The following is a 57,671-nucleotide window of genomic DNA, read 5'->3' as shown; positions in this document are numbered from 1 at the left end:
ACCAACGTAACGATAACTGCGGGTAAGTTCACCATACCACCTTGCGATGGAATCGTTAACAACGCTTTTGGAATTTCAAGTCCAAATCCACTCACTAAATTATTGAAATAACCTGTCCATCCGCCAGCTACTGCGGCAGTCGTTACGACATATACGGATAGCAATGTCCATCCCATTAAATGGGCAATAAACTCACCAATTGTTGCATATGAATATGTGTACACACTACCTGAAACAGGAAGTGCAGATGCAACCTCTGCATAACATAAAGCTGCAAATCCACAAACAATTGCTGCAATCATAAATGAAAAAATAACTGCTGGACCAGCATCTCTTGCTGCTACTAATCCAGTTAATACTAGAACTCCTGTACCAATTATCGCACCAATCCCTAGCATTGTTAGGTCAAATGCCCCTAGCGTTTTCGTCAAAGTTTTACTTTTACTTTCCCCTAACAATTGCGTAACGGATTTCTTTTTAAATAGGTTGGCCACGATGAATGCCCCCTTTTACCAAGAAGAGCTAAGAGGTATTATCTCTTAGCTCTTATCATGTTGTTTTATATATTGTTCGATTTTGTTTTGTATAATGCTTCTATTAGCAAGATACTGTTTCTGCTTCTAATAATTCTTTAGCACCCTTGTACTCTACACCGTGAGCTTCTGCAACTGCTTCGAATGTTACATAGCCCTCTAATGTATTAATACCTTTTAATAATGCAGTGTTGCCTAGGCAAGCTTCTTTGTAGCCTTTGTTAGCAATTTGTACTGCATATGGTACTGTTACGTTTGTTAATGCAAGAGTTGATGTACGTGGAACCGCACCTGGCATGTTTGCAACTGCATAGTGAACAACGCCGTGTTTTTCATAAGTTGGGTTATCATGAGTTGTAATACGGTCAGTTGTTTCGAAAATACCACCTTGGTCAATCGCGATATCTACAACAACAGAACCTTGTTCCATTGATTTAATCATTTCTTCTGTTACAAGTTTTGGCGCTTTTGCACCTGGGATTAATACTGCACCGATTACAAGATCAGATTCTTTTACAGCTTCTGCAATATTGTAAGGATTAGACATTAAAGTTTTTACTTGGTTTCCGAAAATGTCATCTAATTGACGAAGACGTTCTGCACTTAAGTCGATGATTGTTACATCCGCACCTAGTCCAACTGCAATTTTAGCAGCATTTGTACCAGCTTGTCCACCACCGATAATTGTTACTTTACCACGTTTAACTCCTGGAACACCTGCAAGTAAGATACCTTTACCGCCTTTGTTTTTCTCAAGGAATTGCGCACCGATTTGTGCAGCCATACGACCAGCTACTTCACTCATAGGTGCAAGTAATGGTAATGAACGGTTTTCTAATTGTACTGTTTCATATGCGATAGCAACAACTTTCTTTTCAATTAACGCTTTTGTTAATTCTGGTTCTGGAGCTAAGTGTAAGTATGTGAATAAGATTAAACCTTCGCTGAAGTGTTTGTATTCGCTTTCAACTGGTTCCTTAACTTTCATAACCATTTCCATGTTCCAAGCTTCTTCAGCCGTATCAACAATTTTCGCTCCCGCTTCAACATACTGAGCATCTGTGAAACCAGATCCTACACCTGCGTCCTTTTGAATGAATACTTCGTGATTGTTACGAACTAAATGTACAACACCTGCTGGTGTCATTGCCACACGGTTTTCGTTGTTTTTAATTTCTGCTGGTACCCCAATACGCATAATGAAATGCCCCCTTATAATTAACAGAAAAAAGGAATTCTTTTTTCTTTTTTAAATAATTAATAACTTATGTCCTTATTCTAGCATAACTTAAAAGTTATGAAAACGCTAACATACTATTTTTTTAAAGTTTATATATTTAGAATAGTGTAAATATATAAAACATTGATTTTATTGGGTTCTCCGTACCACTCCATCATCTATTACTCTATTTCTATTATATCCATTCAAAATGCATAGTAATTATTTATTATTTGACAATAATGTAACAATGTAAAAAAACTAAGCAATGACGTATACATATACACTTATTACTTTGTTCAATACTTTAGAAATATATTCTTTTCACAAAAAAAACAGCTACTGGCATTTAGCCAGCAGCTGGATAACTTATAAATAACTTTGAAAATAGATCTTCTGTCGTCTCACTAATTTTATCAAACATATCACTTTCACGATCTTCTTGCTCTTTTAACATCTTGATTGTTTCACGTGCGTCTTCAGGATAATCGGTAATGATACCATCCACGTTTAACTTATAATATGCCTTTAAACTCTCCATATCATTTACTGTCCATACGTAAATTGGCTTGTTTAGCTTCCTTGCTTCTTTTACTAATTTCTTATTTAACATGTATTCTTCTGCTACATAAAAATCAGCCTTCACATTCTTTAAGTTAGCTCTACTCGCATACAGTATGTATCCTACTTTTATATTTGGATTTGCACGTTTAAACTCTTTAATAAGCGGATAGTGTAACGTTTGAATGACACATTGCTTCTCAAATTCATTATCTTTAATCGCTTTTAATACTTTGTTTACGAAATCTTTTTCGCCACCATGGAGCTTCACTTCAATATTAAGTTTGATTTTTCCTTTTGCCAGCTTAATGATCTCATCAAGTGTACTTATTTGTCCTGAAAACCCATCTTGACTAAGGGTAAGCTGTCTTAACTCCTCCATCGTTAAATCTGACACGTGAACATTAGCATTCGCAAGACGTTTTAGCTTCAAATCATGTATAACTGCTAGTTCACCGTCTTTTGTTTGCAGTACATCAATTTCAGCGTAGTCTGCTTTGGCATCAATAGCCCCCTGCAGAGCTTCTTTCGTATTCTCTACACCTTTTGAAATATAACCACGATGAGCCATAATAATTGGTTCTTTATATGAATTTGAAATAAACGTTACAATGAAGGCAACGACCATTCCGGCAGTAATAATTCCTACAATATATACACCAATAAATTTCCAACGATGTTTTTGGAAGAAACATTTATCTGCTTTTGTTTTCGAATAATCTAATCCTTCTTCTAATAAAACATCTTCAACCGGAACCTTTTGTAAATACAATCGTGTTATTGCCATAATATAAAATGGTGTCACGATAAAACTAAATAAATACAATGTACTCGTTAAAAATACAGACATTGTTGATTCTGCTAATAATGCAAATGTTCCCTGTGGATTTGTAAATTCATACATGCCCCATAGACACAATAAATACATTCCAAAAAATACACCGTACACAATCCCTATTGAAATAAAAAATCCTACTAAAAAGAATAGTACTTTAAAAAAACTTTCTTTTACTAACGTTGCACTTTTACGTGCTGCTGTGCGAAACGGCTTTTGCTCTAAAACAACAATAGGTAGAACAAAAATCCAGCGAAGGTTCAAATACGCAACTACAGCAAAGAACGTGTAATAACCAACTTGTCCCATCGTTGTCTTAAACAGTTCTCCTGTAATAAAGTTAGGAATTTGAATTTGCGGAATTAATGCCGTTTCATATCCAAGATTTAAAAGAGGTAACAATACGACAGCATATAAAATAAATCCTGGTAAGCAATATGTGAAAAGAGTAGGTAAATACGTTACGGTTTTATATAAAATCGGACGTAATTTCACCTTTTGTCTTTTATGAGCGAAGTACGAAATGATAATAAGCACCGCAAATTCCGTAAAGATAAGAAACAGTGCTAACAATGATAAAATTACGATTGCCAAAATGCCGTATGGTGTCTTTAAAAACGCTAATAATTCATCATTCGTCGCATTTGCATAACCACCAAAATACAATAACTTATTAAAAATGATCCCAAATAGCGGGACAAATACAATCGCTGCTAATAATTTATAAGCAAGTTGAAAGGTTAATACATTCCAAAAAGCAAATCTAACTGTTTGAAAGGAATGTCCCATTACCCCTGGTATAGATAGTCTTTTACGGTGTTGCATATATTCCTCCACATTCTAAAACGATATTTGAGATGGATTCCATATTTCCATTTCCAACCCATCTTTTTAATAATAATATATTCCGCTTAACATGAACACTCTTATACATACAATGAAAAAGTGATGGCTACTTGCCATCACTTTTTCATTTACTCTATTTTTTCTCTAACCCTTGACCAAATGCTTTCAAGAAGCTAAAACCGAATGTAATTGCTCTATTGATATCTGGATCTTTTAACACTTTAAAGAAATCCATCACTTTTGTTTTTTTACCACTATTTAATTCCTCTGTTGCAAATTGTAATCCAGTGACTAAACTAGATGTTATTTGTTTCGTTATTTCTGGGTCCACTGAAGATAATGCCTCTCCTGCCCCCATCATATTGTTTAATGCGTTTTTTACTGGTTCACGATTCAATTGTTCAACAGCTATTTTGGAAACATCTTCTTTTGCAGCAAGTAAACTAATTGCTGCATCTAAAATTCCTGCTTTTTGCAACTGCGCTAATAGCTGCATCGTCTCTTCTACTGCTTCTCTATTCTCAGCTAGATCATTTAACAACTCATCTGTTACTTGCTGTTTTTTTTCTTCTTCTGTTACAATCTTCTTTTTAATTAAAGTAATCTCTTTTGCCATTATCTCCGCCCCCTAATTCTGGTCCACAAGTGATACGTATTGTTTTCTTTGCCACTTTCGCTCGATTTCAACACCATTTTGCGGATGACGTTTTTTATCTCTCGGGTTTGAAGATGGTAACGGACGATTTCCTTTTTCACGTAATACGCGCAGTTTCACCATTGTTTGTTTATAAGCTGGTGTACACGTATAAATGTCTGTTGCTGTTCCTGTTAAAATATTGATTGCCTCTTCATTTACTGTCGCATGCATCGGCAAATATAACTCATTTCCAGTTACACGATCTGTAACAAGCGCTTGTACTTTGATTTTTCCAAATGGTGATGCTAACTCTACAAGACCACCATCTTTCACATTGCGTTCTTTAGCAAGTTCAGGTGAAATTTCAACAAATACTTCAGACACTTTAGATAAAATACCAGCCGACTTATTCGTCATATTCCCTTCATGGAAATGCTCTAGCATACGGCCATTATTTAATAGTAAATCATACTCATCTGGTGCTATAACTGGCGGAACCCATTCATCTAGTGATAAACGTGCTAGTTTGTCTGGGAAGTTAAATCCATCTACATATAATAATGGTGTATCACTACCATCATGGCTACCCCAACATAAACTATTCCAGCCTTCTAGACGGTCGTACGTCGCTTGAGAGTATAACGGTGCAAGCGATGCAATTTCGTCCATAATTTCACTTGGACTTCCATAATCCCAGTCTCCGCCCAGTGCACGAGCTACTTTTTGTAAAATCCACCAATCTGGCTTAGAATCACCAAGTGGCTTCAATACTTCATACAATCTTTGAATACGGCGCTCTGTATTCGTAAACGTTCCTTCTTTTTCTAAGCTTGGTGCTGCTGGTAAAATAACATCGGCGAAACGAGCTGTTTTCGATAAGAACATATCTTGAACAACAAGGAAGTCTAAATTCGCTAAAATATGTTGTACATGGTTGGCATTTGAATCTACTAAAGCCATTTCTTCTCCCATAACATACATACCACGCAGTTTTCCTTCTTCGGCCGCAAGTAACATTGCGATATTATTTAATCCCGGTTCTTTCGGAATCGTAGTACCGTATGCTTTTTCAAATTTCGCACGATGCACATCATCTGAAACAGCTTGGTAACCCGGAAGCCAGTTCGGTAATGTCGCCATATCACAAGCACCTTGTACGTTATTATGCCCGCGTAACGGATACGCACCGGCACCAGGACGACGGTAGTTACCTGTAACGAGAAGTAAATTTGAAATTGCTGCTGACGTTGTACTTCCTCCTGTATTTTGAGTTACACCCATTCCCCAAAGTACACAAGTACCATCTGCTTCATATACCATACGAGCCATTTCTTTTAACTGAGCTTTAGAAATCCCTGTAATTCCCTCAGTATAATCAAGCGTATATTTTTCTAGCATTTTGCTATATTCATCAAAATTCTTTACATTTTCAGCTATGAACTTTTTATCGTGCCAATCTTGATCGATAATGTATTTCGTTATCCCAGCAAGCCATACATAATCCGTCCCTTGACTCGGGTGAACAAATATATCAGCACGCTCCGCCATTTCATGTTTACGAAGGTCTGCGACAATTAGTTTTTGTTCATGTAATTTATGAGCACGCTTCACTCTAGTTGCAAGTACAGGATGTCCTTCTGTTGGATTTGCCCCAACAATAATAACAAGACCTGCCTCAGCAATATCTTTCACTGTTCCAGCATCTCCGCCCATACCGACAGTTTTAAATAAACCGTCTGTTGCTGGAGATTGGCAATAACGGGAACAGTTATCTACATTATTTGTTCCATATATTTGACGAGCTAGTTTTTGCATAAGATAGTTTTCTTCATTTGTTACTTTCGAAGAAGAAATAAACCCAAACGCATCGCTACCATACTCTGATTTAATATGTTGCATATTAGATGCAACAACTTCAAGAGCCTCTTCCCATGAAGCCTCAACAAACATATCCCCTTGGCGAATTAACGGCTTTGTAATACGCTCTTCACTGTTCACAAAGTCCCATCCGAATTTTCCTTTTACACATGTGGAAATACCATTAACCGGTGCATCTGAAACAGGTTGCACTTTTAAAATTTGACGATCTTTCGTCCATACTTCAAATGAACAACCTACACCACAAAATGTACAAACTGTTTTTGTCTTATTAATTTTCGTCTTACGCATCGCGGACTCTACTTCTGAAACTGCTAAAATACTGCTATATCCAGGCTCTACATCTTTTACAAAATCAATCATTGGATTAAGCACATCTGGTTTTAAACCAGTCATAAATCCAGCTTCTCCTAGCATCGTTTTTTCCATTAATGCATTACAAGGACAAACTGTTACACATTGCCCACAGCTAACACAAGACGAGTCATTTATACTCACACCATTGTCCCAAATAACACGTGGACGGTCTAAACTCCAATCAATCGATAAAGTTTCATTTACTTGTAAATTTTGGCATACTTCTACACACTGCCCACAAGCAATACATTGATTTGGATCGTATCGATAGAATGGATGCGACGTATCCACTTCGCATGCACTTACTTTCGGTTCATATGGATATTTCTGTTCTTCAATCTCCATCATATGTACTGTATTATGGACTTTACAGTTACCATTATTGTTATCACATACTGTACAATACAATAAGTGATTCTCTAATATTCGATCCATCGCTTCAGTTTGTGCTTCCTTTGCACGTTCCGATTGCCTCTCAATATGCATGCCACCTTCCAACTTCGTCGAACAGGCACGTAGTAAACTTCCATTCACTTCTACAATACATGTATCACAAGTTTGAATAGGATCTACCTCTGGTACATGACAAATTTGAGGATGTTCTAAATTACTTTCGTTAAACAATTGGAGTATCGTCTTTTCACCTGATACGAAAAATTCTTTACCATCAACGGTTACACGGACTGTCTGTTCTGTCATAGTTTCCCCTCTCCTTACAACTAACTGTACAACACAATTATGAATCCGTTTTCATAATTGTGTTGTACATATTTTTGAAGCGCCCTGTTGAAATACTTTCCTTTGGAAGTCGATTCTAGATGTTATAAGGTATAACTACGAAAGCTTGAAAATGTCGCTATTCTACAAATCTATTATATCGTACATATACAATAATAACCAAAATAATCTGCCATCTTCTTGTTAGTAGATGCTTTTGTTTTTTCGATGTTTTATGATAAATATGGGGAAAAATACATATAAAGGGGAATTTAATATGGGGCCTATTCAAGAAACATATACAATTGTACGTTATCAATCTGGTACATTTTCAAAACAAACCGATGAGGTTGTTACGGAATCTCCCATTACAATTAAATTAAATAGCGAAGAATACGTAACAGTTGTATGCACTCCTAATTACATTGAAGATATGGTAACCGGTTTTTTAATTTCTGAAGGAATTATTTCTTCTTATAAAGATATTGAAGAATTATGGATCCAAAAAGAAAACGGAATTGTCCATGTAAAATCGTCAAAAATTAATCCGCTCTATCAAACTTTATATAATAAACGGTACGTAACTTCTTGTTGCGGGAAAAGTAGACAAGGTTTTGTTTTCGTCAACGATGCAGCAAAAGCAAAAAAGTTACATGATATACATATAACTATTACTCCGGAAGAATGTTTTCACCTAATGACTTCCTTACAAGAATCTTCAACTACATTTCGCCAAACGGGTGGTGTGCATAATACCGCTTTATGCGATCGAAATAACATTCTTTTATCAAGAATGGATATCGGAAGACATAATGCGCTAGATAAAATATACGGTCATTGTTTACGAAACAATATCTCTGTTCAAGGGAAAATCATTGCGTTTAGCGGACGCATCTCATCTGAAATTTTGTTGAAGGTTTCAAAAATAGGTTGCGAAATTGTTCTATCTAAATCAGCTCCAACTAAACTAGCTCTGCAACTCGCCCACGATTTAGGTATTACCGTAGTAGGATTTATTCGAAATGGATCTTGCAATATTTATACACATCCGGAACGAATCGATGGCTACAAAATAAACGATTGAATACGTAAAAGAAAGTGAAAATTTAATCAGTGGAGGGTTTTTCCCTCCTCACTGATTATTAGCCCAACCAATCGGGCTTTTACTTGCAATCCGACTCCCACGAATAGTTGGATAAAAATGACTCCTTTACAAAGCGGAAATTTTAGTTATAAAAATGTAACATATTAAAACCTTGAATAGTTAATAAAGTTAATATATAATTTCATTACATAAAGTGAAACTATAATCAGTGGGAGGTGTTCATCCCCCACTGATTATTAGCCTTCACCAATCGGGCTTTTACGGGCAGCAGGGCTCCCACCTAACTTCTTTGCTCCAGCCGAATTTTGAGGTAGGAGTTTTACTGCCCACAAATAGCGGGATAAATAAAATGAAAACATAGTAGCATAATCTTTTCATTCTTTTACAAATTAAGAAAGAATAGTCACAGAATACATTTAACTAAACTTAATCTTACAAAGTTAATGAATTAAATTTGAATCAATCTAGGAGGTTACAACTATGGAAATTCGCTTATTAACAACAGAGGATGCAGAAATTTATTTGAAAGTGTGTATGGAAGGTTTAATGAAAAACCCTGAGGCTTTTAGCTCTTCTTATGAAGATGTTCTTAAACAGGAAAACCCTGTCGCTGCTATGGCAAAGCGATTAAGCAATCCGGATAAGTATACTCTAGGTGTCTTCAAAGATAATGATTTAATCGGTATTGCTACTCTAGAAACAAAGCCATTTATTAAGCAAGAGCATAAGGCAAAAATCGGCTCAGTTTTTGTTTCTCCAAAAGCGCGTGGCCTCGGTGCAGGACGAGCTTTAATTAAAGCGATTATTGAAAATGCCGATAAATTACATGTAGAACAGCTTATGCTTGATGTTGTCGCTGATAACACTGCTGCAAAAAAATTATATGAGTCCCTCGGCTTCCAAACTTACGGTGTGCAAGAACGGTCCTTAAAACATAATGGCCAATATTGGGACGAAGAGCATATGGTTTTATTCTTAAATAATTAACATTTTAATATAATTTTTCAAAAGCATCTTCTTATTAATTAAGATGCTTTTTTCATTACAACAATGTAATCTTCATGTCACCTTTATCGATCGTTCCAATCCTTTCCATTCGTTATACTAAAAATATAAAGTGAAACTTCACTCAGCGAGGAGGATCCGTCTCCCGCTAATTATTAAATGAACGTATAGCATGCAATTGATATGTAGAGGAGAATGTAACATGAAACAAAAAAAACAAGCTATCTTTTTAATATTTGCTACAGCAATTGTAACTTCTGGACTGGCAATTCTACCCTGGTTTATTATATAGAACACATTAAAAAAGCTTATTGCTTCTTAAGAAGCAATAAGCTTTTTTTCTATTATAAAATCCCGAAAAATTTATTTACACAACTTATCATAATAAGCATAGATACCGCAACACACATTACAATCGCATTACGATCTTGCTTTTCTTTTTGTAAACGTTCTACTTTTTTACTCATGTGTACAATCCCCTTTATAAAAAAAAAAGTGTGAGATAGGAAATTTTTCTTATCCGATGCGAGGTGAATACGAAAACCCTCTCTATCTCACATACACAATAGAATGGAATTGTCATTTTATAAATAAAATGACATGACGTTATGTCGCAACATAGGGTATTTGTGTCGCTACGTTTTCTATTATAAAAAATAGTTGTGCAAAACTAGTGCATTTTTTATGTCAATTGCCCTGATTGAAAAAATCAGCCATCCATTCAATCACATAAAAAGAGTTTTTTATTATTTTCATGTAAACTATACAAGTAGAATGAATAGTTTGGGGTGCACAAGATTATGGTGAAAATTTTATTAGTAGACGATGAAGAACGTATGTTACGATTGTTAGATCTGTTCTTAAGCCCTCGTGGCTATTTTTGTATGAAAGCTACTTCTGGCCTTGAAGCGCTAGAATTAATCGAACAAAAGGACTTCGATATTATTTTATTAGATGTTATGATGCCGAATATGGATGGGTGGGATACTTGCTATCAAATCCGTCAAATTTCCAACGTTCCAATTATTATGCTAACAGCTCGCAACCAAAATTATGATATGATCAAAGGTCTGACTATGGGAGCAGATGACTACATTACAAAACCATTCGATGAGCATGTATTAGTCGCGCGAATCGAGGCTATATTACGTCGCACAAAGAAAGATGGCTTTGTTAGCTTCAATGGTATTGAGTGGGATAAAACGAAACATACTGTTACAGTTTATAATGAAAAAATCTCACTAACTCCTATTGAATTTTCGTTGCTCGGACTATTTTTACAAAATACAAACCGTGCCTACAGCCGAGACGATTTAATCGAAAAGATTTGGGGATATCAAACAGACATCGAATACAGAACTATCGATTCACATATTCGTAATATACGGGATAAGTTACGCAAAAAAGGATTTCCAGTTGAAGATTACTTAGAAACAGTCTATAAAGTAGGATATAAATGGAAAAGTGAATAATTAATTTGGTCAGTGGACAATAGTTGACCACTGGCCCTTTATATGAAATAAGGTATGGTGAGAAAATGAGCAAACTTTCCCTTAAAGTTGGGACATACTTTTTAATATTAGCTTTATGTATTGAAACAATTGCCTTCGTATCTTTTTATAAGAACCTTTCAAACATACGCATTGAAGAGGAAACTCTTGCTCTTTTAGAGAAAGGAAATCGCTATAGTAAAATGATTAAAAACCGCGCGAAGTGGGGTGCATATTCTAAAGAAAGGCAACTCACAGAAAGCGCTGAACACAGTAAACGACCTAAACGTGCTGTGTACCCCGAGTTTGATATCAACACTGAGGCTGAACACTTAGTTGAATCAGAATTAATTGCTAACTCTGATATAGCTATCATTATAACAGACAATAACGGCAAAATTATTTCTACCTCAGAACCCGTAACGAAAGAAATGCAAAAACAACTTACTTGTAAAACTGAGACTATCCCAGAAGGTGGATTAATCGTTGAAAAAAACTGGAAAAAATCAAAATTCATCTCAACAGTAAGCCCGCTGGAAATTCAAGGATTTCAAGGTAAGTTATATATGTTATTAAAGACATCTTTCTTAGAAAATATGTTACTTAAACTCATGAATCAATTTCTTATCATTAGTGTTTTGACAATTATTTTAACTACTATTTCTGTCTTTGTTTTTTCTCGTGTTATTACAGAACCGCTTATAAAAATGAAGCGGGCGACAGAAAAAATGTCAAAATTAAATAAGCCGATTCAATTAGGAATTAAACGAAATGATGAACTTGGAAGCTTAGCAAAAACGATTGAAGATTTATCTAGTGAACTTACGTATATGAAAAAAGAACGAAACGAATTTCTCGCTAGTGTAGCGCATGAATTACTAACTCCATTAACCTATATGAAAGGTTATGCAAAGGTAGCAAAAAGAGATTCTCTAACGAAAGAAGAACGTGAAGAATACTTACAAATCATTGAAGACGAAACGGATAGTGTAACCGATCTCGTACAAGATTTATTTATGCTTGTACAATTAGAGCAACACCAGTTTGTTATAAAAAAACAAAAAGTAATTCTTCAACCATTTTTAGAACGAATGGTTGAAAAAACAAAAACAACATTAACAAACAAACAAATGCAACTCCATGTACATTGCAAAGATGATTTAGAAGTTTGCATAGACGAAAGACGTATGGAACAAGTTATGTTAAATTTATTACACAATGCTTATCAACATTCACCAGAAAACACTTCTATAATAATACGTGTACTAACCAGTGCGAATACTTTTACAATAAGTGTACAAGATGAAGGTGAAGGTATTCCAAAAGAAGATATCCCACATGTTTTTGATCGCTTTTACCGTGTCGATAAATCCAGAACACGAGCTACAGGTGGAAAAGGTATCGGACTGGCTGTTGCAAAAGAAATTGTAGAACTTCATAATGGTTCTATTGAAGTTAAAAGCGAATTAGAAGTCGGAACAGAATTTATAATTGAATTACCATTTGTATAATATATGCGTGAAATCACCAGTAGTAGTCAACACTACTGGTGCTATTTTATTTATAAAACCAACTATTATAAGCTAAGCTTTTGAAATTATTCTTATTTCAATATAAAATATAGGTACAACTGTCAAAGATTTGGAGGGTGATATAATTGGATATCCATGTATTAACAAAAGACGAAGCAGAAATTTACTTAGAACTTCGAGTAGAAGGGTTAAAACAAAACCCGGAAGCTTTCAGCTCTTCTTATGAAGATATTATTAATAAAGAGTGTGCTATTGAATATAAAGCCCAAAAATTAGCACAAGATGAGAACTATACACTAGGTGCATTTAAAGATGGAGAATTAATCGGAGTTGCAACACTGGAAACGAAACCATATGTAAAACAAGAACATAAAGCGAAAATTGGTTCAGTATACGTGTCTCCAAAAGCACGCGGACTTGGAGCGGGAAAAGCACTTATTAAAGAATGTCTTGAGCTTGCTAAATCTTTAGAAGTAGAGCAAGTTATGCTTGATGTTGTTGTTGGCAACGATGGTGCAAAAAAACTTTACGAGTCATTAGGGTTTAAAACATTTGGTGTGCAAGAACGTTCATTAAAATATAACGGACAATATTGGGATGAAGAGCATATGGTTCTTTTCCTAGATGAAGAAAAATAATAAAAAACATCCTCGCATTTATGAGGATGTTTTTTACTTTTTTATAAACCATGCCTTATTTAATAATTGAATCGCTTTCGCAATTTCTTCTTCTGATAAAATCGCAAATCCAAGTAGCACTATATTTTCAGGTGCAGTACCGTCTTTATAGTACGTAGACACAGGGTATATTTTGATACTATGTTTCGCAGCTTCTTTAATTAATTCTTCTTCCCGCATTCCATTATGCACCTTTAATAAAATGTGCAATCCTGAATCTTCTCCTATCACTTCAACACGATTTGAGAAGTACTTTTCTAGTTCAAAAACAAGTCGATCTCTCTTCTTTCGATAGACGACACGCATTTTATGAATATGTTTTTCCCAATACCCTTCACTTAAAAACCTTCTAATCACTTCTTGATCCATTCTTGAAACACTTTGTGTATAAAATAAATATTGTTGTTGATACTTTTTAATCAATTTCTTTGGTAACACCATATAGCTCATCCGTAATGATGGCAACAATGCTTTAGATAGCGTCCCCATATAAATAACTTTCCCGTCTGTATCTAACCCTTGCAGTGCCGGTATAGGTTTTCCCGAATAACGAAATTCACTATCGTAATCATCTTCAATAATATACCTACCTTCTTCTTTCTTCGCCCATTGTAAAAGCTGCATCCTTCTCGTGATAGGCATAATCATTCCGTACGGAAACTGATGCGAAGGAGTAACAAATACAACGTTCGCATCACTATTCTCTAAATCTACAATACAAATCCCATCTCTATCCAAAGATAACATTTGAACTCTTTTTTCTCCCTGTTCAAAAACAACCATTTTTCTATGATATCCTGGATTTTCAACTGCATAATTACTTCCCTTTAATAATTGAAACAGTAGTTTCACTAATATTTGTGTTCCCGCTCCTAATACGATTTGACTAGCTGCACAACGCACACCTCTAGATTCATACAAATAGTTCGCAATTTCTTCTCTTAAGCTCCATTCTCCTTGTGGGTGACCAAGAAAGAGCAACTCATTATTATGAGGCTGCCATACGTCATTTATAATTTTCCGATACATATTGAACGGAAAAGCATTTGTATCGACTCCTGTTTGTGTGAAATCAAATTTATAATCCCTCTCCTGAAAGGATACTTCTTCTATTCTCTCTTCGTTTTCTTCTACATGAACCATTTGCTCAACCTTACATACAAAATAACCTTTTCTCGAAATTGACTCAATATAACCTTCTGCAAGTAATTGCTCGTAAGCCGCCTCTACTGTATTTTTACTTACTTGTAAATGTGTTGCTAACTTTCGCTTAGCCGGTAATTTCGTAAAAGATAGAATCGTTCCATCTTTAATTTCTTTTTTTATATACTCATACAACTGCACATACAATGCCTTCTTACTATTCATATTTAAATGAGGCGTTAATTCTAACATAATATCTGACCCCTTAATAAAACTAAAATCTGATACTTTTTACAGTACCAGATTTTATATATAATTCCTTTTATCATGTCACACATAAAAAATCAAATACTAAAGAGGAGATGCATGATCATGAACAAAAGTAGACGTATTGGACTTATTATGATTATTACAGGAGCCACATTATGGGGATTATCTGGACCGATGATTCAATGGCTATTTCAACATACTAACGTATCATCACTTGATTTTTTAACAATTCGCTTGTTGCTTGCAGGAATATTTATTTTGTCTTTCTTACTAATAAAGAAACAAAACATATTTCAAATTTGGAAACACCCTAGACATTCTATACAGCTTATTATTTTCTCTATTCTTGGCATGCTTGGTGCGCAGTACGCTTTTATCGAAACAGTTCATATTAGTAATGCGGTCACAGCAACACTCTTTCAATTTCTAGGCCCTGTTCTTATTACAATGTATGTTGCATTTGAGCAAAGAAAATTCCCTGCTTCTATGCAAATACTCGCAATTATAACTGCTCTAACAGGGACATACTTTATTATTACAAACGGTTCAATTGAAAATATTGTTTTATCTAAAGCAGCTATTACTTTCGGCCTATTAACAGCGATTGGTTTTGCGTTTTATACCCTTTATCCGGCTTCCCTTATTAAAGAATGCGGAACAACTATAGTAATTGGCTGGGGGATGTTAATTGGAGGGATTGCACTGCTTATTTGTAATCGTTCTTTTGGGTGGAATCAGATTTCGCAAACTTTCACACTTCAAACTTTTTCTATGCTTATTCTTATCATTATAAGTGGCACTCTTTCTTTCCTTCTTTATATCGGGAGTCTTAAATATTTAGCAGCAACAGAAACAAGTATTTTATCTAGCATTGAACCACTTGTAGCTGCCATCGTTTCAATCGCTTGGCTTAATGAATCTTTTGGAGCATATCAATTATTAGGCGGAGTATGTATCGTCCTTTCTGTTATTTTCTTAACAATGCCTCAAAAAGAGAGAGAACCCACCTTTTCAACTGAACAAATATAAAGTGAAACTTTAATCAGTGGGGGGTTCCATCCCCCACTGATTATTAGCCCTCACCAATTGGGATAGAAAATGTCAAAAGAGGTCGTACAAAACTTACGACCTCTTTTTATGATTTAAAGGAATTGTCTCGTCTTCTAGCAAATACAATTACACTAACAATAAAAATTAGGAGTGTGGCACCATGAAAAAAATCGGAACTATGCTACTTTTCTCCTTCCTCATTACTGGCTGCGCGCAATCGCAACCCGATTCAAATGTACCTAAAAAAGAAGTAATAGAAACGTCATCCTCTCAAATTAACGCACCTTCCTTTTTTCACCTTAGTGTCTTAAAAGATGTAAATTGGGAAGAAGCACCATCATTCGTAGAAGGAAAAATACCGTTAAAAGGCATTGAAAGAAAAATTGCAATGGCTGATAGCTCTATTATCGCAAATGAGCAAAATGAAATAATGTGGTTCTTCCTGGATCCTGAAATGCCAACTGGAAAACTATCTATTATCGCGTTAAAACAAGGAACTACAACTCCAACACCAGTACTCTTTCAAAAAGAAACCTCCAAACAAACTTGGACTACTTCAAATACAGTCGATACAACCGTAAAGGAACTCCCTCTCGTAATGTCACTACCTTCATCTGGATTATGGGTATTAAATATATATGTGAATGAAAGATATTATGATCAATTTGTAATCAATGCCGAATAAAGTGACAAAACTGAAACACTTCCTTACAACAATGTAATTTCTACGTCACGTACTTCGATAGGTGGATTATCTCTCTTCTCTTATACTTAAAGTAAGAAATGACGCGAGGAGAGATGAGAGATGAAAAAAAATGATAGAAGTGATCGTAGCAGTAACTGAGGTTTTAATAAATGGTAAACAAGTTGCAATGGAGTTAAATAAATAATGAACGGGGCTTGAATAAATTTACACTTCTTCATTATTTTGATTTCTTATCTCAAAAAAAAGCAGTGCCTTTTTAAGGCGCTGCTTTTGACTATTTATAACTTGGCATTTTCGTAAGCTGTGCCACACCTGAATCAATGGCTGCTTTCGCTACTACTTCTGCAACACTTGGAACAACTCTTTTATCTAATGGATTTGGAATTACATAATTCGCATTACGCTCTTCGTCCGTAATTATGTTAGCGATCCCATATGCTGCTGCTAATTTCATCTCTTCTGTAATATCAGTCGCGCGTACGTCTAATGCACCACGGAATATACCAGGGAACGCTAATACATTATTTACTTGATTTGAATAATCAGAACGACCAGTTCCAACTACAGCAGCTCCAGCTGCTAATGCGTCCTCTGGGAATATTTCTGGGATTGGATTCGCCATTGCAAACACAATTTGTTTCTCGTTCATCGTCTGTATAAGTTCTTTCGTTAATACGTTTGGAGCAGATACACCGATGAAAATATCAGCTTGATGAATCGCTTCCTTTAATGTTCCACGTACATATTCTCGATTTGTCTTCTTTGAAACTTCGATTTGCGCTTCGTTCATCCATGTTTCACCTTCACAAACAATACCTTCTAAACTAACTAACGTAATGTATTTTGCGCCAGCTTTTAATAATAATTTTCCAATTGCAATTCCTGCCGAACCCGCACCGTTAATAACAATTTTCACATCGTCCATTTGTTTACTTACAACTTTTAATGCATTAATAACAGCTGCTAAAACGACAATAGCCGTCCCATGTTGATCATCATGGAATACAGGAATATTCGTTTCTTCTTTTAATCGTCTTTCAATTTCAAAGCAACGTGGTGCTGCAATATCTTCTAAATTAATTCCTGCAAATGTAGGCTCTAAATTTTTAACAAGGGTAACGATTTCATCCACATCAGTCGTCCCTAAACATAACGGGAAAGCATCTACATTCGCAAACTTTTTAAATAAAATACTTTTCCCTTCCATAACAGGCATAGCCGCTTTCGGTCCAATATTCCCTAAACCAAGTACTGCAGTTCCATCTGAAACAACTGCAACCATATTACCACGTGCTGTATAGTCATAGGCTGTTTCCTCATCTGCCGCAATTGCTTTACAAGACTCTGCTACCCCCGGTGTATAAGTCAAACTTAAATCGTCCGCTGTATTCACTTCTACTTTACTTGTAATTTCAATTTTCCCTACTAACTCTTTATGCAATAACAATGATCTTTCATTAATTTGTTTTTCTAACATACTTATAATCTCCCCTTAATTTGACAAGCTAGCTATATGAATATAGCTAGCTTGTTTGATCATGAAAACATTTTTAATAAAATTGTCGCTGTTACGACCATTGCAGCCCCACCTAAACGCGTTGAAATTTGTGCGAACGGCATTAATTCCATACGATTTGAAGCTGATAAAATAGCAACATCTCCAGTTCCACCTAAACCACTATGACATCCAGTTACAATCGCTGATTCAACTGGATACATTTTCATCACTTTCCCTACAAGAAAACCTGACGCTACCATTGTAAGAACAACCGATGCGCACACAACAACATATCCTACCGAAAGAACTGCTGCTACGTCTTTTAAAGGAATATATAGCAATCCTAAACCGACCATTAATGGCCATGTTAAATTCTTTGAAATGAATTTATATAAATGGAATGCTCCTTGCTCCATTTTTGCTGGCATTAGATTAAAGTACTTCACAATTGCCGCTGAAAAAATCATAATGATTGCTCCTGGAATACCGATAAACTTAGAAGCGAATCCTCCGAAAATAAAGAATGTACATGCAATCAATAATCCTGCTCCCATTAATGAGAAATCAATTGGTTTTTCTGTATTTTGCTCCTTTAATAAATCTGCTTGATTGTCTGTTTTTACTAATACACCGTTACCACTAAGCTCAGGTCTCTTCTCACCTAAACGCTTCATATACCCTGCACTCACGATTGCAAACATATTCCCAATAATAGCTGCCGGAATAAGCTGTGATACAAACGTTGCTGATGATTCATTTAAAATATCACTATAAGCTAGCGACAATGGTAAAATCCCTTCTCCGATACCACCACTCACAATTGGTACGATGATAAAGAAAAATGTCTGCTTCATTTCAAATCCAAATAGTGAACCGACTAATAAGCCCACTGCTACAGAAGCTAACGTTCCTACTACTAAAGGAATAAACATACGAACGAAACCTTGTACTAACACTTTACGGTTCATTCCCAAAATACTTCCAACTACTAAACAAGAAATATATAAATATAAAAAGTTCGATTTTTTCATTAACATAGTCGCAGCTTCCATTGAAGCTGGATTCATCCAGTTAAAAAATACAAGTAACGATGGAATAAATAATGAGAGAATTGCTGGACCACCGATATTTTTTAATATTGGAATTCTCATCCCAATGTCACCTAAGAAAATACCCATGATCATAATAACTGCAAAACCACCAATCATATCTGCTGGCAATTTATTATATACAGATGCTCCATAAATAATAGCAGCCAATACTACATATAACGGTAAAGGTATAACACCGATTTTAACGTTCATAATTTTAGAAGCGAAAGATTCACTTTTCAATTCATTGCCTTCAGAAAATGATACCGCTTCCACATTCTTTTGAATTCCCATATGGCACCCCCTTGTTTTCTTAATAACAATATTAAAACGCTTTCAATAGTAAAAATAGTTTTTGTAAGTTTTGTAACTACTTTTGTAATTAAAAAAAGTATAAGCGACCTATAATAAGTCGCTTATACGTAAAAGTCTATTTTATTTTGGTCAATACACCTTAATTTACTCACCGGTCTTCCCACATTTTGATACACCATTTCATTCTCTAATACTCCGATTTCAGTCAAAAACATTACATACTTTCGAATAGAAACTCTCGAAACCCCTACTAATTGTGCCATTTCATCAGTTGTAAATGCTTGTCCATTAAGTGATTTGATTTTCTTCCAAATTAATTGCAATGTTTGTTTTGTTAATCCCTTTGGAAGTTCTTTATTAACAAAAGATTCTCTTTTTTCTTTTTGCAAAATTAATGAATCTAATTCCGATTGACTAATTTTTTGTTGTTCTTTCATGAAAGTAAATTTTTCTCGATACACCGTTAATGCTTCCTTAAAGCGTTCAAATGTAAATGGTTTAATTAGATAGTCTACAACTCCATATTGTAATGCTTTTTTAATACTTCCCATATCATGTACAGCTGAAATCATCATAATATCAATTTCTTTTTCTTGATTTCGAATATACATTAAAAGCTCAAATCCAGTCTCCTCAGGCATAAAAATATCAAGTAATATGAAGTCTACTCGTGACTTCTCTAACACTTCTATCGCTTCTTTAACTGAGTTAACTGCATGGACAAGTTCAAACCCTCCCACTTGCTCTAAATAATGCGTATTTAACATCGCAACCATCGGATCATCTTCTACAATTAAAACTTTAATCATATTTGCTTCTCATCCCTACCTTTAGGTATTTCAATTGTTATCGTTGTTCCCTCTCCTAATAAGGAGGAAATGTGAATCTCCCCATTTATTCGCTGTATACTTTCTTTTACAAGATACAAACCATAACCGCGATTATCCCCTTTTGTGGAATAACCTTTTGTAAATAATGCATCCACTGCGTCTTCTTCTATACCTTTCCCCGTATCTTGCACTGTAATAGTTAATGCATTCTGATATTGTATCCCAACTTCAACTTGTTTCTTTTTGCAATGTATCACTGCCTCTAATGCATTATCTATTAAGTTCCCTACAATCGTAATAAGTTCATGAGTAATACTTTCATCATATATTTCCGGCAAGTAAGAATCTTCACTTATAATTAACTTTATATTTTTCTCCCTAGCATAGCTAAGTTTACCTAGTAAAAAACCAGCAAATACTGGACTTTTTATTCTTTTCATAACCCCACCAATTTCATATTGATGCTCTGATACCATACTACTTACATATTTCTGCAATTCTTCATACTGTTTCATATGTGTGAGCCCTAATACGACATGCATTTTATTCATAAATTCATGAGATTGTGCCCGTAACGCTTCCGCATATAGCCTAATACCAGTTAGTTCCTCTGCTAAGTTTCTAATTTCTGTTTTATCACGAAATGTTGCGATCGCGCCAACTATTTCTCCTTTTACATATAAAGGAACACGATTTGTGACAATCGTAATTCCGTAAATATTTTGTTCTTCGTTTAATTGTACCTCGCCTGTTTGCAACACTTCTTTTATACGTGAATTTGGCATATACAATTCAACATCTTTACCAATAAAGTCTTCTTCCAGTCCACTTTTTTTAAATAGCCGTTTCGCTTCATTATTTATTAAAGTTACATTCGCCTCTTTATCTACAGCAATAATACCTTCTTTCACCGAAAGCAACATCGTATTTCTTTCTTCAAGAATTTTTGCTATCCTATGCGGCTCAAGACCAAATAAACTTTTCTTTATATGTCTAGCTAGCAATATTGCTCCTATAATCCCAACTAATACTCCAACTCCGACACCAATATAAATAATATGTCTACTTTGCTTAACTCTTTCTTTTACATTATCTGCTGAAATACCGACAGCTACTGCTCCAAGCTGTTCCCCTGTTTCAGAAAATATTGGTACAAACACTCGCATTGAAATACCTAAAGTTCCTTCTGCTAGCGATACATGTTCCTTCCCTTTCAATGCAGGTCCTTCATCTCCCCCAATAAAATGATGACCTATTTTTTGAGGATTTGGATGAGATTTTCTTATTCCATCCATATCCATAACTACAATAAATTGAACACCTGTATTTTTTAATATCCTATTTGTATACGTTTGGATTGCTGAAGTATCTGCTTTCCCAATCAAACCATTGATTACAACTGAATCATTCGCCACAATATGTGCAATTGTTTTCGCTTTCTCTGCCTGGCTATCCTCCGTTGTCCGCTCTACATTATGACTAATTAATATATCTGTAACAAGTAAAGAAAAAATTACAACCGTACAAACTAACAATGTAATCGTTTTCCATAAATTCCATAGTCTTTTTCTTTTTTTCATCCCGTTAATGACTCCCCTAATTACTGAATATAAAAATAAGTAAGGTGATATTATTTTCACCTTACTTATTTGCTGTTATTATACTTTAAATTTACTAGTCATTGCTTGTAGTTCTTCGGCCATCTCAGCTAAGTTTTGCGAAGCCGAACTAATTTCTTCCATCGAATTTACTTGTTCTTCTGTTGAAGCTGCAACACTTTGCATACTAGCTGTATTTTCTTCTGCCGCCGCTGCAATTTCATCAATAGCATTTGTTACTTCGTTTGCATCTCCAGCTATACTCTTCGTTGTTTCTACCATTTGATTAACTTGAGAAACAATATGAGTAGTAGAACTTAAAATTTCTGTAAAACTTACTTTCGTTTTTGTTACAACATCTAAGCCTTGTTGAACTTCCCCACTCACATTATCCATTGCCTTAACAGTATGTTCAATATCAGCCTTAATTTCCGTAATTAAATTCGCGATTTCTCCGGATGACTCTCCTGATTGCTCTGCTAACTTTCTTACTTCATCTGCTACAATAGCAAAGCCTCGGCCCTGTTCCCCTGCTCTTGCCGCTTCAATAGCTGCATTTAAAGCTAATAAGTTCGTTTGAGTAGCAATGTTTTGAATTGCTTCAGAAATAGCTCCTACCTGCTTTGATTTCTCATCAAGAAGTTTAATAATAGCATCTGACTGGGATACCGACCTAGAAATAGACTGCATTTGTTTTGCGGTTTGTTCAACTAAATCTTCTCCCTCTTCAGCTCTTTCTCGCGCATGTAATGAGGAAATAGAAATTGACTCTGCGCTTCCAGTTACATCTTGAATTGCTGTATTTACTTGTTGTAATGTAGCCGCGCCTTCTTCAACACCTTGGCTTTGTGATTCAGCCCCACCTGATACTTGTTCCATTGCAATTGTAATTTGATCTGTCGCATCATTCGCTTGCTGTACGCTCGCTGTTAACTCTTCTGCCGATGCTGCAACATGTTCTGCTGAAAAGCTAATTTGGGTGATCACATCTTGTAAAGACGTAGACATTTCATTAAATGCATTCCCTAGTTTCCCTATATCATCCTTGGAATGGATTGTAATTTTTTCTGTTAAATCTCCCTTACTAATTTTATGTGCCGATTCAGCTATTTGTCGTAATGGCCTTGTAATAGAATTTGTAATGAAATAAATTAATACACTACCAAATGCAATAGCGATAGCTATGACAATCAAAGTCTTATAAAACACTGGACTGGCAGCTTGCATAATTTCTTCGTCAAACATAACTCCAACTATTTTCCATCCTATTTTCTCATTTGTTGTAAAGATTAAATTCTTTTTATCATCTTGTTCTGTATAAGATACATTTCCTTGTTTGTCTTCATAAATTGGTTTAATCCAAGGATCAGTAACCTTTGAACCTGGCTTTCTAGACGGATGACTAACAATTTGCTTATTTTGATCTAAAATAACTGCATAGCCTTTTTCACCAATATTAATCATTTTTGAAACCTTGAGGATGTTATCCAAATTCAAGTTAATACCTATAACACCTTTACCATCTTTTACTTCTTTAGCAATTGTCACTACCATATTTTTTGTAGATGCTGATTGATACGGTGCAGTAACAATTACCTTTCCCTTATTTTCATGCGCTTCTTTATACCATGATCTATCTGTTGGGTTATAGCCATCAGACATTTGAATAAATGGTTCTCTTATAAACTTACCCGTCTGCGTTCCAATATAAATACCTTCTACTTCTGGATGAAGCTTTATATATTGTGCTAACTTCGTTCTTACTATTTCTTCTTGTCCATTTGGATATGTATCCTCTGTTAAGATGTCTGAAAAGTACGTCGCATCAACAAATTTCTCTTCTATATTTTGAGAAATAACAGTATTTAAAACTGAAATATTCTCCTTTGCTTTATCGGTCATTTGATGTTCAAAATTTGTTTTGGCAGTTTGATATGAAACACCACCGATAATAAGTCCTGGTATAGTTAAAATAATAAAAAATGAAATGATTAATTTTTTCTTGATACTCATACTTTTAACCCAGTTAAATATATTTTGCATAATAAGCCTCCTTTATGTAATAGAACACTTGTGTAATTTTATACAATCAACATGTATAAAACAATATATAATGATAACATGTAATTTTTTCGTCAATTATGCATTTTTACATATCCACTTCTCCTAAACATTTTAATCCTAAAAAACAAGAGAACTTTAGCATATATAATATGCTAAAGTTCTCTTGTTTTTTAACAGCTTCTCTTACAATTCCTTAAATCTTTATCCTTCACCTTATAGTTATATAGTTCATGCTCTTCTTCCTAATTTATTTGGAGTTATTTACATAGCTAATTGCCTGACTCCCCATCTGCACCCATGCCTGTTCAAATTTTCCTCTTGGCACTTTTACATCTAAGCTATCATCGAGGGGATCTCGAATATATACAGATTCCTTATCGTACCCAACAAGTACAACACAATGTTCATTATACGTAATAGAAACATCCCCACTATTTGTTTCCCATGTAGTAAATTCATCTTCATCTAAAGGAGCATATGTTGCATTCGTAATCATGACTACCGGGTGCCCTGCTTTTACACTCTTATAAATTTCTTCTATACTCTTCCCTGTTAAGTCCACAGCTTTATTCGGTAAATATTTTTTTGCTAACTGAAAAAGTGGTCCGTGATATACACCGTATCCGGATTCAGAAAAGGTATAAATATTCCCTACAAATCCTTCATTCGGATTCCCACGTACACCATCTTCCATAAAATTAACTTTTTTTATTTCATTTGCTAATTTCATCTTATCTACAGAAACACCTGCGTATTGTAACATCATCGCTAAACTTGTTACTTCACAGCCTCTATCTAACTCTGGTAATTGCTGAATTAAAGGCACATTTGATAACATGACTTTTTCATCGTTATTACTAAACTCTATTCGTTTTTGACTTTGTACACTTGAAAATAGTAACCCCTTTACTTTCTCTACATACTTTGTAATTCCATTTGTATATGCACCCCATACCCCTATACATAGTAAGGCCATACATATATACCACTTCCATTTTCGTATCACTCTCACGCCCTTTTTAATTCGTTAAATACGAATAAAACGCATCAGCATCTGTTTGAACCATAGGAACAAACTTAAGCTCTTTTCCCTTTTCAGGTTGTTCAAGATTTATCTTCTCCGCTAAATCTTGAATCTTCAAATTCGTTTTATCCATACCTAGCTCATCTGCTATTTCTATTACCTTTTGCTCATTTATTTCTCTTAATACTTGATATATATCTTTGCCATATAAATCAATATGATATTTTTTTGCTTCTTCCTGTACTTTTTGTTCGTACACTTCTTGTGCTAACTCTTCCATCTCTTTTCCTTGTTGAGCAATACCTAGCTTTTCTGCTTCTTCTCTAACTTTCGTTCCGTAGATTTCTTCCTCAATCTCTTCTATTTCTTTTCCTTCAGTTGAAACACCAAGCTTTTCTGCTTCATTATTAATTTTAATCTTATTAATTTGATCAATTAAACTCACAATCGACGTATTCTCTATAGATATTCCTAGTTTCAACGCTTCTTGCCTCACTTTTGTTTCATAAATTTCTTCTGAAAGAATTCCAACATCTTTCCCTTCTGCCGAGATACCCAATTGATTAGCTTCTCTTCCTACTTCCGTCTCATGAATTTCTTTTTCTAACGTAATTTGTTCTTTCCCATCCGTTTCAATGCCTAACTTTTCCGCTTTTTCTTCCGTATGCATTGCATGTATTTTCCCATCATTTAATTGTTCTTTACTACGCTGCGTGTAATCTGTCTTTCCTTTTGTCATTCCAGAAGGGGAGGCACCCCCTAATATACTTAAACTCATTACTCCAATAGTGAATACCGTCATCATTTTCTTTTTCAAGACTTCTTCCTCCCTCTCACGCTTTCTTTTTCCAGCTTTCCCATAAATTTTTTTATACTATACATAAACTTCATCTCTGTTAGAAATAACCTTATGATTTATCCAGTTCATTCAAAAAAACTTACATCTTTTCTTTCCATCACAAGTTTCCATGATGTAATACATGATACAAGTTGTTTCTTAACTTTCCCTTAAAAAAAAGACGACCTTGTAAAAACAAGATCGTCTTCTCACTTATATTCTTTGATTTTTAGGGAAAATCACTTCAAAACAAGTTCCTTCTCCCCATTTGCTCTCTACCGATATTTTTCCATAATGCTTTTCTACAATCCAATTAGCGATTGAAAGACCTAACCCAGCTCCTTCTGACATACTTCTTGCTTTGTCTCCTTGATAAAAACGATCAAATAAATTTGGAATATCTTCTTCTTTAACTCCTATCCCATTATCTTTCACCCGTATACGAATTGAATTACTCGTTTGTATGCAATCAATTTGAATATGCCCCTCTTCATTCGTATACTTCATCGCATTATCTAACAATATGACCATCATTTGATGGATTCTCTCTCTATCACCCATAAACGTTATATCACGTTCTACTTTTAATATCATCGCTTTTTCTTGATAAGAGGCAATTTCTTTATATGGATTTATAATTTCTTCTAACAACTTATCCAGTTCAAATGTTTTCTTTTCCATCTCAATTTGATTAGAATCCGAACGTGCTAACAACAATAAATTGCTAACGAGTTTCGATAGCCGCCTACATTCTTTTGAAATTGTAGAGATATCCACGGCTTTTTCTTCTATCGTAGCGGATGGGGACTGGAATAATACATCCGTTTTTGATTGAATAACTGCAAGCGGTGTTCTTAATTCATGTGATGCATCGGAAACGAATTGCTGCTGTTTCTCCCATGAATTTTGAATAGGTATGAGTGCCCTGCCAGCTAGGAAAAAACCGATACCTATTGCACATAGACTGCCTATGCTACAACCTATTATGAGAATTAAAAATAAAGTATTTAGCATTTCTTCTTCAGCTGTTGTATCACGTACAATTTGAACTATTTTTCCATCTTCTTGAAACGCAAACGTTCTAAAATATCGTCCTTGCACTTCAATATCTTGCAAATCCCCTACCTTTTTTGGAGAAAACTTTTCCAAATCCCCTTCAAAGTTAGAGCGAAATTTATGGTTATCGCCTTCTATCTCCACTATTTTTCCATTCCAAGTTATTATAGTTATCCGTGGGTCTCGAATTTTGATATTCTCTATACGTTTTCTTGGTGGTGGCATTTTAACATCAAATTTTTCTCTATACTGAGTTATCATTTTTATAGATTGATCCACTTCATTATAAGTACGCTTGTATGTGTACGAATAAATAATACTACCTAATACACCTATTAATAGGATAAATACTAACGAATTCAATATAGTTAGACGAATACGTGTCTTTTGAAACATGCTTCCCTTTCTCATTGTTCTTTTAATATATATCCAATACCACGAACGGTTTGAATATCTTTCTGATAACCGAATGGTTCTAATTTTTTACGTAAATGATGTACATACACTTCTACAATTGCTACTGTCGTATCAGAATCAAATCCCCAAACACGATCAAAAATTTGTTCACGCATTAAAATCTTCCCGCTATTTTGAATGAGATACTCTAGTAGCTCATATTGTTTTAATGTCAGCTTAATACCTTGTCCATCTACTTGAATGTCTTTATCTTTTCCGAACAATTCAATCCCTTTATAGCGAATGGTCTGCTGTGTTGTTAAACTACCACTTCTGCGTAGTAATGCACGAATTCTCGCTTTTAATTCAGGGGCCTGAAACGGTTTAACAATATAATCATCTCCACCAAAGTCCAATCCTTTCACTCGATCTTCTAAAGAATCCCTCGCTGTCAAAAACAGGACTGGCGTTTCAATCTTTTCATCACGTATTTTTTGAATCACTTCAAATCCGTCCATTTCTGGCATCATCACATCAAGCAAAATTGCATCATAAATGTTTTGCAGCGCCAAAAACAAGCCGTCTTCCCCATTCATTGCCGTATCCACTTCAAATTCATCACGTAAAATTTGTACGATAGACTCTAATAACGAGGCATTATCTTCTACTACAAGTAAGCGCATATTCTCACCTTCCACAATCTATTTCAACTCTCTTTATTATTGCATCTCTTCTCTTCATAACAAAATAATGTAATCATATTATGTAATTTCATTTTCAACTATTTCCTTCTAAAGTTTTGCTCGATATAAAATTTTGAACCTTTATTATAAAGGCTCTTTCTTAAATTTTGCTTAATAAAAAATTGAAAGAAATAAGATTCCTCTTATCTCTTTCAATTTTTTACTACATATACCTTTTTACTTGGCAACTCCAAACAATTTAACTGACCACCATACACAGCCCCACCATCAATTCCAATAATACGATTACTACCAAAATACACTCCGCAATTCTCACTACCATGAAGCATTTTTGTTTCCGTATGGCCAAATACAACAACCTTTTCGCCGCTATATCCATTATGAAATTCATTACGGATCCACATTAATGTATATGGTTCAGATTCAGAAACTCGGTTCATCGGCTCAACACCAGCATGTACAAAGATATACTCTTCTGTTTCAATGTAATGATCTAATTCTTGAATAAACGTTACATGTTCCTCTAATATATGAGATTGTAAAATCGGTTTTTGGAAGTTTTCCTCATTAACCGCAATGTCTTCTTCTACAAATCCATAGCTATATAACGTTTTATCTCCACCATTCCTTTTTACCCAATGGTTCCATGAACGTTCCTCATCAGTCGTTAACGCCTTGATCATCATATCTTCATGATTGCCCTTTAGAACGAGGGCTCCCGCTTCTTTTAACTCTTTTACCTTTTCAATTACTGCACGCGCATTTGGACCACGATCTATATAATCCCCTAATAAAATCAATTGATCCTGTCCTGCATCGTATTGAGCTTCTTCCAATAACTGTTCGAACTTTTCTATTTCTCCATGAATATCACTAATAACAAGTATTCTCTTCATTTCTTCCCCTTCTTTCTAAACCATTCTCTTTCTAATTATAGATTAAAACGACAGAAATTTCTGAATCATAATTCGAAATAGCATTTATTACAAATAAAACTATTATCCTTACAACACTGTAAGTCTCTTGTCATCCAATTCGATAGTTGCAATTACTATATTTCTTTATACTAAAAGTAAGAAATGAAACAAAAAACAAGGAGAGATGAGATATGAAAAAAGTGATGGAAGTTGTAGTAGCAGTGGCAGAGGTTTTCGTAAATGGTAAACAAGTTGCAATGGAGTTAAACAAATAATGAAAAGGACAATATTCTTTCTAGACCCTTTACTCATATAAAAGAGATAAGGCTTCATCATTTCTTTGATCCCTTATCTCCCAATAGAGAAAGCCGCATCCTGAAAAAGGATGCGGCTTTCTCTTATTTTTGACTCGTACGAGCTGAAATACTAATTGCTCTATCTGTTGTTTTTGCAGCTTCATCTAACGCTTCTTTACTATTTTTCCCGTCATACATTGCTTCTAATGCTTTTACGACTGCATCTCTTGATTCTGGGAATACACTAATTAATGCACCTTGAGTTGCTGGAGATTGCTTCGTTGCTTGTAATTGCTCTACCGTTACTTTTAACTGCGGATACTTTTCATACTGCTCTTTTACTAACGGCTCATTATATGCATCTGGATTAATTGAGAAATATCCTGTTGCAGTATGCCATTTTGCTTGTACATCTGGCTTCGTTAAATATTTCATAAAGTCCCAAGCACCTTGCTGCGTTTCTTCTGAAACCATATTCGTCATCCATAATGATGCACCGCCAATAACAACACCATTTTGTTTCGAATCTTCTGGATACGGAATATACGAAACGCCTACATTAAACTTAGATGCATCAATTAAATCACGAACACCAGCTGAAGAATCTAAATACATAGCAACTTGTCCAGACTGGAACGCAGCACGAATATCATCCCAACTTGCTCCATACTTTCCAAGTGCACCAGCTTTATTTAATTCATCTAACATCCCAAACACTTTTTGACCTTCTTTTCCGTTAAATACCGCTTTCTTTGCAGCATCTTTACGGCCGTTTTCGTTGTCTACATATAAAGCACCTTGTGTCGCTAACAACTCTTCAAAGAACCAACCATAATTCAGCATTGAAAATCCATACTGCTTTACATTTCCGCCTTCTTTAATCGTTAACTTTTTCGCCGCTTCTTTTAACTCATCATATGTTTGCGGAGCTTTCTCTGGATCTAATCCAGCCTTCGCGAAAGCATCCTTATTATAAATTAATACTGGTGTAGATGAATTAAACGGCATAGAATACATTTTTTCATCAACTGAATAATAGTTCGTAATTGCTTTTTCTAATTTTGATGTATCGTACTTATCTTTTTTAATCCAGCTATCGATAGGCGTAATCTTTTTGCTATCAATCATATACTTCGTTGTAATTTCACTCGATTGAACAAGAGCTGGCGCTTCTTTCGTTGCAGACATCGTTTTAAATTTCGTTAAAGACTCTTCGTATGTTCCTTGGAACTCTGCCTTTATCTCGTATTTATTCTGCGACTTATTATAGTCTGCAACAAGCCCATCTAGTACACCTTGTGTTTTTCCACCCATTGCATGCCAGAAACGAATTACAGTTTTATCACCATTCTTTTCAACTGGAGCTACTTTTGCCTGTGCTTCAGGTTTCCCCTCTGTTTTACTATTTGAACAAGCTGCGCCGGTTAATGCCATTGTGGCTGCCATTAAAAGAGCAGCACTTTTTTTCAATAAACTCATCTCAATCCCACCTTTTCCTATGTATGCTTATTTAATTGCACCTTTTGTTAATCCTTTTTGTAATTGCTTTTGCCCTAAAAATAGTAAAATCAACGTTGGAATGACGATAACCGTAACACCGGCCATTACACTGCCCCAATCAGTTGCAACTTCTTGAGATTGAAGCTGCTTTACACCAATTTGAACCGTTCTTACTTTTTCATCAGTGGTTACTAAGAGCGGCCACAAATACATATTCCACGTTGTTAAAAAGCTATATACTCCAAGCGTAATAAAACTCGTTTTACAATACGGAATTACAACACTGAATAAAAACCTTACATTTCCAATCCCTTCAATAAAAGCAGCTTCTTTCAGTTCATTCGGAAGTGTCATAAAATGTTGACGTAGTAAGAAAATACCGAAAGCTGTTGCAAAAAACGGCACCGTCATCCCAGCAAAACTATTAATCCATCCGAAGTTTTGAATCGTTAAAAAGTTCGGTACCATCGTTGCTTCCCACGGAATAAGCATTGTTGAAATAAACAAGAAGAAAATTAAGTTTCTACCTTTAAACTGAAGAAAAACAAAAGCATAAGCTGCTAAACTGGATACGATAAGTTGTCCAAGCATAACAACTGTCGATACAATTAAACTGTTATATAAGTATGTAAAAAGAGGTACTTTTTGAAAAATATTAATGAAATTATCAAAAGTAAATTGAGTTGGAAATAACCTTCTCATTTGAATATCGTCTGGTGTCATAAAGCTTATTAAAAACGCATACAGTACAGGAAAAAACACCATTACTGCACTAATAATGAGCAGCATGTATAATAGGAAATTTTGTTTCCACTGTTTAACGATCATTTATAATGCACCTTTCTCTCAGCAAACTTAAATTGAATCAATGTAGCAATAAAAATGAAAATAAATAATACCATCGCTTGTGCACTTGCTGTTCCAAATTGATGATTTACAAATGCCTCTTTATAAATCGAGTACACAATTAAATTCGTTGCATCATTCGGTCCACCGTGCGTTAAAATATCAATTTGTCCAAAGCTTTGGAATGCACTAATTAACGTTACTGTCACGATAAAAAATAAAGTTGGTGATAGCATCGGTAATGTGACGCGGCGAAGCTTATGTAAATAACTAGCACCATCTATAGATGCACTCTCATATAAAGACGTATCAATATTTTGTAAACCACCTAATATAACTAAAAATGCAAATCCTGTATTCACCCAAACCGTTGTAACCGATACAGAAAACAGTGCCCAGTCCGGACTCGTTAACCATGCGATTGCCGGAAGATTCATAGAGGCTAATATATTATTAAATAACCCTACACTTGGATGAAATAAAAATAGCCAAATCACTGCACTAGCAGCTACTGATATTCCCATCGTTGAAGAAAACAGTACTCGGAATAACCCGATCCCTCTTACTTTTTCATTTGCAATTAATGCAAGAAATAAGGCGAATACAATACTAGTAGGCACTGTATATAAAACAAATAATAAAGTTGACTTTATACTTTTATAGAAAGCAGGATCCGAAAATAAATATTGATAATTTTCTAAGCCAACGAAAAGATTAGCTTCTCCGTGTATATCTGTTAAATAAAAGCTATAGTAGATCGTCCTAAACAATGGATAGAAAAGAAAAATTGAAAATAACAAAATAGATGGCGCCAAAAACAATAATCCTATTCTTAAATCTTTCGTTCTGCCCCATAAACTCTTCTTTTTTGACACTGTTGTTTGAACTGGTAACTTACCTACTTCAATCATTATTTCGCCACCACTTTCAACTCTTCTTCAGCCACCACTTTTAATCGTTCATTCGTATTTTGGTGAAAGAAGCATAGTTTTTCTTGCGAGAATAATAATTTTACTTTGTCACCTTTGTTCAGGAGTAACTGTCCGATGACTTTCGCACTCCAAGTTGTTCCATTTACCGCAAAGTTTAATATAGATTCATTCCCTAATACTTCTACAGATTGCAGCGTAACTTCTTGTCCTTCCTCAGACAATGCAATATACTCAGGACGCATGCCGATTCGAATTATTCCTTCTGGTAATTGCTTTAACTGTCCAATAGATAATGGAATTTGCAATTGCCCTATATGTAATATGCCTTTTTCTTTATCCACTTCCCCATCATTTATATTCATAGAAGGAGAACCTATAAAACTTGCAACAAATTCGTTTGCTGGTTCGTTATATATATCAAGCGGTGTTCCAACTTGTTGTATACTTCCTTTATTTAAAACCATAATACGATCTCCCATAGTCATTGCTTCTATTTGATCGTGAGTAACGTAAATCATCGTAATTCCTAATCGTTGCTGAATTTCTCTAATTTCAATCCTCATCTGTGCACGTAATTTCGCATCTAAATTCGAAAGTGGTTCATCCATTAAACAAATCGGTGCTTGACTGACGATGGCCCTAGCAAGTGCAACACGCTGTCTTTGCCCGCCTGATAATTGGCCCGGTTTCATTTTCACATACTCTTTCAGTCCTACCATTTCAATAGCTTCCATTAATCGCTTTTGTCGCTCTTCTTTTTGTACCTTCCTTACCTTAAGTCCAAATAAAATATTTTCTTCTACAGTTAGGTGTGGGTATAATGCATAATTTTGAAATACCATTGATAGATTACGGTCTTTCGGCTCTAAATCATTTGCAACATGTTCATTAATAATTAAATCTCCCGAAGAAATTTCTTCTAAACCAGCCAGCATTCGTAATAATGTACTTTTTCCACATCCAGAAGGTCCAACTAAAACAAAAAATTCTCCTCTTTTAATATGAACTGATACGTCTTTAACTGCTGTCTCTTCCGCATTTTTATATACCTTTGAAACATTTTTCAATTCAATCACAAGGTTGCACTCCTTTTTTCTTCTTGTATCCACACTTCATAATGACTCGTTGAAATTGCACTTGCTCCTGCACGAATTGCGATTTCTGCATCCTCTCGCGTTTGAATCAGCCCACCTGCAATAATAGGGAATTTTATTTCCTCCGCTAGCTGTTTAATAATAGAAGGCATAATGCCAGGCATAATCTCTACTGCATTCGGTTTAGTCGTTTTACAATTTTCAATTGATTTTGTAAGAGATAAAGTATCAACAATAAAAATGCGTTGAATCGTTTTCAATCCAATTTTATTGGCATTTCGAATTGTCGATCCCTTTGTCGAAATAATACCTTGTGCTCCGATAACATCTTGAATATATAAAAGTGCTTCCTCTGTGTTCGTATTTAAGCCTTGTATAAAATCACAATGAAGAAATACATCGTGTCCATGTTTCTGTAGTTCATATACACGCTCTGGTAACTCCAGCATTGAACCAGTCATAAGAAAAACTGTTTTCGGTAATTTTTTGTATGTTTTGTACCCTTTCCAATCCTTTATCATCGCAATATAAGGTTCTTTAAACATTTATGCCACCTAGCTTTTCTATTTTTATCAAAACTAAAAACACCTACTTACATAGAACACCTTTCTCCTTATTTGAACTCTAGGGAATAGAGCACACTTAAGAAAGCGGCACGTTATATGTAAGCGGGTGTTCTCAAATGTTCTCTACCCTAGTTATTTTGTTACCTTTACTATATTACGCATTTATTAAGTCAGTTTTGATAAATTGTTAATTAGATGTTAATCGAATGTTAATATTCACCATATTACTTTTACAATAATCTAGATATACGAATAAACCCCAACAGAACACAACAATGTTTAAAATTCAATCAATGTGTAAATTCATTCCATAGTTAATGAGTTTTAGTTTTCTCGCCACTGCTTGCGAAGCAAAGTTATCCCAAGAAGTACTATAAAGCGGAATGCGCTTTTCCTCTTGTATTGATAGTGCCCAGGCTGTAACGACATCAGCACCATATCCATTCCCTTGAAACTCCACTAAAGTTTCTACACTTGCCTCAGCAGCTACGGGCGTACTTCTGGCACTGCAACATATAGAAACTACCTTTTCATTTTTTACAATTGCAAAATACGGTCGCCTCCATTCCATCTGTTCTATTAGATTAGAAAAATTTTCTCGCAAAAGCTCTTTATTCTTCTCTGTTATTTGTATTGTTCTAGTTGGCTTATGTAAATTATTAGGAAACATGAAAGCAGGACCCACCCAAATATTCTCCACCGTTCTCTCTTCATTTAATACTTTAATGATCTTTGCTATCTCAATGTGATTTGAGCATTCTCGAATTAATTTCTCAATCTTACTTATCATTTCACCATGCAGTTTATAATGATACCTCGTTATATTGCCTTCACGAGTTCTGCTAAGAAAAAAACGTGGTGCTTTCAGATTTCCATTTTCATTTCCACACTTTATTCTTCCTACTTGATTATGAACAAATAAAACTTCTGCCTGAATTGCTATTAACTCAAGTTCTGAAAATCGCATTTATACCCTCCTTAATTACTATTTGTAGCCTTCTCGATATAGCATCCATCCATTTTTTCAAAACAAAAATCCCATTTAAATACACATTACTGAATCCATCATACTAAAATGACTTCTTCATTCTGTCTATCTAAATGGGATTATTTCGTGCTTTTTATTTCTTCAGCTTGTTATTCCGCCAGTTGTGGTTGCGGCTGTACTACTTCATTCGCTCCAGCTATCCTCAACATATTCGCAATATCTTTAAAACCTCTTTTTTCAGCATATTGCAGCGGCGTAATATTTTCCTTATTGGCCATATTTACATCTGCCCCGTGGTCAATAAGCATTTGAATTACTTTCTTATGACTTTCACTACCATTTCCTAATACAATTACTTCTAATAAAGCTGTTCCACCACGTTCATTCTTATAATTCACATCAATATCTGTATGCTCTAATAATTCTTTAACAACCTCTACATGGCCACGCTCAGATGCAGAAATAAGTGCTGTTCCACCTGACTTAGTCGTTTCCTTCGTATTAACTCCTGCATTAATTAATACTTTTACAATATCCGTATATCCTTCTCTACTTGCATAAAGAAATGGATTACTTTGTTTTTCGTCTTGAATTTCAATATCAGCACCCGCATCAATTAATGCTTTAACTGTCTCTACATGATTTTGATACGTCGCTGCAAGGACAGGCGTTTCTCCGTTGTCACCTTCTACATTGATATTCGCTCCATCTTGGATCAGCTTCATAGCTGTTTCTGTGTCTCCAAGCGTCGCAGAAAGTAGCAACTGTTTGTCCATTAAATTTATACTTTTTTCTTCTTTAGATTCTTCCTGTTCTTTATGCTTTTCTTTTTTCTTTTCGTTTTTCACATGAACCGGTTTTGATTCTGGCTCCTCTTGCTTATCGCAAGCCACTACCGTCATTAAAAGTCCTAATAACATACATAATAAAATTTTTTGTTTTCTCACAACTACAGCTCCTATGAAAGATAATGTTTTCTTAACCATTCCTCCATCACATACAATAACTCTTCTTGAGTACATTTATCCATAAGCCCTTTAGATTCCTTCTTTAATCGGATTATCTTAAACTTATACTATGTTTCTCAACCTATTGGAATGATACGCCTGATGGCCTCATCATTAACATTATGAAGCAATTAGTTTAGCACGTTTTTACCTCATTTGTATATATTTCTAAAAAGTACATAAATGATTGCTTTAGGTTACTATATTCCATTGTAACCGTTCTTCTAAAATTTTTACACCTTTTCTATATTTGCACCTGAGTAATAATAGAAAAAGACAACTATATAGTTGTCTTTTTCTATTATTAATGATGCCCACCGTGATTCCCTGTTTTCGGTTTTCCCATCATCTCTTTATTCATTTCCCATTTATGCTCTGATAGCTCTTTATACGAAAGAACTTTCCCCCTATAGTTAGATACAAAACTCTCTGCATCTTTTTTATTTTCAAATGAAATGACATTATAAGCCATCGGTGTCGTTATTGTTTTATCATATACGTAAGTAGCATCTTCTAACGAAACCCAATCTTTCGAATCATAATCTCGAACAAATTTTTCTTTCGTCTTTTCACCTGAATTGATCTCCATCCATTTATACATGCAGCCAATATCATCAAATTTTAATGCTTTTCCACTCTCCAAAATAATTTCTGTTGTGAATTGATTATCCATTACCCCTATTTGACAAATATCACACTTATCGTTTTTCTCATCAACTGCAACAACTTCTATTTCCTTTTTTCCACACCCTACTATTGTAAATACGAAACATAAACATATAACAAGTACGACATATTTTATCCTCATCAATATTCCTCCCTAAAAACCGTTTACTCCACGAAAAGAATATCAAAAGGTTGTGTGAGATTTGTGAAAAAACAATGTTTTTTTTGTAATATATGGAACAAAAAAGAGATGTGCAGTTACTTCTACACATCTCTCATCATTCACAACCAGTAATTAATAAATCATCTTCTAACTTAACTAATAATGTGTCCGCATCAATGTTCTGTCCAACTTCTACATTTACTAATCTTATATTTCCACTGATGCCTACTGCGATTTTTTCAATCTCACCGTCATTTTTTCGGATCATCATTAATTTCTCCCATTCATATACGTAAGAGGATTCATTAATACAAATCTCTTCTACTATTCCTGTACATGAACTATAAATCTCTTCTATTCTTGTTTCCATTCAAAATCTACTCCCTACTTCACGCGCTTCTCTTTTTCACCTTATTCTACCATTCTTGTATACAGGTATTTATCTTTTTAAAAATTCAAAATTACCTCGTGAACAAAATGATCAAAATAAAGATTATGCTTCTAATGATGTTATTTTCTTAATTATTTACCATTCGAATTGAACCTTTTATTATAAATAAAAAACCTTTTATCTGAATTTTCATTTCATTTTGAAAGCGCAATCATTTTCTGAGGGGGAAATTACATGGTAGCATTACTTGGATTTGCAATGGTATTCGTCTTTATGTTTTTGATTATGACTAAACGTATGTCAGCCTTAGTAGCATTAATATTAGTTCCAATTATTTTCGCATTAATTGGTGGCTTTTATGCCAATATGGGCCCGATGATGTTAGAAGGAATTCAAAAGCTAGCACCTACTGGTATTATGCTTATGTTCGCCATTTTATATTTCGGAATTATGATTGATAGCGGTTTATTCGATCCTGTCATTAGTAAAATTTTAAAATTTGTAAAAGGAGATCCTTTAAAAATTGTTGTTGGTACGGCTATCCTTACTATTATCGTTTCATTAGATGGGGACGGAACAACAACATATATGATTACAGTTTCTGCAATGTATCCACTATATAAACGTCTTGGGATGAATCCACTTATATTAGCTGGGGTTGTTATGTTAGGAGCAGGTGTGACAAATCTTACACCTTGGGGTGGACCAACTGCCCGGGTTATGAGTGCTCTTGGACTTGATGCCTCAGAACTCTTCACACCACTTATACCAGGAATGATTGCTGGTGCAATTTGGGTAGTTTTCGTTGCCTATTATCTTGGAAAAAAAGAAAGAAAACGTTTAGGAATTATGGATGTACAATATTTAAAACAAATGCAAACAATGGATGAGCAAGCTGCAACAGTAGAAGCTGCCGTGCATAAACGCCCTAAACTTCTATGGATTAACTTTTTATTGACCGCTACATTACTTGTCTGTCTCATACTAGAAATTATGCCGCTACCTGTTCTATTTACAGTCGCTTTTGCTATTGCCGTTATGATTAACTATCCAAACTTAGAGCAACAGAAAGAACGTATTGCTTCTCATGCTGGAAACGTATTAGCGGTTGTTTCTCTCGTCTTTGCTGCTGGAATTTTCACAGGTATTCTATCTGGAACAAAAATGGTAGATGCGATGGCTCAAAGTGTTGTTACTCTTATACCAGATGCACTTGGCCCACAGCTTCCAATTATTACAGCTTTACTAAGTATGCCGTTCACATTTTTCATGTCTAATGATGCTTTTTACTTCGGCGTATTACCTATTTTAACGAAAGCTGCTGCCGCTTACGGAATTAGTGCCGCAGAAATGGGACGTGCTTCGTTACTCGGTCAACCTGTTCACTTACTGAGTCCCCTCGTTGCTTCCACTTATTTATTAGTCGGAATGGCCAAGGTTGATTTTGGTGAACACCAACGATTTACTTTACTTTGGGCTGTTGGAACGACAATGGTTATGTTGATTACTGGAATTGTAATTGGAATTATTCCAATATAAGATGCAACTAGGAAAAACAGTAGAGGAAATGTAATCCTCTACTGTTTTTATTGTTGTGAAAGTCCCCTATGAAGAAACGCGGAAATACCTTCTTTCTGGTCTCCCCACACTTCCATATATAAGCTCCGCATGCACTTTCTTTCCAGAGATCAAATACTCTAAATAGCGCCTCGCAGTTGATCGGCTTACACCTACCATTGAACTTAGCATCTCTGCAGTAATTCCCTCCTCATTAACAGCTAACATATGCTTTTTTATTTTTGCTAACGTTAAAGGATCGATTCCTTTTGGCGCATATTCTATTGGATTTGCCTGCACCCCTCTTTGGGACCATAGATGTTCAATCTGTTCTGAAGATAATTGAGCATTTTTCTTTAACTTCGTAATCTTCTTTTGATAACCTTCTAAACTTGTTTTAAACCGATCAAATGTAAGTGGCTTTACGATATAATCTGTTACCCCGCCTCGTAAAGCATGCCACACTACATCCGTCTCTGATGCGGCTGTAATCATAATAATATCTGTATCATGCAAATTATGCCTAATATATGTGACGAGTTCTGTCCCTTGCATGTCAGGTAAATATACATCTAATAAAACGAGTTGTGGCTTTACAAACTCTAGCCATTCTTTCGCCTGTTCCCCAGTCGTTGCTGTTCCAATTACTTTAAACCCCTCAATTTTTTCAGTAAAACGACGATGAATTTCCGCAATCCGAATATCATCTTCTACAATCAATACTTCAATCCCCTCATTCATTACAATTCGCCTCTCTCTTTCGGTAATGCAATGATAAATAAAGCACCACCTAAATCCCCTTTTTCAATCGCAATACTTCCATTTAAATCTTCCACTAACTCTTTCACTTTCGCTAATCCATATCCACGTTTTTCGCCCGCCTTCGTCGAAAAACCTTTATAGAATATGCTTGTAATTATTTCATCATGAACACCTTGTCCTGAATCTTCCACTTCAATTAATATTTCTTCGCCAATGTCTGTTACAAACATTCTTACTTTCTTATTATGCTCGTGATTTCTTTCAATTGCTTCAAATGCATTCGTAATCAAATTCCCTAAAATAGAAACAACGTAATTACTCTCAATATGCGGACTTAACTCTTCTAAACTACTTTCCCGATCTAACATAAAATCAATCTTCAACTCTCGCGCCCTATTATAAAATCCAATTAAAATCCCACCTAACCATGGATTTTGAATTCGTTTCATAATAAATTGAACGAACTCTTGATATACTGCCGTTTCCTTATGAATAAGCTCTAAAGCATCTTCATAAGACTCTAATTGAATAAGACCTGAAAGCGTATACAATAAATTGTTATATTCGTGTGTTTGCGCCCGTAATGCCTCTGTATATTGCCGTGTTTGAGATAATTCCGCTGTTAATTGATCCATCTCAGATTTCAAGCGCAAGCTGGATACTACACCAGTTACTTTATTATTAACTTTAATAGGTAGGCGATTGGCAATAACATCCTGCCCCTTTATATTTAATTGGCGATCAAATTGTTCTTCTCCAGTTTGAAGTACATCCAGTATCGATGAATTAGGAATAACATCTAAAATAAATTTCCCTATTATATTTTGTTGTTTATCTAAAGAAAGGATATCGTATGCCGCTTGATTTACTAAACTAACCATACCATTTTTATCGATTACTACAATTCCTTCACGTACAGATTGAATAACTGTACTATGCTCCTCGTATAAAGATGAAATTTCTTCTGGCTCCATTCCAAACATCATCCGCTTAATACTTTTAGCTAAATATACAGAGCCAATTATCCCAATTGACAGACCTGTTATTGTAATCCAAAACACACGCTTTCCATACACTTCTATCGCTCCATGAATATCATCCATTGAAAAACCGACAGATACTACACCAATAATTTCATTATCCTGATTACGAATCGGGACTTTTCCGCGTAGTGAAGGCCCTAATGATCCCGTTGCTTTCGAAACATAAGATTCCCCTTCTAATAGAACCCCTTCATTATCTCCGCCAACCATTCTCTCTCCTATTTTATCTCGCTTAGGATGCGCATAACGAATACCATCTTTATTTCCAACTACAATAAAATCAGCATCTGTTTCGATTCGAATTTTTTCTGCAATTGGCTGAATAATAGAAGCTGGATTTTCTTTTTGAAAAGCTTCCCCGATTTCCGGTATAGCAGCAACTGTTTTCGCAACATACAGCGCTCTTTTTCCGATTTGGTCTTCTACTGTTTCAGATAATATGTAGTAAAATAAATAACTCGTTAACAGCAGTACAACAAGAATAAGTGTACTAATAGTTAATGTAATTCTCGGTTGCAGTTTCAATTTCTTCAATTTCAAAATCATTCCCCTAACATCAATGAAGATAGAATTTAAAGAAAATACAGTCTTTTGTTTTCGTATTTAATCATAACACGATTACTATATATTTCTTCACTTTATCTCATTACCGTTGCCATAAAAAAGAAACGAAGTAAAATGATTACCTCGTTTCTTAACACTTGCCTCTTATACTTTAAACTTGCCAATCATCCCTTGTAATTCTTCCGCCATTTGCGATAGATGAACTGCTGCTGCATTTATTTCATCTACTGAAGCTAATTGCTCTTCAGAAGAGCCCGCGATATTTTGGACGCTTGCTGCGTTTTCTTCAATCGTTGCTGCAATTTCATTAATAGATGCACTTACTTGTTTTGCATCTACCGTCATTTGCTTCGCTACTTCTACCATACTATCAATTTGTACTACTGTATCATTTGTAGATTTCAATATTTCTACAAAGCTTTTCTTCGTTTCATTTGCAACTACAAGCCCTGATTGTACCTCTGTCCCAACTTGATTCATAGAGCTTACTGTTTCTTTTATATCAAATTGTATCTCTTTCACTAGCTTATCAATTTCCGTAGAAGATTGTCCCGATTGTTCTGCTAATTTCCGTACTTCATCGGCTACAATTGCAAAACCTCTTCCTTGTTCCCCAGCTCTTGCAGCCTCAATTGCAGCATTTAATGCTAATAAGTTTGTCTGCTCTGCAATATGTTGAATCACTTCAAGGATTGCTCCAATTTGTTTCGACTTATCATCTAATAAAACAATGACTTTATCTGACTTTGAAACAGACTCATGAATTAATTGCATTTGATTCACAGTTTGCTCAACTAACTTTCCACCATCTTCAGCTTTTTTCTTCGTATACATAGAGGCTGTAGATACTAATGAAGAACTATCTGCAACACGCTGAACTCCTTCTGTAACTTCTTCTAATAATGTTGCTCCTTCTTCAACTTCTCTCGTTTGTATTTCAGCCCCACTCGATACTTGCTCTATCGCCTGTGTAATTTGTTCCGTTGCTTCACTTGTCTGCTTCATGCTAGCTGTTAATTCTTCTGAAGATGCTGCTACATGACTTGCTGAAATATTTATATTTGAAATGACATTATGTAATGATAATGCCATCTCGTTAAAGCTTTCTCCTAACTGCCCAATTTCATCTTTAGAATGAACTGTAATTGATTCTGTTAAATCACCTTCACTAATTTTTTTCGATGATATTACAAGTTGTTTTAACGGTTTAATAATAGAAGCAATTATAAAGTAAATTAAAACCCCGCCGATCATTAATGAAATACCAATAACAGTTATCGTTTTATAGAAAATAGGCTCCGCCGCTTGAATAATTTCTTTTGAAGGCATAATTCCTGCTATTTTCCATCCAGTTTTCTTACTCGTTTTAAAAGTAATATTACGATCTTCACCATCTAATGAATAATGAAAATCACCAGCTTCCTGTTTATAAAATTCCTTACTAAGTTTCTCTTCTAATTTCTCTCCTGGCTTCAGTGTCGGGTGTGCGACTACATTTTTATCTTGATCAAATATCGCTACATACCCTTCCTTACCGATATTAACCATCTTAGAAGTAGTTACAATATCATTGATAATTAAGTCAATCCCGAGAACACCACTTTTATCTTCGTTTTGTTTTGCTAGTGTAATAACAATATTCCCTGTCGTTTTTGACTTATATGGAGCAGTTACAATCACTTCTCCGCTTTTTTTCACTGCCTCTTTATACCAATCTCTTTCTGTAGGATTATATCCTTCGGGCATTTGAATAGCTGGTGATTGAATAAATTGTCCATTACTAGATCCTGTATAGATCGCTTCCATTTCTGGATGTAATTTATTATATTCTTCTAGTTTATTTTGGATGTTTTGAATTTGATCCGCTTGGTAACTTGATTGTTTAAATAATTTCGTAAAATAAGTTGCATCTACTTTTTTACTATCCAATTCCTTATTAATTACATTATCCAAAATTTTTATATTATCTTTCGCCGATTTTAAAATCGTTTCATTAAAATTTGTTTTCGCCTGCTGATAAGACGTCCAACCAATTACAATACTTGGAAGAATTAAAATAATAATAAATGACACAAGTAACTTTGTTTTTAAACTACTACTCCTTAATTTCCTTTGAAACATATTCCTACCCCTTCATACCGTTTTACATGCAATAACTTACGATTAATCTATTTATAAAAATTATAAGATATAAATACGTTAATGAGACTCTTTATTTCTCTTTACTCATCTTTCTAAATTTAAAAGATTATTGCATACATACTTCATTCTATAAAAATTTAATAATTAAAACAATGTATAAAAATGTATATTATTCAAAATATTATAATTCACAGAAGAACCTCTAGTATCCCACTTACTAGAGGTTCTTTCCATCTTACTATTCTTTAGTTTTTTCTACTTCTTTTTCCTTATCTTCTACTACAGATACAACAGGTTTATCATTTGCTAATTGTTGTACTGCCCCTTTTCCTGCAAACCCTTCTAATAACTCTTTTAAATCAATACCAGAAGAAGCTTTTAGTGTTTCCTGCATTGTTGCCATTAAATCAGTCGCATAGCCTGCAACCTTCCCGGCACCGCTATTCTTACCACCGCCGCCTGTATCAACAACTGTAATTTTATCAATATTGCTAAGTGGACTTGCAATTTCTTTCGCATAACTTGGAAGCATTTTAAGAACCATATCCATAATTGCCGCTTGACCATATAATTCAAATGCCTCTGCAATTTTTTGTTTCGCTTCCGCTTCTGCTAAACCTTTTAATCTGATAACATCTGCTTCTGCTGTACCTTGCGCTTTTTGTACTTCCGCTTTCGCTTGACCTTGCGCTTTTTCAATTTCTGCTTTTGCTAAACCTTCTACACGTACTTCTTCTGCACGTGCTCTTGCTTCTGCTTCAATTTTATATTGATCCGCATCTGCTTTTTTCATTTGTTTTACTTTTTCCGCTTCGGCTGATTGTTCAACAGCATAGCGATCTGCATCTGCCTTTTTCTTTACTTCTGCATCGTATTGCTTTTCACGACGCGCAATCTCTTTTTCTTCTAACTCAATTTGCTTTTCACGCTCAATGATTTTAACTCGCATTTGCTCTTCTGTAACACCTTGTTGCGCTTTCGCTTGTTGTAATTCGTAAGAAAGATCTGCATCTGCACGAGCTTGTTCCTGGTCTCTCTTATAAGATTGTACTTTTAATTCCTTATGTTTTTCAGCTTCAGCGATTTGTGCATCACGCTGGTACTCTGCTTCTTTCGCTTCTTTCTCAGCACGAGCTTTTTCAATTCGTGCCTCTTTTTCACGCTCTGCATTCGCAACTGTTGCATCACGCTTAACCATTGCAATTTGCGGCTGACCAAGTGCATCTAGGTAGCCGTTTTTATCCATTATTTCTTTAATTGTAAAGGAAACGATACGAAGACCCATCTTCTTCAGATCAGTAGAAGCTACTTCATGTACCTTTTGTGCGAATTGCTCTCTATTACTATACGCATCTTCTACTGTCATAGAAGATAAAATAGCACGTAAATGCCCTTCTAAAACTTCTTTTGCTTCTATTTTCAACTCTTCTGTTTCTTTTCCTAAATATTGTTCAGCCGCTGTAGAAACTTCTTCAATTGTCGATCCTACTTTAATAATAGAAACACCGTTTACTGTAATCGGTACACCTTGCTTCGTATACGTATCACGTGTACCAACTTCTAATTTGTAGTTTAGTAAGCTAAGAGGTTCTCCCCTTTGCATAATTGGAACTACGAAAGTACCGCCACCGCGAATAATCTTAATCTTCTTTCCGTCATCAGTGATAACAACATTCTTTCCACCACCAAGCCAGTTCCCTGTCACAATTAATGCTTCATCTGGGCCAACTGTTCGATACTTCGTAATGAATACTAAAATAAGTAGAATTAAAATTGCGAGTAAAACTCCACCGATAATTAATGGAATCGTCATGTAAATTCCCCCTTATAATTTTGGTTTTTTTAAAGAATAAGCGATGTTCTGTACAAGTAAAACACCATCTTGAACTCCCTCAATAATGACCTCGGTTCCTTGTGAAATATCTTTCTTTCCAATTGTTTTCGCTGGTATTGCATTACTTCCAAATGGAGAGGAGATTAACACTTCTCCAAATCCTTCTGTAGGAATTGTCGTAATGACTTCCCCCTTGCGACCAATGAATTCATCCATACGTTGCACCGTATTTTGTTCTGCTTCTGCAATCGGTTTTAAAATTAATATTTTCATTATGAAAACACCGATAAAAGATATAGCAAATGAACCAGCAAAAATAATAGTACTATTAAAGGAAAATAAATATTCTCCTATATAACTAAGTCCACATAACATGGCAAAAAAACTAAGTAATAAAGTTACAATGGATACAGATCCTCCACCAAAGCTAAATATTGATTCAAATATATCTCCAAAGAAGATATAAATGACAGTAAGTATAGTTGCAATTATAAATCCGTATAAATAAATTGTTTCAAGTGGATAACCAAACAAGACCATTTCTTATCCCCCTTTCTTAAACAATCCCTTTTTTGTTATGTGTATGCCCCACCTCTTTCAAAAATCATTAATCTTAATTTTCAGTTATTTACTTTTTAAAGAAAAACCTATAGACAGGTCTCTAAAAAAGAACAGGAGAAACCTATTGTGACAGGCTCCTCCTAGTAAATAACCGATATATTGTATATCTATATAATATACTATTTTCCACAAAAAGTAAAGTTAAACATACATTGGAAAAGCACTTATTTTACTGATAATGCGTACGCTCCATCGCCATTATCATATTTATATACATACAAGTAATACTTACCTGGTTTTGCATTAAATTTTGCTTCTATATGATTTCCATTAGCTTGACCGTAAGCTGCGTAATTTTGCATATTTGATTCGTGGTGAAGTACCCATGTCATCCCGATTCCATGCTCATTTAAAACAGAAATATCGATATCTTTCGCTGATGCCACATTAAATGTATAAACATCGGTGTGATCCCCGCCGATAAGGCTACCTTTTATAGTAGTATTTAGCCCGATACGATTTGCTTCCTCTGGACGATTATTTGGTTCTGATTCTGTTAAACTTCCATCTGTAATCGTAACAGTTGTTTCATTTCTACTCTCTTTACCTTTATCGTCTTTTACTCTTAAGGCTACTTTATAAGTTCCTTCTCTTTCATATGCATGTACTGGATTAACTTCTGTACTTGTACTTCCATCCCCGAAGTCCCATAAATAAGAAACGATTTTTCCATCTTCATCGTTTGACCCATCACTTTTGAATTGAATTCCTTCTTTTACAAGCCCGTTATAAGGTCCGTTTACATTAACCGTCGGGGCTTTATTTTCTCCGTCATCTTTTGCGATACCGTGGAAGACTACATCATATTCAAATTGATTAGAGCTATTCACACGGTAATTGACGAAATATGCTGTAACAGTTTTGTAGCCACTCCATTCTTTTTGCGCCAATTGTTCTAAAGCTTCATTTACTCTTTTACTCATTGCTTTCCAGTCTTCTGACTCACCTTTTGTTACACTACCTGTAAACGTACCTTCTAATGTAAATGTATTAAAGAATTGAGATGTATGCTTTGTCATTTTTGTATCTTTCATAGACAACGTTTCACTAATTTCTTTCTTCACTTCTGTTAGTGCTTTTGGTGCATGTTCAGCTAAATAATCATCTGCTACTTCCGGCACATTGTACTTATCTTGATTATCAATTAACTGCTGCATATACTCTTGATACTCTTTATTTAACTTAGAATCTTTACTTAAAGTCTCACGATACGTATCATAATTTCCCACATCATTCGCACGAATTAAATCTTGAATTTTATCAAACGTTTCAAATTGATGAGTATATAAGTAAGACTGCAATGCGAACGAGTAGTTATAGAAATCCCAAGAACCATATTTAGCAAATAGTGTACGCTCTGCTGTATAACGGCTTGCAGGATCAGATGATAATCCACTAATGATGCTCTTTCTTGGTACAACGTTATTTGTACGAGTAGATCCTGCGAAAAATTCTGCATTCCCTTCTTGGAACCAAGTTAATCTTTCATTTTGATACATATCTCCTCTTCCAAATAAACCGGGAACTTCATATCTCCCTTGAAGATAATGAGTAAACTCATGACGGAATAACTCTTCCAAACTATAAATACTTTGCTCTGGCGTACGCTCATATGTAAAGAATGTCCCTGTCTCTTCAATATAAATTCCACCGTTGTTTGTTTCATATCCATACAATTGTCTATTTAACTGGTATTCGTCTGGAGTATTATAGATTACTATCGTTAATACGTCGTCTGCATTACCTTGTTCTAAAGCTTTGTCATTTCCGATCACACGGTGATATTGCGCTTTTACTTCCTTCGCAGCCCAATATAATCTCTTAATTTTTTCTTCTGACACTTTATCCCCAGTTTTAAATACAATAGATCCATCATCGAATGTATACGTTTTTGGTAAGTATTGCTCTTTTCCTTCTTTACGTATCTTCTCTAAATCTACCGTATTCCCGCTATAATCTTTCCCATTATAGTTTGTTGTAATTTGTTCTACTGCAACAAAATACGACTCACTTAAACGCGGGTACATATGCATTGCCTGTGTAACAACCTCTAATCCTTTATTTGGATTACTATGAAACTTACCTAAACGACTAGCAAAATAAATTCCATTATTAACGAGCCACTTATTTTCTGGCGTTACTTCATTTAAAAGAGCAATACGATTTATTTCATTAATAAACCCATCTACTTTTCCATACCACATCGTTTCATTCGCTTCTTTACGAGCCTCATTTAAGTAAGACTGTATATCATAATCAATGCCTTGCATCATATCGTATACAGCTTGTCCCTTCATACGATCGTCTACATATGCATTAAAATTATCATTATATTGTTTTAAAATATTCGATGCGTATTGCACCGTTTCAACATCACTTGATGCATTACTAATTAATTTTCCGTATGCAGATACGACTGTATCTTGCTCATTTGTTCCAAGCTTAAAGTTGGGATTTTTCGCAATAGCTTTTAACGCTGGTAAACATTTGTCCTGGAAGCTTCTTTCATTTAAGTCGCTTAATTCATTATTATAAAATGCAAGATAAAAAGCTGAACGTAACACTTCAGTAAACGTTTGAATTCCTTTTGAATCATCTTTCGTAAATGTACTACCTCTATGAGCTAATTCGTCTATAATTACTTGCATTTTTCCGTTATCTTTATAAAAGGCTTTTGCATCTTCATTAAACTGGAATAAGTCTGTAATTTGGTGCCACTTAATACTGCCTAACGTTTCAATTAATTCTTGATCATTCATTTTGTTTAAATCAGCCATTGAATAGCTTTCTTTAGCTTGCTTTACTGCCGAGTTCTTCGTAATAGATGCTGGTCGCTGTGAAAAATCTCCTACTTTTAAACGTTCTTGAAATGATAATGTTTCCTCGGCTTTAGAAGCGTGTCCGATCTCATCTACTGGTTTTTCAATTCCAACTGGTTTCGAATGCAATACATTATACGGTACCTTTTCTTCTGCTGATACATTCGTTTGAATTGCTCCGAGCGATAGCGCCATTGTACTAATACTAAGCAACACTTTATCGATCTTTGATTTCTTGTTCATATTATTGCCCCCCTATTTATATATTCCATTCAAAAAATTAACATATTATCTGGATAAAATGATATAAAATGCAATATTTCATATTATTTCTTCATACATTTTGAACATATAGTGAACGAAAGGGACTTACAGTTTCCGCTACAGTTGCTCCATTATTTAAGCAATCGAAACATCCTCGTATTAATATCCTTCCCCTATTCAAAAAGCCCTTATCATAAGCATATTTCAACATGAAACTGCTATAATAAGGGCTTCTCAAAAACTTATATAATCACTTTATATAATAATAAGATAAAACGTTATTCACTTCTTAAATAATCTCTTTCTAAATACAAACATACTTAATGCTGAAAGAACAAGTGCTAATCCAGAAAGTAAGGTCGGTGTGTTAGCTTGACCACCAGTTGCTGCTAAAGACTTCTGATTTTCCTCTTGCTTATTAGCATGTTGTTTATTTGAATCTTTTTCTTTCGCACTCTCTTGTCCTACCACTTTTACTGGACCAACTTGATTATTCCCTTTTGGCTCTTGATCCAATCCAGTTGCTGATTCTTTTACCTCTTCTTTTGTACCTGCAACTTCTTTCGCCGGCTCTTTTACTTCTTCTTTTGTTTCTTCAACTTCTTTTATCGGCTCTTTTACTTCTTCTTTTGTTTCTTCAATTTCTTTTACCGGCTCTTTTACCTCTTCTTTTGTACCTGCAACTTCTTTCGCCGGCTCTTTTACTTCTTCTTTTGTTTCTTCAATTTCTTTTACCGGCTCTTTTACTTCTTCTTTTGTTTCTTCAACTTCTTTTACCGGCTCTTTTACTTCTTCTTTTGTTTCTTCAACTTCTTTTACCGGCTCTTTTACTTCTTCTTTTGTTTCCTCAACTTCTTTTGTTGGTTCTGTCACTTCTTCTTTTTCAACTATATTCTGGATAACTGTTCCATTAAAGCTTATACTAGTTTCATCCGAATCTAAATCAAATTTATATACCTTTTCACCTGGAGTACTCCATTTCATTACTCCGTTATTAAACGTTCCACCCTCACTTGTTAGTTTAATATTCTCAATAGTTTCTCCTTCTAAGTCATATACCGGAACTTGAATTTCTTCATTTACTTTCGCTTCATTTAAAATGATTTTTTGTCTTCCGGCATCAATTGAAAACCATTGACCTAATTGTACTAACGGCCTTACATCACGAATCTCATTTCCAGCTAATTTTAAACTGAGTAGGTCTAACATTGAACCAAGAACTGATACATCTTTAATATGATTATCCGCAAGGTTTAACCACTGTAAATTTTCCAGTGAAGATAACGGCGTTATATCTTCAATTTTATTATGAGATACATTCACGTCTTTCAATTGTTTCAAGTTTGAAATGAACTTAATATTTTTCAACCCTACTCCTTCTAAAGTGAGGTTTTCTAAGTTCGTCATGTATTCTAAACCAGTTAGATCTTTTATCTCTTTTCCTTTTTCTTTAAGTATCTCTAATGTTTTAATCTGTAATAAATCTTCTTTTGTTATAGGGGCATTTAGATTCTCTCTACCAAAATTCTTTTTATTAATATGTTGTTGTAAATTTTTATCAAGAATTACATTTTTACTTTCTGTTTGTTTTTCAACTATACTTTGTATAACCGTCCCATTAAATCTTATTTTACTTTCAGCAGGATTCGTATCTAGTTTAAATTCATATATTTTTTCTCCAGGACTATTCCATTTTATAAATCCGTTACTCAGCGTAGCCCCCTCACTTTTCAATTTAATATTTTGAAGTGGCTCTCCTTTAAAATTGTATACTGGAATTTTTATTTCTTCATCTACGCTTGCTTCATCTAAAAAGATTTTTTGTCTTTGAATATCTATTGAAGTTCGCTTACCCAATTCCTCAACAGACTTTATGTCAGAAATTTCATTCGCTCCAAGATTTATCTCATGTAAATTTGTTAAATTACTCAGTGGCGATATATCAGAGATATAATTCTCTTCTAAATTCAATACTTGTATTTTTACTAATTTAGATAATGATGATATATCTTTTATTTCACTATCAGCAATTTCTAGTTCAATAAGATTACTCATTTTACTAATAGGCTCAATATCACTAATTTTATTATTTCCTATCCATAATAGATTCACATTCTTTAACTTCTCAATACCCGAAAGATTACTAATTTGATTATTTGCTAAGTATACTTCTTCTAACGATAACACTGTAAATAATGGTGTAAGATCCTTTATATTATTACCAATTAAATCTAATATTTTAATCTTTTTCATTTGACTTAACGGTGTAAGATCTGCAATTTTGTTATCTCTTAAAAAGAGCATGTCAAGATTCTCTAGCTTAGAAACGGGTTGAATGCTTTCAATTGGACTAGAGGATAAATCTAAATATTTCAAATGTCTCAATCCCGAGATAACAGATATGTCTGTTACATTAGACTCTCTTAATGTCAACTTCTCTAAGTTTGTCATATATTCTAAACCAGCTATTTCATTTATCCCCTCACCTGAGTATATGGATAATGTTTTAATTTGTAATAAATCTTCCTTCGTTATAGGTTCATTTATATTTTTTCTCTCTAAGTTATATTTATTAATATGCATTTGCAATTGCTTATCTACTATTACATTTCCATCTTGTTGATCCACTGTATCCTCTTTATTTTCCTTTTGATCTTTTGGAACATTGTTTTCTAGATTTAACGCATTTACTTCAAACTGCACCTGGTACTTATTATCATAGGCCATTGTCGGAATATAAATATGCATTTGCATATTATATCTTTTTCCTAATTCTCCAACTTCAAATTGAATAACCTTCGTCCCATTTTTCTTTTTATCCTCTGATATGACTTTTACATCATGGAATACACCAGGAGTATCAATATCCTCTGTTTTCAAGTATTCGAAGAAATCACTATCACTTAACGTTGCCGTTACAATTTTCTTCCCATTCTCAATAGTTAATTTAGGATCTTTTATATAAACAGCTGCCATAGACTCTTCATTCGTTTTATCTTTATACGCTTTAATAACAGCATCATATGTACCATCTTCTAAAGCATGTCCAGTTTTGTTCGCCTCAATTGCTACAGCTGCTAAAGCAGACGTTGAATACGTAGCAAATGGAAGTGATAACGCCGCAGCGATAATCATCGCATTTATATGTTTTCTTTTAGTTTTTTTCAACTTTACATCTCCTCCAAAATATATAAATCGAAATGTAATCATTTCTCGAATAAATGATAATGATTTTCATTATCATTGTCAATTAAAAAAATAAAAAGTTTACAAAAAAATAACCCCTTTACAAGGGGTTATGCCATTTTTTCTCCTGATTCTTCTTTAAAAAAGCTCTTCATCGCATGAAATACATCTGCTTTTTGCTTTAAAATATAATATCTGAAATTCTCGTCTTTAATATTTTTATATGCTGACATAAGCGTACTGTGGCGGTTGTACTGATTCACTTCCCCATACCCAAACATATTACATTTTTTCATCAACTCTTCCACAAGCTTTACGCATCTAGCATTATCTGAAGTTAAATTATCACCGTCTGAAAAATGGAATGGATAAATATTATAACGGTCTGGTGAATATTTATTATCGATTAACTCAAGTGCTTTTTTGTATACGGAAGAACAGATCGTTCCACCACTTTCCCCTTTTGAGAAAAACTCTTCTTCTGTGACGACCTTCGCTTCCGTATGGTGAGCAATAAACTCAATGTCTACGGTTTCATACTTTGTGCGTAAAAATCTTGTCATCCAGAAAAAGAAGCTACGTGCCATATACTTCTCCCATATCCCCATCGATCCACTCGTATCCATCATCGCTAATACAACAGCTTTTGAATCTGGCTTTAACACTTCATTCCAAGTACGGAACTTTAAATCTTCTTGGTGAATTGGATGAAAAGATGCTTTACCACGCATTGCATTTCGTTTATATGCAGATATCATCGTCCGTTTCTTATCAATATTTCCCCATAATCCTGTTTTTCTAATATCATTAAATTCAATATGTTCAATCCGGTTTTCATCCATTTCTTTTCTCTTTAAATTAGGCAGCTCTAACTCTTTGAAAAACGCTTGCTCCAATTCTAAAATTGAGACTTCTGCTTCATAATAATCTTCTCCAGCTGCATCTCCTGCCCCTTGCCCTTTTCCTGGTCCCTTCTGCTTTTGACCACCTGATCCATCTCTTGCAACAACATCACCAACTTTGCTGTCACCGTTTCCTTGCCCAACGTGTTTGTTTTTATCATAATTGTATCTAATCTTATATTCATCTAAAGAACGAATCGGTATTTTCACAACATCCTTGCCATTAGACATAACTATACTTTCTTCTGTTACAAGGTCTGGTAAATTATTTTTGATTGCCTCCTGCACTTTTTCTTGATGGCGTTGTTGGTCGTCATATCCTTTGCGATGGAGGGACCAGTTTTCCTGTGAAATCGTGTAATTTGGTTGGTTTTCTTCGCTCATTCCTTTCCCTCCTTACTGTAATTGTCTTCCCCTATGAACAGCAATCTATAATTTTGTTTTCTAGTGTGCGTAACTAGAATATTTGAAAAATAACTGTTCATCGAAAATCATCCCATAAACATATATAGCGTTTTTCATACAATACTCCGAGCATCCTAAACAAAATTTTGCCACTCACATAATAAGAAAGAAACATTCAGCCGTTGATAAGAAAGAAACACAATGCATTGTTGCACACATTTTCGTTTTGCAACATATTGTATTGTGTTGGCTTTTTTGTATGAATGGTTGGTTACTCTATCATATGCATATTGTAAAAATAATTGACAAGAAATTCATAAAATCGCATCTTAATTTATTATATTCGGACAAGCTATGACATTTTTTACAAATATCAATAGATAACAAAACGCCGCCCCAAGAATAAGAGACAGCGTTTTGTTATCAAACTATCGATTTAACAAACTACCTACATATCGTAACAATTCATTCGCAGATGAAGAATTATAGCCATGCTCATCAATTAAGCGTGCAACAACATCATTGATTTTCTTAAGCTGATTTTCGTCTGGTGTTTTCGTTGATGTTGTAATTTTCACTATATCTTTTAAATCGGCAAATAGTTTTTTCTGAATCGCTTCACGAAGACGTTCGTGTGAATTATAATCAAAGCGTTTTCCTTTACGTGCATAAGCAGAAATGCGAATTAAAATTTCTTCACGGAATGCCTTTTTAGCATTTTCTGAAATTCCAATTTGCTCTTCAATCGAACGCATAAGTTTTTCATCTGGGCTCATTTCTTCACCAGTTAACGGATCACGTAATTTTGATTTATTGCAGTATGCTTCGACGTTATCTAAGTAATTATCCATAAGTGTCTTAGCTGATTCTTCGTATGAATAAACAAATGCTTTTTGTACTTCTTTCTTAGCAATTTCATCGTATTCTTTTCTCGCTAATGAGATGAAATTCATATAGCGCTCTCGGTCCTCACTACTAATTGACGGGTGCTGATCCAATCCGTCTTTTAACGATCTCAGTACATCTAGTGCATTAATAGATGGTACCTCTTTTCGAATAATTGTAGAAGAAATTCGGTTAATGACATAACGAGGGTCAATCCCCTTCATACCTTCATCTTGATATTCGCGTTGCAGTTCCTCTACATCAATCGTATTATATCCTTCTACCGTTTCTCCATCATATAAACGCATCTTTTTAATTAAATCAATATCTGGACGCTTCGGATCTTTTAAACGAGTTAAAATAGTGAACATTGCTGCAACGCGAAGTGTATGCGGTGCAATATGAACATTGGACACATCACTTTCACGAATCATTTTTTCATAAATATGTTCTTCTTCACTAACCCGTAAATTATATGGAACCGGCATTACAATAATTCGTGAATGCAATGCTTCATTTTTCTTATTTGCTATGAAGGAACGATACTCTGTTTCATTTGTATGCGCTACAATTAATTCATCTGCTGAAATAAGCGCAAATCTTCCTGCTTTAAAATTCCCTTCTTGTGTAAGCGATAGTAAATGCCATAAAAATTTCTCATCACATTTTAACATCTCTTGGAATTCCATCATGCCGCGGTTCGCCTTATTTAATTCTCCATCAAATCGATATGCACGAGGATCTGATTCCGAACCGTATTCTGCAATTGTAGAAAAGTCTAGACTACCTGTTAAATCGGCAATATCTTGTGATTTTGGATCAGAAGGACTAAATGTACCAATTCCTGTACGGCGATCTTCAGAGAAGAAAATACGCTCTACAACTACATCCTCAATTCTTGACCCGTATTCTTGCTCTAGACGCATAACATTTAATGGTGATAAATTCCCTTCAATCCTTACTCCATATTCATCAAAGAAATCATTCCGTAAATGTTGCGGAATTAAATGAAGTGGATCTTCATGCATTGGGCATCCTTTTATTGCAAAAATCGCTCCACGATCTGTTCGTGAATATGTTTCTAATCCTCGTTTCAACATCGTAACTAATGTTGATTTCCCCCCACTAACAGGCCCCATTAATAACAAAATACGTTTCCTAACATCTAATCGTTTTGCAGATGGATGAAAATATTCTTCCACAAGGCGTTCTAAAGCATCCTCTAATCCAAATAGCTGATTACTAAAGAAGTTATATTTTCTTCTACCATCAACTTCTTCAATTCCAGCATCTTTTATCATATTGTAAATGCGAGAGTGTGCTGTTTGAGCCACCCATGGTCTTTCTTTCACAAGCTCCAAATACTCCGCAAACGTACCTTCCCATTGTAAACGTTCTTCTGCTTCCCGATATTGTTCAATTTTCTTTAGAATATCCATTATAGCTCCTCCCCCATCTCCTTGTTCAATCGGATTATTATAAAAGGTATGCTAGGATGTCCTTAAACATTCTTTAAATCAAAACGAAATATATAATAGCGCAATAAAATTCTCTCCAAAATTCAAAGAAAATTCTGTATAATAAAGGTATTAAAGTTTTCACGCTGCTATTCATTGTAAATAAATTCTTTTCTTCTGGGAACCTTACATACATTTCGATTCACAAATAGGATTCGTAAACCGAAAAAGTAAGGGGGAAATTAGTATGAAGTTATTATTAATTTTAGGTGTATCACTCACATTTCTTACAGCTATTTTCACATCTGGTTATAACGATAAGCCAGGTACACAAAAAAAGTGATGTGCTTTTCAGCACATCACTTTTTTTCTTGTTTTTTATACACTATTTAAAATAAATATTTTCCACATCGTATATCGATAAAGGGCGATTATAAAAATAACCTTGTACGATTTTCACATTCTTTTCCTTTAAAAACTGTATTTGTTCCGCCTTTTCTACTCCTTCTGCAATCACATTTAACCCTAGAGTATGTGCTAAATGAATAATTGCAGCCGTAATATTCGTATCTCTTTCATCTTTATATATACCTTCCATAAAAGAACGATCAATTTTTAACGTATCAATCGGATATGTTTTTAAATAACTTAAAGATGAATATCCCGTTCCAAAGTCATCTAAATGAATCTTTAAATTTTGTTCTTTTAACTGCAGTAACACTCTTTTTGATACATCTTTATGTATAAGAGCCCCTTCTGTAACTTCTATTGCTAATAAATGAGGGGGAACGTTGTACTTATTTAAAGCACGTGTAATCATCTCTATTAATGTAATAGAACGAAAATGTCTAGCTGAAATATTAACTGCGATTGGTACAACCTCATATCCTTTATTTAACCATTCACGTATCTGTTCACAAACTTGATGTACTACCCATTCATCAAGTTTAATAATAAACCCTGTTCTTTCAGCAAGTGGGATAAATTGATTGGGCGAGACAAAACCTAGCTCCTTATTCTCCCACCTTATTAAGGCTTCCATACTGGCTATCTTTTCCGTTTCAATATTAATTTGAGGTTGATAATAGAGGGAAAATTCATTTTTCTCTATAGCACGATGTAACTGATTTTCTATTATAAACCTTTGTTCACGTTCACAATCTAATCCACTACAATAAAAATGATAATACCCTTTTCCTTTTTCCTTTGCTTTTTCCAAAGCTGCGTCGACTCTTTGGAAAAGCATTTTTTCATCCATTCCATCTTCTGGGGCCATTACAATCCCAATTGATGCACTCAAATAAACATCCTCTTCTTCTATTACAAAATGCCCACTAATTTTTTTTAATATTGTTTGTGCAACTTCCTCTACGTATTCTCTCGTTATATTTTCTATTAACATAACAAATTGATCATCATGTTCTCTAAATAAATGCATATCTTCTATTTTTAGATCTCGTAAGCATTCAGTAACTTTTTTTAAGACTTGATCCCCTTCTTTATGACCAAATGTATCATTAATAAGGTGAAATTCATCCAAATCTATAAAAACCAATGCGAATTCTTTATTCTCAGCTAAAAATTCATTTAGCTTATTTGTGCATGATATTCTATTCATTAACCCCGTTAACTGATCGAAGTAAGCTAAATATTCTGTTTTCATCTCATTTAATACTTGCCTCGTAACATCCCTCGTAACAATGTACACCCCGACGATTTCACTATTCACAATAATGGGGATTGTCCTCACGGAAATATAAAGTTCATATCCTTCTTTATGAATATATTTCTTTGCAACAATTTGTTTTGCTCTTCCCTGTAAAGCATTTTTAAATATAATTTGAAAAGTTTTTTCATATTCTTTATTTATAAACTGACAAATAAATTGG

The 57,671-nt window shown here is 34.5% G+C and carries 44 protein-coding genes and 2 pseudogenes (2 of these 46 running past the window's edge); 8 read left to right on the top strand and 38 right to left on the bottom strand.

What is annotated here, in order from left to right; translation table 11 throughout:
* The 5 genes from MKY90_RS03045 to fdhF all read right to left on the bottom strand — a co-directional run.
* Positions 1-494: the 5' portion of an amino acid permease gene (locus MKY90_RS03045; RefSeq protein ID WP_098167724.1), read on the bottom strand. 922 nt of this gene lie to the left of the window's left edge; only the first 494 of its 1,416 coding nucleotides appear in the window; its start codon is at positions 492-494; its stop codon lies off the left edge, out of view.
* 103 nt (positions 495-597) lie between these two features.
* Positions 598-1,731 (bottom strand): alanine dehydrogenase, encoded by a 1,134-nt coding sequence (ald, locus tag MKY90_RS03040; RefSeq protein WP_002010453.1) that lies wholly within the window; start codon positions 1,729-1,731, stop codon positions 598-600.
* Positions 1,732-2,101: 370 nt separating this feature from the next.
* Entirely contained in the window at positions 2,102-3,973 is a 1,872-nt protein-coding gene (locus tag MKY90_RS03035; RefSeq protein WP_098167725.1) for a glycerophosphoryl diester phosphodiesterase membrane domain-containing protein, read from the bottom strand.
* A gap of 154 nt (positions 3,974-4,127) precedes the next feature.
* The gene (locus MKY90_RS03030; protein WP_002140332.1) at positions 4,128-4,610 is read right to left on the bottom strand and encodes a DUF1641 domain-containing protein; all 483 of its coding nucleotides are present in this window, start codon (positions 4,608-4,610) and stop codon (positions 4,128-4,130) included.
* Positions 4,611-4,622: 12 nt separating this feature from the next.
* Positions 4,623-7,565 carry a formate dehydrogenase subunit alpha gene (gene fdhF, locus MKY90_RS03025; RefSeq protein ID WP_098167726.1) on the bottom strand — a complete coding sequence of 981 codons (2,943 nt, stop codon included), beginning with the start codon at positions 7,563-7,565 and terminating at the stop codon, positions 4,623-4,625.
* Between the two features lie 295 nt (positions 7,566-7,860).
* Between fdhF and fdhD the strand changes: the two genes are divergently transcribed.
* Together fdhD and MKY90_RS03015 are read left to right on the top strand one after the other, a co-directional pair.
* Positions 7,861-8,667 (top strand): formate dehydrogenase accessory sulfurtransferase FdhD, encoded by an 807-nt coding sequence (gene fdhD / locus MKY90_RS03020; RefSeq protein ID WP_098167727.1) that lies wholly within the window; start codon positions 7,861-7,863, stop codon positions 8,665-8,667.
* A 501-nt stretch (positions 8,668-9,168) separates the two neighbouring features.
* Positions 9,169-9,675, top strand: coding sequence for a GNAT family N-acetyltransferase (locus MKY90_RS03015; protein WP_002010444.1), 507 nt, complete (start codon positions 9,169-9,171; stop codon positions 9,673-9,675).
* Between the two features lie 362 nt (positions 9,676-10,037).
* Here the strand turns inward: MKY90_RS03015 and MKY90_RS03010 are convergent, their stop codons facing one another.
* Complete coding sequence (locus MKY90_RS03010) at positions 10,038-10,160, bottom strand: hypothetical protein (protein ID WP_002029704.1); 123 nt, start codon at positions 10,158-10,160, stop codon at positions 10,038-10,040.
* A 333-nt stretch (positions 10,161-10,493) separates the two neighbouring features.
* Between MKY90_RS03010 and MKY90_RS03005 the strand changes: the two genes are divergently transcribed.
* From MKY90_RS03005 to MKY90_RS02995, 3 genes are all read left to right on the top strand, one after another.
* Entirely contained in the window at positions 10,494-11,165 is a 672-nt protein-coding gene (locus MKY90_RS03005; protein WP_098167728.1) for a response regulator transcription factor, read from the top strand.
* A gap of 65 nt (positions 11,166-11,230) precedes the next feature.
* The gene (locus tag MKY90_RS03000) at positions 11,231-12,694 is read left to right on the top strand and encodes a sensor histidine kinase (protein WP_098167729.1); all 1,464 of its coding nucleotides are present in this window, start codon (positions 11,231-11,233) and stop codon (positions 12,692-12,694) included.
* A gap of 146 nt (positions 12,695-12,840) precedes the next feature.
* Positions 12,841-13,353: a GNAT family N-acetyltransferase gene (locus tag MKY90_RS02995; RefSeq protein ID WP_000351210.1), complete on the top strand. Its 513-nt coding sequence runs from the start codon at positions 12,841-12,843 to the stop codon at positions 13,351-13,353.
* Positions 13,354-13,386: 33 nt separating this feature from the next.
* Here MKY90_RS02995 and pdxR read toward each other — a convergent pair whose 3' ends face one another.
* A complete protein-coding gene (gene pdxR / locus MKY90_RS02990) occupies positions 13,387-14,787 on the bottom strand; it encodes a MocR-like pyridoxine biosynthesis transcription factor PdxR (RefSeq protein ID WP_341090302.1) in 1,401 nt (466 codons plus the stop codon).
* A 120-nt stretch (positions 14,788-14,907) separates the two neighbouring features.
* Here pdxR and MKY90_RS02985 point away from each other — a divergent pair, with 120 nt between their 5' ends.
* Both MKY90_RS02985 and MKY90_RS02980 read left to right on the top strand, forming a co-directional pair.
* The gene (locus MKY90_RS02985; protein ID WP_098167731.1) at positions 14,908-15,834 is read left to right on the top strand and encodes a DMT family transporter; all 927 of its coding nucleotides are present in this window, start codon (positions 14,908-14,910) and stop codon (positions 15,832-15,834) included.
* Positions 15,835-16,015: 181 nt separating this feature from the next.
* Positions 16,016-16,540: a DUF4871 domain-containing protein gene (locus MKY90_RS02980; RefSeq protein WP_002010428.1), complete on the top strand. Its 525-nt coding sequence runs from the start codon at positions 16,016-16,018 to the stop codon at positions 16,538-16,540.
* Between the two features lie 295 nt (positions 16,541-16,835).
* Here MKY90_RS02980 and MKY90_RS02975 read toward each other — a convergent pair whose 3' ends face one another.
* The 20 genes and pseudogenes from MKY90_RS02975 to MKY90_RS02885 form a co-directional block, all read right to left on the bottom strand.
* Positions 16,836-18,038 (bottom strand): NAD(P)-dependent malic enzyme, encoded by a 1,203-nt coding sequence (locus MKY90_RS02975; RefSeq protein ID WP_063219455.1) that lies wholly within the window; start codon positions 18,036-18,038, stop codon positions 16,836-16,838.
* A 59-nt stretch (positions 18,039-18,097) separates the two neighbouring features.
* Positions 18,098-19,444, bottom strand: coding sequence for a 2-hydroxycarboxylate transporter family protein (locus MKY90_RS02970; protein WP_002125134.1), 1,347 nt, complete (start codon positions 19,442-19,444; stop codon positions 18,098-18,100).
* A gap of 122 nt (positions 19,445-19,566) precedes the next feature.
* On the bottom strand, positions 19,567-20,274 hold the full coding sequence (locus MKY90_RS02965) for a response regulator (RefSeq protein ID WP_098167732.1): 708 nt from the start codon (positions 20,272-20,274) through the stop codon (positions 19,567-19,569).
* Complete coding sequence (locus MKY90_RS02960) at positions 20,271-21,875, bottom strand: sensor histidine kinase (RefSeq protein ID WP_341090293.1); 1,605 nt, start codon at positions 21,873-21,875, stop codon at positions 20,271-20,273. Before MKY90_RS02960 ends, MKY90_RS02965 begins: the two co-directional genes overlap by 4 nt.
* A 78-nt stretch (positions 21,876-21,953) precedes the next feature.
* Positions 21,954-22,772: a methyl-accepting chemotaxis protein gene (locus tag MKY90_RS30365; protein ID WP_434087954.1), complete on the bottom strand. Its 819-nt coding sequence runs from the start codon at positions 22,770-22,772 to the stop codon at positions 21,954-21,956.
* A gap of 120 nt (positions 22,773-22,892) precedes the next feature.
* Positions 22,893-23,795: pseudogene (locus MKY90_RS30360) on the bottom strand (HAMP domain-containing protein); the annotation flags it as partial.
* A 409-nt stretch (positions 23,796-24,204) separates the two neighbouring features.
* On the bottom strand, positions 24,205-24,933 hold the full coding sequence (locus MKY90_RS02950) for a C39 family peptidase (protein WP_002125127.1): 729 nt from the start codon (positions 24,931-24,933) through the stop codon (positions 24,205-24,207).
* Between the two features lie 43 nt (positions 24,934-24,976).
* Positions 24,977-25,798: a transporter gene (locus tag MKY90_RS02945; RefSeq protein ID WP_197228174.1), complete on the bottom strand. Its 822-nt coding sequence runs from the start codon at positions 25,796-25,798 to the stop codon at positions 24,977-24,979.
* Positions 25,799-26,032: 234 nt separating this feature from the next.
* Positions 26,033-27,271: a sensor histidine kinase gene (locus MKY90_RS02940; protein WP_215563928.1), complete on the bottom strand. Its 1,239-nt coding sequence runs from the start codon at positions 27,269-27,271 to the stop codon at positions 26,033-26,035.
* Between the two features lie 11 nt (positions 27,272-27,282).
* Entirely contained in the window at positions 27,283-27,954 is a 672-nt protein-coding gene (locus MKY90_RS02935) for a response regulator transcription factor (protein ID WP_002091066.1), read from the bottom strand.
* A 212-nt stretch (positions 27,955-28,166) separates the two neighbouring features.
* On the bottom strand, positions 28,167-28,871 hold the full coding sequence (locus MKY90_RS02930) for a metallophosphoesterase family protein (RefSeq protein WP_002125121.1): 705 nt from the start codon (positions 28,869-28,871) through the stop codon (positions 28,167-28,169).
* 419 nt (positions 28,872-29,290) lie between these two features.
* On the bottom strand, positions 29,291-30,667 hold the full coding sequence (locus MKY90_RS02925) for an ABC transporter substrate-binding protein (RefSeq protein ID WP_002134301.1): 1,377 nt from the start codon (positions 30,665-30,667) through the stop codon (positions 29,291-29,293).
* A 27-nt stretch (positions 30,668-30,694) separates the two neighbouring features.
* A complete protein-coding gene (locus MKY90_RS02920) occupies positions 30,695-31,516 on the bottom strand; it encodes a carbohydrate ABC transporter permease (protein WP_002125118.1) in 822 nt (273 codons plus the stop codon).
* On the bottom strand, positions 31,513-32,445 hold the full coding sequence (locus tag MKY90_RS02915) for a carbohydrate ABC transporter permease (protein ID WP_002125116.1): 933 nt from the start codon (positions 32,443-32,445) through the stop codon (positions 31,513-31,515). The genes MKY90_RS02920 and MKY90_RS02915 overlap by 4 nt, the downstream gene beginning before the upstream one ends.
* On the bottom strand, positions 32,445-33,542 hold the full coding sequence (locus tag MKY90_RS02910; RefSeq protein WP_141506917.1) for an ABC transporter ATP-binding protein: 1,098 nt from the start codon (positions 33,540-33,542) through the stop codon (positions 32,445-32,447). The genes MKY90_RS02915 and MKY90_RS02910 overlap by 1 nt, the downstream gene beginning before the upstream one ends.
* Complete coding sequence (locus tag MKY90_RS02905) at positions 33,539-34,105, bottom strand: glycerol-3-phosphate responsive antiterminator (RefSeq protein WP_002010401.1); 567 nt, start codon at positions 34,103-34,105, stop codon at positions 33,539-33,541. The genes MKY90_RS02910 and MKY90_RS02905 overlap by 4 nt, the downstream gene beginning before the upstream one ends.
* 307 nt (positions 34,106-34,412) lie before the next feature.
* A complete protein-coding gene (locus MKY90_RS02900) occupies positions 34,413-35,093 on the bottom strand; it encodes a GNAT family N-acetyltransferase (protein WP_341090286.1) in 681 nt (226 codons plus the stop codon).
* Between the two features lie 170 nt (positions 35,094-35,263).
* Complete coding sequence (locus MKY90_RS02895; RefSeq protein WP_002125108.1) at positions 35,264-36,136, bottom strand: ankyrin repeat domain-containing protein; 873 nt, start codon at positions 36,134-36,136, stop codon at positions 35,264-35,266.
* 289 nt (positions 36,137-36,425) lie between these two features.
* Positions 36,426-36,929 carry a nitrous oxide reductase accessory protein NosL gene (locus MKY90_RS02890; protein ID WP_215599061.1) on the bottom strand — a complete coding sequence of 168 codons (504 nt, stop codon included), beginning with the start codon at positions 36,927-36,929 and terminating at the stop codon, positions 36,426-36,428.
* 136 nt (positions 36,930-37,065) lie between these two features.
* Positions 37,066-37,320 (bottom strand): hypothetical protein, encoded by a 255-nt coding sequence (locus MKY90_RS02885; RefSeq protein WP_002169200.1) that lies wholly within the window; start codon positions 37,318-37,320, stop codon positions 37,066-37,068.
* A gap of 255 nt (positions 37,321-37,575) precedes the next feature.
* On the opposite strand from MKY90_RS02885, the gene MKY90_RS02880 reads away from it, so the two are divergent.
* Positions 37,576-38,880 (top strand): CitMHS family transporter, encoded by a 1,305-nt coding sequence (locus MKY90_RS02880; protein WP_002169201.1) that lies wholly within the window; start codon positions 37,576-37,578, stop codon positions 38,878-38,880.
* Between the two features lie 66 nt (positions 38,881-38,946).
* Here MKY90_RS02880 and MKY90_RS02875 read toward each other — a convergent pair whose 3' ends face one another.
* From MKY90_RS02875 to MKY90_RS02830, 11 genes and pseudogenes are all read right to left on the bottom strand, one after another.
* Positions 38,947-39,639, bottom strand: a complete 693-nt coding sequence (locus MKY90_RS02875) for a response regulator (RefSeq protein ID WP_002169202.1) — start codon at positions 39,637-39,639, stop codon at positions 38,947-38,949.
* A complete protein-coding gene (locus MKY90_RS02870; RefSeq protein ID WP_098167738.1) occupies positions 39,639-41,249 on the bottom strand; it encodes an ATP-binding protein in 1,611 nt (536 codons plus the stop codon). The genes MKY90_RS02875 and MKY90_RS02870 overlap by 1 nt, the downstream gene beginning before the upstream one ends.
* Positions 41,250-41,411: 162 nt before the next feature.
* Positions 41,412-42,272, bottom strand: coding sequence for a methyl-accepting chemotaxis protein (locus MKY90_RS30355; RefSeq protein WP_372361859.1), 861 nt, complete (start codon positions 42,270-42,272; stop codon positions 41,412-41,414).
* 81 nt (positions 42,273-42,353) lie between these two features.
* Positions 42,354-43,388: pseudogene (locus MKY90_RS30350) on the bottom strand (HAMP domain-containing protein); the annotation flags it as partial.
* 259 nt (positions 43,389-43,647) lie between these two features.
* Positions 43,648-45,222, bottom strand: a complete 1,575-nt coding sequence (locus MKY90_RS02860) for a flotillin family protein (protein WP_002169205.1) — start codon at positions 45,220-45,222, stop codon at positions 43,648-43,650.
* A gap of 12 nt (positions 45,223-45,234) precedes the next feature.
* A complete protein-coding gene (locus MKY90_RS02855) occupies positions 45,235-45,783 on the bottom strand; it encodes an NfeD family protein (protein ID WP_098167740.1) in 549 nt (182 codons plus the stop codon).
* A gap of 245 nt (positions 45,784-46,028) precedes the next feature.
* Positions 46,029-48,926: a collagenase ColA gene (gene colA, locus MKY90_RS02850; RefSeq protein ID WP_098167741.1), complete on the bottom strand. Its 2,898-nt coding sequence runs from the start codon at positions 48,924-48,926 to the stop codon at positions 46,029-46,031.
* 303 nt (positions 48,927-49,229) lie between these two features.
* Positions 49,230-52,115, bottom strand: a complete 2,886-nt coding sequence (locus MKY90_RS02845) for a leucine-rich repeat domain-containing protein (protein WP_341090276.1) — start codon at positions 52,113-52,115, stop codon at positions 49,230-49,232.
* A gap of 128 nt (positions 52,116-52,243) precedes the next feature.
* On the bottom strand, positions 52,244-53,419 hold the full coding sequence (gene yhbH, locus MKY90_RS02840) for a sporulation protein YhbH (RefSeq protein WP_002010376.1): 1,176 nt from the start codon (positions 53,417-53,419) through the stop codon (positions 52,244-52,246).
* Between the two features lie 449 nt (positions 53,420-53,868).
* Complete coding sequence (locus MKY90_RS02835; RefSeq protein ID WP_002029658.1) at positions 53,869-55,764, bottom strand: PrkA family serine protein kinase; 1,896 nt, start codon at positions 55,762-55,764, stop codon at positions 53,869-53,871.
* Between the two features lie 403 nt (positions 55,765-56,167).
* On the bottom strand, positions 56,168-57,671 hold the 3' portion of the coding sequence (locus MKY90_RS02830) for a sensor domain-containing protein (RefSeq protein ID WP_078185196.1). Its footprint extends 566 nt past the window's final position; only the last 1,504 of its 2,070 coding nucleotides appear in the window; the start codon falls outside the window, past its right edge; it ends in the stop codon at positions 56,168-56,170.

Origin of the sequence: Bacillus sp. FSL P2-0099, assembly GCF_038007445.1 — a bacterium.
GTDB lineage: Bacteria > Bacillota > Bacilli > Bacillales > Bacillaceae_G > Bacillus_A > Bacillus_A mycoides.
Note: the sequence above shows the minus strand (reverse complement) of the source record. Positions and strands in the feature narration are given on the sequence as shown.

Excerpts from the sequence above, each read along its gene's own strand:
- ald (WP_002010453.1), bottom strand. The coding sequence starts at position 1,731 with ATGCGTATTGGGGTACCAGCAGAAATTAAAAACAACGAAAACCGTGTG.
- MKY90_RS03035 (WP_098167725.1), bottom strand. The coding sequence starts at position 3,973 with ATGCAACACCGTAAAAGACTATCTATACCAGGGGTAATGGGACATTCC.
- MKY90_RS03030 (WP_002140332.1), bottom strand. The coding sequence starts at position 4,610 with ATGGCAAAAGAGATTACTTTAATTAAAAAGAAGATTGTAACAGAAGAA.
- fdhF (WP_098167726.1), bottom strand. The coding sequence starts at position 7,565 with ATGACAGAACAGACAGTCCGTGTAACCGTTGATGGTAAAGAATTTTTC.
- fdhD (WP_098167727.1), top strand. The coding sequence starts at position 7,861 with ATGGGGCCTATTCAAGAAACATATACAATTGTACGTTATCAATCTGGT.
- MKY90_RS03015 (WP_002010444.1), top strand. The coding sequence starts at position 9,169 with ATGGAAATTCGCTTATTAACAACAGAGGATGCAGAAATTTATTTGAAA.
- MKY90_RS03010 (WP_002029704.1), bottom strand. The coding sequence starts at position 10,160 with ATGAGTAAAAAAGTAGAACGTTTACAAAAAGAAAAGCAAGATCGTAAT.
- MKY90_RS03005 (WP_098167728.1), top strand. The coding sequence starts at position 10,494 with ATGGTGAAAATTTTATTAGTAGACGATGAAGAACGTATGTTACGATTG.
- MKY90_RS03000 (WP_098167729.1), top strand. The coding sequence starts at position 11,231 with ATGAGCAAACTTTCCCTTAAAGTTGGGACATACTTTTTAATATTAGCT.
- pdxR (WP_341090302.1), bottom strand. The coding sequence starts at position 14,787 with ATGTTAGAATTAACGCCTCATTTAAATATGAATAGTAAGAAGGCATTG.
- MKY90_RS02985 (WP_098167731.1), top strand. The coding sequence starts at position 14,908 with ATGAACAAAAGTAGACGTATTGGACTTATTATGATTATTACAGGAGCC.
- MKY90_RS02980 (WP_002010428.1), top strand. The coding sequence starts at position 16,016 with ATGAAAAAAATCGGAACTATGCTACTTTTCTCCTTCCTCATTACTGGC.
- MKY90_RS02975 (WP_063219455.1), bottom strand. The coding sequence starts at position 18,038 with ATGTTAGAAAAACAAATTAATGAAAGATCATTGTTATTGCATAAAGAG.
- MKY90_RS02970 (WP_002125134.1), bottom strand. The coding sequence starts at position 19,444 with ATGGGAATTCAAAAGAATGTGGAAGCGGTATCATTTTCTGAAGGCAAT.
- MKY90_RS02965 (WP_098167732.1), bottom strand. The coding sequence starts at position 20,274 with ATGATTAAAGTTTTAATTGTAGAAGATGATCCGATGGTTGCGATGTTA.
- MKY90_RS02960 (WP_341090293.1), bottom strand. The coding sequence starts at position 21,875 with ATGAAAAAAAGAAAAAGACTATGGAATTTATGGAAAACGATTACATTG.
- MKY90_RS30365 (WP_434087954.1), bottom strand. The coding sequence starts at position 22,772 with ATGGAACAAGTATCAGGTGGGGCTGAATCACAAAGCCAAGGTGTTGAA.
- MKY90_RS02950 (WP_002125127.1), bottom strand. The coding sequence starts at position 24,933 with ATGGCCTTACTATGTATAGGGGTATGGGGTGCATATACAAATGGAATT.
- MKY90_RS02940 (WP_215563928.1), bottom strand. The coding sequence starts at position 27,271 with ATGTTTCAAAAGACACGTATTCGTCTAACTATATTGAATTCGTTAGTA.
- MKY90_RS02935 (WP_002091066.1), bottom strand. The coding sequence starts at position 27,954 with ATGCGCTTACTTGTAGTAGAAGATAATGCCTCGTTATTAGAGTCTATC.
- MKY90_RS02930 (WP_002125121.1), bottom strand. The coding sequence starts at position 28,871 with ATGAAGAGAATACTTGTTATTAGTGATATTCATGGAGAAATAGAAAAG.
- MKY90_RS02925 (WP_002134301.1), bottom strand. The coding sequence starts at position 30,667 with ATGAGTTTATTGAAAAAAAGTGCTGCTCTTTTAATGGCAGCCACAATG.
- MKY90_RS02920 (WP_002125118.1), bottom strand. The coding sequence starts at position 31,516 with ATGATCGTTAAACAGTGGAAACAAAATTTCCTATTATACATGCTGCTC.
- MKY90_RS02915 (WP_002125116.1), bottom strand. The coding sequence starts at position 32,445 with ATGATTGAAGTAGGTAAGTTACCAGTTCAAACAACAGTGTCAAAAAAG.
- MKY90_RS02905 (WP_002010401.1), bottom strand. The coding sequence starts at position 34,105 with ATGTTTAAAGAACCTTATATTGCGATGATAAAGGATTGGAAAGGGTAC.
- MKY90_RS02900 (WP_341090286.1), bottom strand. The coding sequence starts at position 35,093 with ATGCGATTTTCAGAACTTGAGTTAATAGCAATTCAGGCAGAAGTTTTA.
- MKY90_RS02895 (WP_002125108.1), bottom strand. The coding sequence starts at position 36,136 with ATGTACTCAAGAAGAGTTATTGTATGTGATGGAGGAATGGTTAAGAAA.
- MKY90_RS02890 (WP_215599061.1), bottom strand. The coding sequence starts at position 36,929 with ATGAGGATAAAATATGTCGTACTTGTTATATGTTTATGTTTCGTATTT.
- MKY90_RS02885 (WP_002169200.1), bottom strand. The coding sequence starts at position 37,320 with ATGGAAACAAGAATAGAAGAGATTTATAGTTCATGTACAGGAATAGTA.
- MKY90_RS02880 (WP_002169201.1), top strand. The coding sequence starts at position 37,576 with ATGGTAGCATTACTTGGATTTGCAATGGTATTCGTCTTTATGTTTTTG.
- MKY90_RS02875 (WP_002169202.1), bottom strand. The coding sequence starts at position 39,639 with ATGAATGAGGGGATTGAAGTATTGATTGTAGAAGATGATATTCGGATT.
- MKY90_RS02870 (WP_098167738.1), bottom strand. The coding sequence starts at position 41,249 with ATGATTTTGAAATTGAAGAAATTGAAACTGCAACCGAGAATTACATTA.
- MKY90_RS30355 (WP_372361859.1), bottom strand. The coding sequence starts at position 42,272 with ATGAAGCAGACAAGTGAAGCAACGGAACAAATTACACAGGCGATAGAG.
- MKY90_RS02860 (WP_002169205.1), bottom strand. The coding sequence starts at position 45,222 with ATGACGATTCCATTAATTATCGGTGGAGTTTTACTCGCAATTTTAATT.
- MKY90_RS02855 (WP_098167740.1), bottom strand. The coding sequence starts at position 45,783 with ATGGTCTTGTTTGGTTATCCACTTGAAACAATTTATTTATACGGATTT.
- colA (WP_098167741.1), bottom strand. The coding sequence starts at position 48,926 with ATGAACAAGAAATCAAAGATCGATAAAGTGTTGCTTAGTATTAGTACA.
- yhbH (WP_002010376.1), bottom strand. The coding sequence starts at position 53,419 with ATGAGCGAAGAAAACCAACCAAATTACACGATTTCACAGGAAAACTGG.
- MKY90_RS02835 (WP_002029658.1), bottom strand. The coding sequence starts at position 55,764 with ATGGATATTCTAAAGAAAATTGAACAATATCGGGAAGCAGAAGAACGT.